At 72.7% G+C, this 57,671-nt stretch carries 43 protein-coding genes and 1 riboswitch (1 of these 44 cut by a window edge); of the genes, 16 read left to right on the top strand and 27 right to left on the bottom strand.

Annotated elements, in window-relative coordinates:
• Nucleotides 1-1,081, bottom strand: partial view of a bifunctional phosphoribosylaminoimidazolecarboxamide formyltransferase/IMP cyclohydrolase gene (purH, locus tag ACZ418_RS05825; RefSeq protein WP_468357469.1) — the 5' portion only. 500 nt of this gene lie to the left of the window's left edge; 1,081 of the gene's 1,581 nt are visible here — the first part of the coding sequence; its start codon is at nt 1,079-1,081; its stop codon lies beyond the left edge, outside the window.
• Nucleotides 1,078-1,767 carry a phosphoribosylglycinamide formyltransferase gene (gene purN, locus ACZ418_RS05820; protein WP_468358871.1) on the bottom strand — a complete coding sequence of 230 codons (690 nt, stop codon included), beginning with the start codon at nt 1,765-1,767 and terminating at the stop codon, nt 1,078-1,080. Before purN ends, purH begins: the two co-directional genes overlap by 4 nt.
• 243 nt (nt 1,768-2,010) lie before the next feature.
• On the opposite strand from purN, the gene ACZ418_RS05815 reads away from it, so the two are divergent.
• The gene (locus ACZ418_RS05815; protein ID WP_468357466.1) at nt 2,011-2,790 is read left to right on the top strand and encodes a hypothetical protein; all 780 of its coding nucleotides are present in this window, start codon (nt 2,011-2,013) and stop codon (nt 2,788-2,790) included.
• A gap of 47 nt (nt 2,791-2,837) precedes the next feature.
• Here the strand turns inward: ACZ418_RS05815 and ACZ418_RS05810 are convergent, their stop codons facing one another.
• A complete protein-coding gene (locus ACZ418_RS05810; RefSeq protein WP_468357463.1) occupies nt 2,838-4,691 on the bottom strand; it encodes a cell division protein PerM in 1,854 nt (617 codons plus the stop codon).
• 96 nt (nt 4,692-4,787) lie between these two features.
• Here ACZ418_RS05810 and ACZ418_RS05805 point away from each other — a divergent pair, with 96 nt between their 5' ends.
• On the top strand, nt 4,788-5,609 hold the full coding sequence (locus ACZ418_RS05805; protein WP_468357460.1) for an RNA polymerase sigma factor: 822 nt from the start codon (nt 4,788-4,790) through the stop codon (nt 5,607-5,609).
• Between the two features lie 89 nt (nt 5,610-5,698).
• Here the strand turns inward: ACZ418_RS05805 and sucD are convergent, their stop codons facing one another.
• The 7 genes from sucD to ACZ418_RS05770 form a co-directional block, all read right to left on the bottom strand.
• Nucleotides 5,699-6,583 carry a succinate--CoA ligase subunit alpha gene (gene sucD, locus ACZ418_RS05800; RefSeq protein WP_468357457.1) on the bottom strand — a complete coding sequence of 295 codons (885 nt, stop codon included), beginning with the start codon at nt 6,581-6,583 and terminating at the stop codon, nt 5,699-5,701.
• Between the two features lie 28 nt (nt 6,584-6,611).
• Nucleotides 6,612-7,793 (bottom strand): ADP-forming succinate--CoA ligase subunit beta, encoded by a 1,182-nt coding sequence (gene sucC / locus ACZ418_RS05795; RefSeq protein WP_468357454.1) that lies wholly within the window; start codon nt 7,791-7,793, stop codon nt 6,612-6,614.
• A gap of 503 nt (nt 7,794-8,296) precedes the next feature.
• Nucleotides 8,297-10,048 carry a hypothetical protein gene (locus ACZ418_RS05790; RefSeq protein ID WP_468357451.1) on the bottom strand — a complete coding sequence of 584 codons (1,752 nt, stop codon included), beginning with the start codon at nt 10,046-10,048 and terminating at the stop codon, nt 8,297-8,299.
• A 187-nt stretch (nt 10,049-10,235) separates the two neighbouring features.
• The gene (locus ACZ418_RS05785) at nt 10,236-11,078 is read right to left on the bottom strand and encodes a hypothetical protein (RefSeq protein ID WP_468357448.1); all 843 of its coding nucleotides are present in this window, start codon (nt 11,076-11,078) and stop codon (nt 10,236-10,238) included.
• A 163-nt stretch (nt 11,079-11,241) separates the two neighbouring features.
• Entirely contained in the window at nt 11,242-12,420 is a 1,179-nt protein-coding gene (locus tag ACZ418_RS05780) for a VWA domain-containing protein (protein ID WP_468357446.1), read from the bottom strand.
• Nucleotides 12,417-15,269, bottom strand: coding sequence for a DUF5682 family protein (locus tag ACZ418_RS05775; protein ID WP_468357444.1), 2,853 nt, complete (start codon nt 15,267-15,269; stop codon nt 12,417-12,419). Before ACZ418_RS05775 ends, ACZ418_RS05780 begins: the two co-directional genes overlap by 4 nt.
• Entirely contained in the window at nt 15,266-16,429 is a 1,164-nt protein-coding gene (locus ACZ418_RS05770; protein ID WP_468357442.1) for an ATP-binding protein, read from the bottom strand. The genes ACZ418_RS05775 and ACZ418_RS05770 overlap by 4 nt, the downstream gene beginning before the upstream one ends.
• A 141-nt stretch (nt 16,430-16,570) precedes the next feature.
• Between ACZ418_RS05770 and ACZ418_RS05765 the strand changes: the two genes are divergently transcribed.
• Nucleotides 16,571-17,926 (top strand): SWIM zinc finger family protein, encoded by a 1,356-nt coding sequence (locus tag ACZ418_RS05765; protein WP_468357440.1) that lies wholly within the window; start codon nt 16,571-16,573, stop codon nt 17,924-17,926.
• A gap of 61 nt (nt 17,927-17,987) precedes the next feature.
• Nucleotides 17,988-19,739 carry a DUF5691 domain-containing protein gene (locus tag ACZ418_RS05760; protein WP_468357438.1) on the top strand — a complete coding sequence of 584 codons (1,752 nt, stop codon included), beginning with the start codon at nt 17,988-17,990 and terminating at the stop codon, nt 19,737-19,739.
• Here the strand turns inward: ACZ418_RS05760 and ACZ418_RS05755 are convergent.
• Nucleotides 19,715-20,137 (bottom strand): cobalamin B12-binding domain-containing protein, encoded by a 423-nt coding sequence (locus ACZ418_RS05755; RefSeq protein WP_468357436.1) that lies wholly within the window; start codon nt 20,135-20,137, stop codon nt 19,715-19,717. The genes ACZ418_RS05760 and ACZ418_RS05755 overlap by 25 nt on opposite strands.
• A 225-nt stretch (nt 20,138-20,362) precedes the next feature.
• Here ACZ418_RS05755 and ACZ418_RS05750 point away from each other — a divergent pair, with 225 nt between their 5' ends.
• On the top strand, nt 20,363-21,214 hold the full coding sequence (locus tag ACZ418_RS05750; RefSeq protein WP_468357434.1) for an esterase/lipase family protein: 852 nt from the start codon (nt 20,363-20,365) through the stop codon (nt 21,212-21,214).
• A gap of 222 nt (nt 21,215-21,436) precedes the next feature.
• On the top strand, nt 21,437-22,945 hold the full coding sequence (locus ACZ418_RS05745) for a M23 family metallopeptidase (protein ID WP_468357431.1): 1,509 nt from the start codon (nt 21,437-21,439) through the stop codon (nt 22,943-22,945).
• A gap of 42 nt (nt 22,946-22,987) precedes the next feature.
• Here the strand turns inward: ACZ418_RS05745 and pcrA are convergent, their stop codons facing one another.
• Nucleotides 22,988-25,507, bottom strand: a complete 2,520-nt coding sequence (gene pcrA / locus ACZ418_RS05740) for a DNA helicase PcrA (RefSeq protein ID WP_468357428.1) — start codon at nt 25,505-25,507, stop codon at nt 22,988-22,990.
• Nucleotides 25,508-25,812: 305 nt separating this feature from the next.
• Nucleotides 25,813-25,918: riboswitch (cyclic di-AMP (ydaO/yuaA leader) on the top strand.
• Nucleotides 25,919-25,947: 29 nt separating this feature from the next.
• On the opposite strand from pcrA, the gene ACZ418_RS05735 reads away from it, so the two are divergent.
• Both ACZ418_RS05735 and ACZ418_RS05730 read left to right on the top strand, forming a co-directional pair.
• Nucleotides 25,948-27,138: a C40 family peptidase gene (locus tag ACZ418_RS05735; RefSeq protein WP_468357425.1), complete on the top strand. Its 1,191-nt coding sequence runs from the start codon at nt 25,948-25,950 to the stop codon at nt 27,136-27,138.
• Nucleotides 27,139-27,684: 546 nt separating this feature from the next.
• Nucleotides 27,685-28,653, top strand: a complete 969-nt coding sequence (locus tag ACZ418_RS05730; RefSeq protein WP_468357422.1) for a tellurite resistance/C4-dicarboxylate transporter family protein — start codon at nt 27,685-27,687, stop codon at nt 28,651-28,653.
• 3 nt (nt 28,654-28,656) lie between these two features.
• On the opposite strand, the gene ACZ418_RS05725 is transcribed toward ACZ418_RS05730, so the two are convergent.
• Nucleotides 28,657-29,010 (bottom strand): hypothetical protein, encoded by a 354-nt coding sequence (locus tag ACZ418_RS05725; RefSeq protein WP_468357419.1) that lies wholly within the window; start codon nt 29,008-29,010, stop codon nt 28,657-28,659.
• Between the two features lie 429 nt (nt 29,011-29,439).
• Between ACZ418_RS05725 and ACZ418_RS05720 the strand changes: the two genes are divergently transcribed.
• The gene (locus ACZ418_RS05720) at nt 29,440-30,495 is read left to right on the top strand and encodes a C40 family peptidase (RefSeq protein WP_468358868.1); all 1,056 of its coding nucleotides are present in this window, start codon (nt 29,440-29,442) and stop codon (nt 30,493-30,495) included.
• An 18-nt stretch (nt 30,496-30,513) separates the two neighbouring features.
• Here the strand turns inward: ACZ418_RS05720 and ACZ418_RS05715 are convergent, their stop codons facing one another.
• Together ACZ418_RS05715 and ACZ418_RS05710 are read right to left on the bottom strand one after the other, a co-directional pair.
• Nucleotides 30,514-31,257 (bottom strand): LuxR C-terminal-related transcriptional regulator, encoded by a 744-nt coding sequence (locus ACZ418_RS05715; protein WP_468357416.1) that lies wholly within the window; start codon nt 31,255-31,257, stop codon nt 30,514-30,516.
• Entirely contained in the window at nt 31,254-32,546 is a 1,293-nt protein-coding gene (locus ACZ418_RS05710) for an ATP-binding protein (RefSeq protein WP_468357413.1), read from the bottom strand. The genes ACZ418_RS05715 and ACZ418_RS05710 overlap by 4 nt, the downstream gene beginning before the upstream one ends.
• Nucleotides 32,547-32,757: 211 nt before the next feature.
• On the opposite strand from ACZ418_RS05710, the gene ACZ418_RS05705 reads away from it, so the two are divergent.
• Entirely contained in the window at nt 32,758-34,221 is a 1,464-nt protein-coding gene (locus ACZ418_RS05705) for a PspC domain-containing protein (RefSeq protein WP_468357410.1), read from the top strand.
• Nucleotides 34,208-34,417 (top strand): hypothetical protein, encoded by a 210-nt coding sequence (locus ACZ418_RS05700; RefSeq protein ID WP_468357407.1) that lies wholly within the window; start codon nt 34,208-34,210, stop codon nt 34,415-34,417. Before ACZ418_RS05705 ends, ACZ418_RS05700 begins: the two co-directional genes overlap by 14 nt.
• A gap of 149 nt (nt 34,418-34,566) precedes the next feature.
• Here ACZ418_RS05700 and ACZ418_RS05695 read toward each other — a convergent pair whose 3' ends face one another.
• From ACZ418_RS05695 to ACZ418_RS05685, 3 genes are all read right to left on the bottom strand, one after another.
• The gene (locus tag ACZ418_RS05695) at nt 34,567-35,094 is read right to left on the bottom strand and encodes a DoxX family membrane protein (RefSeq protein WP_468357404.1); all 528 of its coding nucleotides are present in this window, start codon (nt 35,092-35,094) and stop codon (nt 34,567-34,569) included.
• A gap of 147 nt (nt 35,095-35,241) precedes the next feature.
• A complete protein-coding gene (locus ACZ418_RS05690; RefSeq protein WP_468357401.1) occupies nt 35,242-35,727 on the bottom strand; it encodes a hypothetical protein in 486 nt (161 codons plus the stop codon).
• 22 nt (nt 35,728-35,749) lie between these two features.
• Nucleotides 35,750-37,027, bottom strand: coding sequence for a hypothetical protein (locus ACZ418_RS05685; protein ID WP_468357398.1), 1,278 nt, complete (start codon nt 37,025-37,027; stop codon nt 35,750-35,752).
• 190 nt (nt 37,028-37,217) lie between these two features.
• Here ACZ418_RS05685 and ACZ418_RS05680 point away from each other — a divergent pair, with 190 nt between their 5' ends.
• Nucleotides 37,218-38,105, top strand: coding sequence for a DUF4429 domain-containing protein (locus ACZ418_RS05680; RefSeq protein WP_468357395.1), 888 nt, complete (start codon nt 37,218-37,220; stop codon nt 38,103-38,105).
• 15 nt (nt 38,106-38,120) lie between these two features.
• Here the strand turns inward: ACZ418_RS05680 and ACZ418_RS05675 are convergent, their stop codons facing one another.
• Nucleotides 38,121-38,915: a class II aldolase/adducin family protein gene (locus tag ACZ418_RS05675; RefSeq protein WP_468357392.1), complete on the bottom strand. Its 795-nt coding sequence runs from the start codon at nt 38,913-38,915 to the stop codon at nt 38,121-38,123.
• Between the two features lie 149 nt (nt 38,916-39,064).
• Here ACZ418_RS05675 and ACZ418_RS05670 point away from each other — a divergent pair, with 149 nt between their 5' ends.
• Nucleotides 39,065-39,529, top strand: a complete 465-nt coding sequence (locus ACZ418_RS05670; protein ID WP_468358864.1) for a pyridoxamine 5'-phosphate oxidase family protein — start codon at nt 39,065-39,067, stop codon at nt 39,527-39,529.
• Nucleotides 39,530-39,532: 3 nt separating this feature from the next.
• On the opposite strand, the gene guaA is transcribed toward ACZ418_RS05670, so the two are convergent.
• Nucleotides 39,533-41,113, bottom strand: a complete 1,581-nt coding sequence (guaA, locus tag ACZ418_RS05665; protein ID WP_468357389.1) for a glutamine-hydrolyzing GMP synthase — start codon at nt 41,111-41,113, stop codon at nt 39,533-39,535.
• Nucleotides 41,114-41,397: 284 nt separating this feature from the next.
• Here guaA and ACZ418_RS05660 point away from each other — a divergent pair, with 284 nt between their 5' ends.
• On the top strand, nt 41,398-41,676 hold the full coding sequence (locus tag ACZ418_RS05660; RefSeq protein ID WP_468357386.1) for a chorismate mutase: 279 nt from the start codon (nt 41,398-41,400) through the stop codon (nt 41,674-41,676).
• 656 nt (nt 41,677-42,332) lie between these two features.
• Nucleotides 42,333-43,373: an LAETG motif-containing sortase-dependent surface protein gene (locus tag ACZ418_RS05655; protein ID WP_468357383.1), complete on the top strand. Its 1,041-nt coding sequence runs from the start codon at nt 42,333-42,335 to the stop codon at nt 43,371-43,373.
• Nucleotides 43,374-43,439: 66 nt separating this feature from the next.
• On the opposite strand, the gene ACZ418_RS05650 is transcribed toward ACZ418_RS05655, so the two are convergent.
• From ACZ418_RS05650 to ACZ418_RS05620, 7 genes are all read right to left on the bottom strand, one after another.
• A complete protein-coding gene (locus ACZ418_RS05650; protein WP_468357380.1) occupies nt 43,440-45,245 on the bottom strand; it encodes a GMC family oxidoreductase N-terminal domain-containing protein in 1,806 nt (601 codons plus the stop codon).
• A 41-nt stretch (nt 45,246-45,286) separates the two neighbouring features.
• The gene (locus tag ACZ418_RS05645; RefSeq protein ID WP_468357377.1) at nt 45,287-46,900 is read right to left on the bottom strand and encodes a succinic semialdehyde dehydrogenase; all 1,614 of its coding nucleotides are present in this window, start codon (nt 46,898-46,900) and stop codon (nt 45,287-45,289) included.
• 136 nt (nt 46,901-47,036) lie between these two features.
• On the bottom strand, nt 47,037-47,903 hold the full coding sequence (locus ACZ418_RS05640) for a serine/threonine-protein kinase (protein ID WP_468357374.1): 867 nt from the start codon (nt 47,901-47,903) through the stop codon (nt 47,037-47,039).
• A 60-nt stretch (nt 47,904-47,963) separates the two neighbouring features.
• On the bottom strand, nt 47,964-49,583 hold the full coding sequence (locus tag ACZ418_RS05635) for a serine/threonine-protein kinase (RefSeq protein WP_468357371.1): 1,620 nt from the start codon (nt 49,581-49,583) through the stop codon (nt 47,964-47,966).
• An 80-nt stretch (nt 49,584-49,663) separates the two neighbouring features.
• A complete protein-coding gene (locus ACZ418_RS05630; RefSeq protein ID WP_468357369.1) occupies nt 49,664-51,469 on the bottom strand; it encodes a serine/threonine-protein kinase in 1,806 nt (601 codons plus the stop codon).
• Between the two features lie 116 nt (nt 51,470-51,585).
• A complete protein-coding gene (locus tag ACZ418_RS05625; RefSeq protein WP_468357366.1) occupies nt 51,586-53,346 on the bottom strand; it encodes a serine/threonine-protein kinase in 1,761 nt (586 codons plus the stop codon).
• A 149-nt stretch (nt 53,347-53,495) separates the two neighbouring features.
• On the bottom strand, nt 53,496-56,543 hold the full coding sequence (locus ACZ418_RS05620) for a protein kinase (RefSeq protein WP_468357363.1): 3,048 nt from the start codon (nt 56,541-56,543) through the stop codon (nt 53,496-53,498).
• Nucleotides 56,544-57,090: 547 nt separating this feature from the next.
• Here ACZ418_RS05620 and ACZ418_RS05615 point away from each other — a divergent pair.
• Nucleotides 57,091-57,513, top strand: coding sequence for a hypothetical protein (locus ACZ418_RS05615; protein WP_468357360.1), 423 nt, complete (start codon nt 57,091-57,093; stop codon nt 57,511-57,513).
• The last annotated feature ends 158 nt before the right edge of the window (nt 57,514-57,671 follow it).

The raw sequence follows: 57,671 nt of genomic DNA, 5'->3' as shown, positions 1-57,671 counted from the left end.
GGATGTTCTTCTTCTTGGCGAGGGCCTCCAGGGCCCCCTCCTCGTAGTCCGGCGCGACGATGACCTCGGTGAAGATCTCCGCGACCTGCTCGGCCATCTCCCGGCTCACCGGCCGGTTGACGGCGATGACACCGCCGTACGCGGAGACCGGGTCGCAGGCGTGCGCCTTGCGGTGCGCCTCGGCGACATCCGAACCCACCGCGATACCGCAGGGGTTGGCGTGCTTGATGATCGCGACGCACGGCTCGTCGTGGTCGTACGCGGCACGGCGGGCGGCGTCCGTGTCCGTGTAGTTGTTGTACGACATCTCCTTGCCGTGCAGTTGCTCGGCGTCCGCGAGCCCGCCGCTGCCGTCGACGTACAGGGCGGCCGGCTGGTGCGGGTTCTCGCCGTAGCGCAGGGTGTTCTTGCGCTCGTAGGTGGCGCCGAGGAAGTCGGGGAACTGCGACTCGTCGACCGGTGCGTAGGAGGAGGCGAACCAGGAGGCGACGGCCACGTCGTAGGCGGCCGTGTGCTGGAAGGCCTCGGCGGCCAGGCGCCTCCGGGCGGCGAGGTCGAAGCCGCCGTCCTTGACGGCCGCGAGCACGTCGGCGTACCGCTCGGGGCTGGTGACCACGGCGACCGACGGGTGGTTCTTGGCGGCGGCCCGGACCATGGACGGGCCGCCGATGTCGATCTGCTCCACGCACTCGTCGTCCGAGGCGCCGGAGGCGACCGTCTCGCGGAAGGGGTACAGGTTGACGACGACGAGGTCGAACGGCTCCACGCCCAGCTCGGCGAGCTGCTCGCGGTGGCTCTCCAGCCGCAGGTCGGCGAGGATGCCCGCGTGCACCCTCGGGTGCAGGGTCTTCACCCGGCCGTCCAGGCACTCGGGGAAGCCGGTCAGCTCCTCGACCTTGGTGACGGGGACACCGGCGGCGGCGATCCGCCCGGCCGTGGACCCGGTGGAGACCAGCTCGACACCGGCCTCGTGCAGCCCGCGCGCGAGCTCTTCGAGCCCGGTCTTGTCGTAGACGCTGACGAGCGCGCGGCGAATGGCCCGCTTGCTGCTCTCGGCCGTGACTGTGCTCTCGGCGGTCACTGGATTACTACCTTTCGTCCCTCAATGCGATAGCCGTTGCGGGCGAGCCGCCCCACGACCTCGACGAGCAGCCTTCGCTCGACTTCCTTGATGCGCTCGTGCAGCGCGCTCTCGTCGTCCTCGTCCCGGACCTCGACCACGCCCTGAGCGATGATCGGGCCGGTGTCGACGCCGTCGTCGACGAAGTGGACGGTGCAGCCGGTGACCTTGGCGCCGTACGCGAGCGCGTCACGGACGCCGTGGGCCCCCGGAAAGCTGGGCAGCAGGGCGGGATGCGTGTTCACGAACCGCCCGCCGAACCGCGCGAGGAACTCTTTCCCCACGATCTTCATGAACCCGGCGGAGACCACGAGATCGGGCTCGTACGCGGCCACGGCCTCGGCGAGGGCGGCATCCCACTCCTCGCGGCTCGCGTGGTCCTTGACCTTGCACACGAAGGTCGGCAGCCCGGCCCGCTCGGCGCGGGCGAGCCCCTCGATGCCGTCTCGGTCGGCCCCTACGGCGACGATCCGGGCGCCGTACCGCTCGGCTCCGGTGCGCTCGATCTCGTCCAGGAGCGCCTGCAGATTGGTGCCGGATCCGGAGGCCAGCACGACGAGGCGCTTGACCGCTGGGCCAGCGGGGGTGGCGGCCACGATGGGGCCCTTTCTCGGGGTGTCTTTGGTTCCGGCCGGCGCTTTGTACATTCGCACGAATGCGTTACGCCCCTCGATACAGGGAAGTCTACGAAGCGGCCGACCGTCAGCAACGATACCGGCACACGGGAAGACCCCCACGGGACGGGGGCGTGGCCGGAAGGTAGCGTTCGTGGGGAATCGAGAAGGGGGCTGTCTCCAGCAGCCCCGGGAACGCGGTCCTCATGCGGTGCGTTCACGGGGTGGAAGCTCACGTCGGACTGCCTTGTTCACCTAGGGGAAGACGCTCTTTTGATGCCCGATCGCAGCCTGCGACTCCTGACGTTCCCTCTGCGCACGGCCCAGGGAGGCGAGCGTCGTGCCGTACTGCTGCGGGAGCGGCCGGCCTCGCCGCCGGAGGCGCCCCAGGGCGGGCGCGACGGTGACGGACGGGGCAGCGGGCCGCAGGACGACAATCCCTTCGCGCCGCCGCCCGAGGGCGCCCCCGACCGGCCCTGGCAGCCCCGTCATCCCGAAGGCTCTCAGGGCTCCGGCCACGGGGGCGGCTCGCCGTGGGGCAACCAGTGGAGCGACCGCCAGCCCGGCCGCTCCCCCGGCGGCTTCGGCGAGCGGCCCGGCGGCGGCCCCCAGGGCCCCGGCGGACCCGGCGGCACCCCCGGCGGCATGCGCTGGGACCCGACCGACCCCGCCCAGCGCCGCGCGCGCTACGCCCTGCTCTCCGGCATGTGGGCCGTCTTCTTCGCCCTGTTCAGCTGGCCGTACGTGGCCCTGCTGCTGGGCGCGCTGGCCCTGTACTGGGGCATCAGCGCCCTGCGCGCCAAGCCACGCACGCCGGACCCGGACACCCCGACGCCTCCGCCGGGGGCGGGCCGGCCCCAGGTGACCGCGGCCGTCGGCGGCCTGGTCACGGCATCCCTGGCCCTGGTCCTCGTGGCCTCGACCTTCACGGTCCAGTTCGTCTACCGCGACTACTACACCTGCGTGAACGACGCCCTCACCCACGAGGCCAAACAGTCCTGCGACCGGCTGCTGCCGCAGGAGCTGCGGGGCGTTCTGGGGACCGGGAACAGCTGAGCATCCCGCTCGGGGCACGCGCGTCAGTGCGGTTCGGGGCATGCGCGTCAGTCCGGTGAGGTGCCGGGTGACGGGTGGTCGGTGAGGCCGGGGCCGCGGTCCGCGGGGGGTGTCGGCTCCGTAGGGGGTGGTGACTCCACAGAGGGCATCGACTCCACAGAGGGCATCGACTCCGCAGAGGGCATCGACTCCACAGGGGGCGTCGACTCCGCAGAGGGCATCGACTCCACAGAGGGCATCGACTCCACAGGGGGCGTCGCCTCCACAGAGGGCATCGACTCCGCAGAGGGCGTTGACTCCGCAGGGGGCGTCGAAGGGACTGTGGGGCTTGCCCAGGGGGCGGGCAGGTCGCGGGGGGCGGCTGCCTCTCGCAGGGCCGTCCAGCGTGAGGCGCGTGCCAGGTCGTCGTGCCAGTCCGGGGGGAACGGGTCGTCGGTCGGGAGGAAGTCGTACAACTCCTCCTCGTCCTCGTCCTCGGCAGTGGTCTTCCCCTGTGCCTTCGCCGGGTCCAGCGTCTTCCCCTGTTCCTTCCGGTCCCCGGAGTCCCCCGTCCCCTGCGGCGGGATCTCCCCGTCCCACGCGCGCCGGCCCCGCAGCCGCCACGCCCGTACGGTCAGTGCCACCGGCATGCCGAACAGCGCCGTCCACGCCCCCGCCGCTCCCCCGGTCTGCCACCACACCGGTCCGAAGCGGGCCAGCGCGGACACGCCCAGCGGGCCGCCGGCCAGGCCGGCGAGCAGGGCGAGGGCCGCCGCGCAGAGCGTTGCCGTCAGCAGCAGGACCCCTGCGGTACGCGCCGCCGACCAGCGGGCCGGTGCCGGTGCGCCCGGCTCCGGGCGTCCTGCGGCCACGCGCGCCACGAACCACCCCGCCGTCACCCCGGCCGCCACCGGCACCAGTCCCGCCGCCCAGTTCGGCGGCGCCCCGGCACCGGCGTCCGGCACCGCCGCCAGCAGGGGGAACGGCGGCAGCAGCGGGGCCGGGTCGGAGGCGAAGGGCTGCACCACATGCCCGACGCCGAGGAGGAAGCCGGGGCCGAGGGCGTAGGACGCGGCCCACACCGCCGCGTTGGGGACCAGCGCGACGCCGAGCAGCAGCACCGCGAACCGTCCCGTCCATCCCTCCGTCAGCTGGACGAAGGACGCCCGCGCCGCCCCGCCGTGCCACACGAGTGACACCGCGACCAGTAGCGCCCCGCCGCCGAAGAACACCGCCGTGGCGGCACCGGTGGCCCGGACCGCCGTACCCAGCCGGGCACGTTCGTCACCCCCGAACACCAGCCGCCGCACCGGCCCCGGCAGCACCGCCAGCGCCCTCAGCACCGGCTCGCGGGGACGGCCGTACGCCGACCACACCCCAGCCGCCGCCGAGGCCGCCGCCACCAGCGGCAGACACACCGTCACCCAGGCCCAGCCGGGCCGCAGTTCGCTGTCCGAGCAGTACAGCGCGAGCGCGCAACCGACGCCGAGGTAGCCGAGGACGACCCCCGTCCACACCGTGTGCGCCGGTACCGGCGGCGGGCCGTCGCCGTCGGCGGGCGCGTCCACCGCGTCCCTGGCCGCCCGGTACACCAGCCAGACCGGCAGCACGAGCAGCAACAGCGGGGTCACCCCCACCGGCAGGGGCGCGCCGGAGAGCGTGTCGGTGCGGACCAGTTCGACGCCGTGGGCCAGCAGCCACAGCGCGGCGGCGACATGCAGCGCACCGCCCGGACCGCTGTCGGGATACGGCGAGCTGACCCACAGCACCATCACCAACGCGGCGAACGAGCCGAATCCGAGTCCGGCCGCGACGGCGCCGCCGAGCAGGCTCGCGGCCAGTCCGGGCTCGCGGTCCCGCATCCGGGTCAGCATGGGCGACAGGGACGGTCGGCGAGCGGTCATCAGGATCACGCCCGCCATGCTCCCAACGACACGCGCCTTCCCGTCGTAACAGGCGAACCTCCGTAGTGTCGCCCAATATACTTTTATGTTCTTTTTCGTACGGAAGGGTGCACGGTGACGACGCAGCACAGCGCCAGTGCGCTGACGCCCGCTCAGGCCTTCGACGCGCTCTACGCGTACTGCGCGCCCGCCCTCGTACGCCAGACCTTTCTGCTCACCGGGCGCCGGGAGCCGGCCCGCGAGGCCGTGGCGCGGGCCTTCCAACTGGCCTGGCAGCGCTGGCCCGAGGTGACCCGGGACCGGGATCCGGCCGGCTGGGTGCGGGCGACGGCGCACGAGTGCGCGCTCTCGTCCTGGCACCGCTTCCGGCCCCGGTACCGGCACCCGGAGCCGCCGCCCGCCGACCCGGCCGACCGGGCGCTGCTGCACGCCCTGCTGCAACTGCCGCCGACGTACCGGCGCACGCTCGTCCTGTACGACGGTGTGGGCCTCGGCCTGCCGGAGACGGCGGCGGAGACGGAGGCGAGCACACCGGCCGCCGCGAGCCGGCTGGCCCACGCCCGCGAGGCGCTGACCGCGCAGTTGCCGGAACTGGCCGACCCCGCCGAGCTGCATCGCCGGCTGCGGGCGCTGGCCTCGGCCGAGCCCTTGCGCGCGGCCGATCCGGAGCCGGTGCGGCGGGAGGGCGAACGGCGGAACGTGTTCTGGACGCGGGCGGCGATCGGGTTCACGGCGACGATCATCGGCGCGACGACGCTCACGGTGTGGTCGGCCCCGACGCACTACGCGGAGCCGATCGCTCCGGCGCAGGCGGTGGAGGGGGTTCCGCCGGTGAGGGTGTTGGGACCGCTGTCGCGGGAACGGCAGGCGTTGCGGGCGAAGTTGCGGAGCGCTGCCGCCAGGGGGCCCGAGAGACTGGTCCCGCTGGCCGGATGAGCAGCTGCGCCCACCAGCGTGGTGAGCGGATACGCCGGTAGGCCCGTCCCGGCGAACGGAACGGGCCTACCGACAGTCGGCTGAGAAGCTCAGCCGCCCAGGATCTCGCGGGCGAGCTTGGCCGTCTCGGTCGGGGTCTTGCCGACCTTGACGCCGGCGGCCTCCAGGGCCTCCTTCTTGGCCTGCGCGGTGCCGGAGGAGCCGGAGACGATGGCGCCGGCGTGACCCATGGTCTTGCCCTCGGGCGCGGTGAAGCCCGCGACGTAGCCGACGACCGGCTTGGTCACGTTCTCCTTGATGAACGCGGCCGCGCGCTCCTCGGCGTCGCCACCGATCTCACCGATCATCACGATGAGCTCGGTCTCCGGGTCGTCCTGGAACGCGGCCAGGGCGTCGATGTGGGTGGAGCCGATGATCGGGTCGCCACCGATGCCGACGGCGGTGGAGAAGCCGATGTCACGCAGCTCGTACATCATCTGGTACGTCAGCGTGCCGGACTTCGACACCAGGCCGATGCGGCCCGGCTTGGTGATGTCGCCCGGGATGATGCCGACGTTCGACTGGCCCGGGGTGATGATGCCGGGGCAGTTCGGGCCGATGATGCGGGTCTTGTTGCCCTTCTTGCCGGCGTACGCCCAGAAGGACGCCGTGTCGTGCACGGCGATGCCCTCGGTGATGACGACGGCCAGCGGGATCTCGGCGTCGATGGCCTCGACGACCGCGTCCTTGGTGAACTTCTCCGGCACGAAGATGACGGTGACGTTGGCGCCGGTCTTGTCGATGGCGTCCTTGACGGAGCCGAAGACGGGTACCTCGGTGCCGTCGAAGTCCACGGTCTGACCCGCCTTGCGCGGGTTCACGCCGCCCACGACGTTGGTGCCGTCACCGAGCATGAGCTTCGTGTGCTTCATGCCGGTGGAGCCGGTCATGCCCTGGACGATGACCTTGCTGTCCTTGTTGAGCCAGATAGCCATGGTGTGTTGGTGTCCTCGTCCTGAGTGCTTACTTGGCGGCGTGGGCCAGCTCGGCGGCCTTGTCGGCCGCGCCGTCCATGGTGTCGACGCGCTGCACCAGCGGGTGGTTGGCGTCGGTGAGGATCTGCCGGCCCAGCTCGGCGTTGTTGCCGTCGAGGCGGACGACGAGCGGCTTCTCGACCTTCTCGCCGCGGTCCTCCAGGAGCTTCAGGGCCTGCACGATGCCGTTGGCGACCTCGTCGCAGGCGGTGATGCCACCGAAGACGTTCACGAAGACGGACTTGACGTCCGGGTCGCCCAGGATGATCTCCAGGCCGTTCGCCATGACCTGGGCGGAGGCGCCACCGCCGATGTCCAGGAAGTTGGCGGGCTTGACGTTGCCGTGCTTCTCACCGGCGTACGCGACGACGTCCAGGGTGCTCATGACGAGACCCGCGCCGTTGCCGATGATGCCGACCTCGCCGTCGAGCTTGACGTAGTTGAGGTTCTTCTCCTTGGCGGCGGCCTCGAGCGGGTTGGCCGCGGCCTTGTCGTGGAGCTCCTCGAACTCGGGGTGGCGGAACTCGGCGTTGTCGTCGAGCGACACCTTGCCGTCGAGGGCGATGACCTCGCCGGAGGCGACCTTGGCCAGCGGGTTGACCTCGACCAGGAGGGCGTCCTCCTTGATGAAGGTGTCCCACAGGCGGATGAGGACGTTCACGACCTTGTCCGCGACCTCGGCCGGGAACTTGGCGGCCGCGACGATCTCACGGGCCTTGGCCTCGTCCACACCGTCGATCGGGTCGATCGGCGTCTTGGCGACGGCCTCCGGACGGGTGGCCGCCACCTCCTCGATCTCCACGCCGCCCTCGACGGAGGCGATGGAGAGGAAGGTGCGGTTGGCACGGTCGAGGAGGAAGGAGACGTAGTACTCCTCGAGGATCTCCGGAGCGGTCTCGGCGATCATGACCTTGTGGACCGTGTGGCCCTTGATGTCCATGCCGAGGATGTCCGTCGCACGGGCGACGGCCTCGTCCGCGGAGGCGGCCAGCTTGACGCCACCGGCCTTGCCGCGACCACCGACCTTCACCTGCGCCTTGACGACGGACTTGCCGCCCAGACGCTCGGTGATCTCGCGCGCCGCCTCAGGCGTGTCGATGACTTCACCGGCCAGCACCGGTACATCGTGCTTGGCGAAGAGGTCCCTCGCCTGGTACTCGAACAGGTCCACGCGCTTCCGTCCCTATCAGTGATCTCGCGGTTCGTTGGATGCGTGGGCGTGCCGCGAAGGGCAACGTGACGTCCGCTTGTCACAAGGGAGGCGCACACGGTGTCCGAGCGCGCGGCATGTCCGTCTCGCAGGTTATCGCCGCTTGCGGGGGCTCCCTAAATCGAGGGTCACACCCGAGCGGTGATACCTGTCACATGATGCCGGGTTTGCTGGCACAGCGTGCCGATTGATGGGGCCGGATGAGCGCGGATCGGTGGCTTCGGCGGATCGGGGCCGATCGGCGGTGGATCAGTGGCTTCGGGGCATGTGCGAGGCCTCACCGGGCTGGGGTTGACCCGGTGAGGCCTCTGAGGCGGCCCCGGTGGTGCCGGGGCCGGGGCGGTTGATCCCCACCCCAATGGGGACCACCCGCCCGGGCCGCGGGGCCCCGGCCGGACGTGCCGACGGCATTCGGCCGTTCGGGTCCGGACACCCCGCGGAGCGGTTCGGGGCACTCGGCGCTGCTACCGAATGCCCTGTCCGGCGCCGTGCACGTCGTACCCGTCCGGAAGGTCCCGGACGTCCTGGAGGTACGTCGGGACGGCGGCACGGGCGACCCCTTCGACCCCGCCGGCGGCATGCCCGGCGAGCGAGCCACCGGCGTCCCGGACCGTGCCGTGGACGTCGTGGGCGAACCCTCCGGCCTGCCGGCCGACCGGCCCGACCGCACCGACGGCCCCGCCCGCGAAGGGCGGCACCTGGGCGGTGGCGCCCTCGGCGAAGGTTCCGGTCCGGGTGGTCACACCGTGCGCGAGCGGGGGTACGGCGCCGACGGCACCGCTCGCGAAGGGCTGGACGTCACCGGCCACGCCGTGGCCGAGGGCGCCCGCGTCCGCGACGGCCTGCCCGGCGACCGGCACGATCCCGTGCACGGCACCGGCGGCCACCGGCGGCAGCACCGCGTCCGTGGCGTCCTGCCCGACGTGCCCGGCCGACCCGCCGACGTATGCCCTCGCCCCCGCGGCCACCGGCTGCACGTCGCCCACGGCTCCCGCGGCGACCCCGTGGACCCCGGACACGGCGCCCCCGGCGGTGCCATACGCGCCGGACGCGGCGTCTCCGGCCGCCGCGTAGGCACCGGTCACGGCTTCCCCCGCCGTCCCATGGGCACCGGACGCGGCGTCCCGGGCCGTGGCGGCGGTGTGCGCGACGGTTCCGTACGCACCCGACACGGCAGCCCTGGCGGTGCCGTACGCACCCGACACGGCGCTCTCGGCGACGCCCGCCGCCCCGGAGACCGCGCTCCCGGCGACTCCGTGCACGGCGGAGGCGGTGTGCTGGACGGACCCGTACCCGCCCGCCGCCGCGTGCCCGGCCGTGCCCGGTACGCCCGTCACGGCCTGGCCGGCGACCGGCACCGCGCCGTTCACCGCCGCCGAGACCACCGGCGGAACGGCGGCGGCCGTCGTCTCGTCCACCACCGGCGTGACCGCACCGGGCACGGCCCGCACCGTGCCGACGACCCGCTGCTCGGCACCCGTGGCCGTGCCGGTGACATGCGCGGGCGCACCCGCGACGGTCCGCTGAACCGTCGTCCGTACGACTCCCTCGACACCCTGCGTCTTCGCCCGGGCCGCCGCCTGCGTGGCCTGGAGCTTGGTCTGGGCGGCGGCCAGGGCCTCCTCGACCTCGGGAGCGAAGGAGGAGAGCGGGCCGAAGAGGTAGTCGATCTCGTCCTGGGGAGTGCCGTGGGGAACCGCCGGGGACGCGGCCGAGGCGGCGTGCGCGGCCGTTCGGACGACATGGGCGCCGTGGGCGACGTGGCCGTCGACGTGCGTGCCGTCGGCCTGGACATGCGCCTTCGCCTCACGGGCCGTCTGAGCGCCCCTGACGGCCTCGGCGCCCCGGATCTGCGCGGCGGCCGGGACCACCTCGGCATCGACGTGGCGGCGGGCCTGGTCGGCCGTGCCGGTGGCGGTGGACGCCGTCGAGGTGAGCGAGGTGGAGGAGGCGGCCGGAGCGGCCGGCGTGGCCGCGCCGGCCGTGCCGGTCAGGCCGGAGACGGTGTCTGCGACGGTGTTCTGAACGCCGGAGACGGTGTCGTGGACGCCGGTGAGGACGCCGTCGACCGTCCCGGCGACGCTGTCGGTGCCCGCGTCCGGCACGGTGACGGAGGTGGTGGACAGCTCATCGGCGCTGGCGGCGGCCGAGCCGAGCGCCCACGCACCGGTGACACCGGCGGCTATCACGATCGAACGGCGGATGTTCTTGTTCATTGCGTGCGTCAAGTCCTTCGGAAACGGCTGGAATCGGCTGGAGGTGCCGTCCGGAGACCGCTGCACGCCGGTCGCGGTGAACGCTTCGACGGCTGACAGCGCTGATCGCTGAAAGGGTCCGGACGGACGGGGCAGACCTGTTACGCCCCCGCTCGGCAGGTCCGTGGCGGGAGGTCGGCCCTGTTGCCTAGCCGGGGAAGACGGGGATGTCCCGGTGCCGGTCCCGGGTGCGGGGCGCGTCGACGCGCGCGGTGGCGCCGGGTGCGAACCGCAGGGGCGCCCGGTCGTCGAGGGTGACGGCGTGCGCGTCGCCGTGGCGGGACGCGCTGCCGTCGGCGGCCTGCTTGCCGAGCACGCCGTCGGAGTCCCCGGTGGGCACGGGCCGGCCGGGGACGCCCAGGGCGGCAGCCCCGTGGCGCGCGAAGGTCTGCGCCGCAGGCTGCGACACGGGAGCGGCCGCCTCCGGGCCGTACACGGCGGCCGGCGCCGCTGCGCCGCCGGCGGTACGGCCCTGGGCACGGGCGTGCCGCTGCTTGTGCCGCTCCACGGAAGCTGGCGCCGCCGTACCGCTGTGCCGCTGCGGGCCGGGCGCCGTGGACCTCGGCTGCAGCGTCAGCCGGACGGGTCCGTCCGAGACCTGAGTGAGGTCGGGCAGGGGCAGGGAGGGCGCCGCGGTCCGGGGCTTGTCGGCCACGGCTTGGGCGACCGTGGTCTCGGCGGTCTGGACAGACTCGACGGTCCGCGAAACGGTGGTGCGCACGTCGCGTACGGGAGCGACGGCCTGTTCGTCGGCGGTGTGCACCTGGACGGCAACCCGCTCGGCGGCCGTCCGAACCACCCGCACCGCCGGTACCGGGTCATCGTGCCCGGCGATCCCCACGGACCGCACCGGCGTCGCCTGCGCCGGCACCGGGGTCCCGTCGGCCGCGTGCGCCTGTTCGCCGCAGAGGAAACCCAGCGCGAACAGCCCGCCCACCATCAGCACCAGTTGGAGCACACGCCGCCCGGCCGCCGTACGCAGTAGGCGCACGGTGCCACCAAGAAGGGCTGCTGGGAAGGTCAAGGAGCTGAACATCCTCGGCTCGGTACGACATGGGCTCCGCCGATACTTGCACGGCCCGCCCGAGACCGCGCAAGCCCAGTGTTACCGATGGGTAGTCATGTCCCCTTTCCCGCCCCTTTCGTGCCCGCCGTCACACGGTGTCCGGTATCGGCAGCGGCCGCTTCTCCAGTGCGGCGGCCATGACTTCGGGGAACAGGTCGGGGGTGCAGGCGAAGGCCGGTGCGCCGAGCGCGGCGAGCGCGGCCGCGTGCTCCCGGTCGTACGCCGGCGCGCCCTCGTCCGACAGTGCGAGCAGCGCCACGAACTGCACCCCGGACGCCTTCATGGCCGCCACCCGCTTGAGCATCTCGTCGCGGATGCCGCCCTCGTAGAGGTCGCTGATCAGCACGACCACGGTCTCGGCGGGCCGGGTGATCTGTGACTGGCAGTAGGCCAGCGCCCGGTTGATGTCCGTGCCGCCGCCGAGCTGCGTGCCGAAGAGGACGTCGACCGGGTCGTCCAGCTGGTCGGTGAGGTCGACCACCGCCGTGTCGAAGACGACCAGCCGGGTGCCGATCGACCGCATGGAGGCCAGGACCGCGCCGAACACGGACGCGTAGACCACGGACGCTGCCATCGACCCGGACTGGTCGATACAGAGGACGACCTCCTTCTTCACGGACCGGGCGGCCCGCCCGTATCCGACGAGCCGTTCCGGCACGACCGTGCGGTACTCGGGCAGGTAGTGCTTGAGGTTGGCCGCGATGGTGCGGTTCCAGTCGATGTCGTGGTGGCGCGGGCGGCTGATCCGCGCGCTGCGGTCGAGCGCGCCGGTGAGCGTGGCCCGCGTACGGTTCGCGAGCCGTTTCTCCAGGTCCTCGACGACCTTGCGCACGACCGCGCGTGCCGTCTCCTTCGTCGTCTCCGGCATCGCCTTGTTCAGCGAGAGCAGCGTGCCGACCAGGTGCACGTCCGCCTCCACCGCTTCCAGCATCTCCGGCTCCAGCAGCAGGGAGGCGAGGCCGAGCCGGTCGATGGCGTCGCGCTGCATGACCTGTACGACGGAGGAGGGGAAGTAGGTGCGGATGTCCCCGAGCCACCGCGCCACGGACGGCGCCGAGGCCCCGAGCCCCGCCGAACGCTCCCGCCCCGCCTGCGGCTTGTCCCCCTTGCCGTAGAGCGCGGCCAGCGTCCCGTCCATCGCCGCGTCCCGCCCGGACAGCGCGCACCCGGTGCCGTCGGCCTGCTCCCCACCGAGCACCAGCCGCCATCGCCGCAACCGCTCCCGCACCGGGTCCTCGCCCTCCAGCGACATCGATCCAGTCGTCATACACCCACCCCCGCAAGGCTGTTGCCCTCGGTCGTGTCACACCTGCTCGCGCCGCACGGGGTCGCGAGGCACCCGTTCGTGTCCGGCTCGGCGGCCGCCGGCTCGGTCGGCGCCGGCTCGGGCCTCTCCTGTGCAGCCGTCCCGCGTTCGGCCGGCCGCCAGGGGTCGGGGGCGGCCGGTCCAGGCTCGGCGGGTTCTCGCCGGGCCGGGGCGCGCTCGCTCGGTTCTCGCCGGGCCGCGTCACGTTCGGTCGGGTCGGCCAGGCCGAGCAGCAGGCGCAGCACCGGCAGTACGGCGTCGGCGCGCCGGAGGTCCGGTTCGGCGGCGAAGCCGGGTGTCATGGGCCCGTGGGCCACCCGGCCGACTGCGCCTCCGGGGCCGCGCCGGACCAGTTCGCCGAGCGTTCTGCGCACCCCGGGCTCATAGGCCGCGAACGTGCGGCGCAGCAGCGGCAGTACGTCCGTGAACGCCTCCGCCGGGACACCGGTCAGCCAGCTGTCCACGAGGCCGAGCAGCCGCTCGTCGTGCACCAGCAGCAGCCCACCTCCGCCGCCGACGAAGCCCTCGATCCAGGCGGCGGCGTCGGCGGGCGGAGTCCCCGGCGACAGCGCGAGCCCCATCTGCCGCGCCGCCTCATCGGCCCCCAACTCACCGTCGTCCAACAGCAACCGCACCGCCCGCCCCCGCAACACACCCGGCACGCTGTCCCGCAACGACAAGGTCCGCAGCACCGCTCGCCAACGGGCGCGCAGATCACCGTGCCCGGCACGGGGGACGGCACCGCCACCCGCACCGACACCAGCAGGCTCGCCGGCACCGGTACCGGAACCCGCACCCGGGCCGCCGGCACCGGCACCACCAGGCGCATCCACACCGGCACGCTCGCCGGCACCCGCACCAGCACCCGGCCCGACCGGGTCACCGGCACCCGCACGCTCACCCGCACCCGAACCCGCGCCCCCACCGCCGCCGGCCCCCGCCGCGGCCACCGTCTCCGCCAGCAACCCCACCGCCGTGTGCACGGCGTCCACATGCCCGCGCATCTCCTCCGCCGCGTCCGTGTCGAGCGCGGCGCACGCCGGGGGCAGGCCGACGAAGATGCGTTCGGCGAGGCCCGCGGCGACGTCGGCCAGCGCGCCGGTGTCGGTGCCGCGCACGTCTCCGTAGCGCAGGGAGCGGACGAGGGCGGGCAGGGCCTGGGCGAGATGCCCCACGTCGGTGTCGAGCGCGGCCCGGTCGGCGAGGAACCGCATGACCAAGGGCAGGGCGTCCGGCAGCCCGGCCAGCAGACACTGCTCGGCGAGCGCGGTGACATCGGCGAGGGTGCGCGCGGCCGTCGCGTCCGCCTCGGCCCTGGCCTGCGCCGCGCCCAGTACGGTCGTCCCCCACACGCCCGCCTCGGCGACCCGCACCGACAACTCCGGCTCCCAGCGCAGCCGCCACGTCTCCCGGAACGTGCCCATGCTCCCCCGGGACCGCGTGGGCTCGCCCCAGCCGACGCCGAGCAGCCGGAGCCGGTGCAGCAGCCTGCTGCGGCCGGCGTCGGTGTCACCCCGCAGGTCCAGCTCCAGTTCGCGCTCCAGCGCCTCGGGTTTGAGCCGCAGCGAGCGCTGTTGCCGGGCCAGGTCGCGCTGGAGCGGCACCGCCGGCGCCGCCTCCGGGACCTCGCCCAGGACGTCCCCGACCACCAGCCGGTCGTGCACCAGGTCCAGCGGCATGTCCGAGCCGTCGCCCATCACCGCGCGCACCGCGTCGGTGGTCTCGCTCAACCCCGGCAGCGGGCGGCCGCGCAGTGCCGCCAGGGTCTCGGCGAGCCGGACGGCCTCGATGACATGGGCGGAGGACACGATCCGGTCCTCCTCGCGCAGCAGCCGCGCCACCTTGGTCAGCCACCGCTCGACCGGCCGGTCGGGGGCGTGGAACAGATGGCCGTACCAGCCCGGCGAGTCGATGCCCGCGCCGTACCCGCTGGACCGGGCGAGCCTGCGGTGGGTCCAGGGCACCCAGGTCAGGTCCGCCTTGACCTTGGGCAGCCCCTTCAGCAGGGACCGGTCGGCGGCGACGGTGGTCTTCTCGCGCAGCGCGGGCACATGCCAGGCCCCGCAGACCACGGCCACCCCGTCGCCGAACTCCTTGCGCGCGGCGCGCAGCCGGAGCCGCATGTGTGCCTCGCGGACCGGGTCCCGGGAGTGCCCGCCGACGCCGTACCGCTCGCGGAGTGCGCCCATCGCCTCCTCCAGCGCGGCGAACGGGGCGAAGGGGTCCCGCTCCCCCGGGCCCCGGTGCTCGACCACGTCCTCCCACCAGCGCTCGGGGTCGTCGTATCCGGCGGCCTCGGCAAGCACCGCGAGCGGGTCGATCCGGGCCTGCTCACAGGCGTCCTGAGCCTCGTCGCCGTCCCGGGAGCCACGGTCGCCCTGCTGCCCACCGGCCTGCTGAGGCTCGTCGGCGCCCTGCCCGCCTCCCCCGGGGCTCTCAGGAGACGCCTCGCCCTCCCATGCGAGCGTGTGCGCGGCCGACAGGTCGATGAAGTGGGCCGGGACGCCGTGTTCCAGGGCCCAGCGGATCGCCACCCATTCGGGGCTGAACTCGGCGAACGGCCAGAACGCCGAGCGGCCTGGCTCGTCCACGGCATGGGCGAGCAGGGCCACCGGGGGCCGCAGGTCCGGGTCGGCGGCCAGCGGGATCAGCGCGTCGGCCTCGGGCGGGCCCTCGATCAGGACGGCGGCGGGCCGGGCGGCGTCCAGGGCGCCGCGCACCGCGCGGGCGGAGCCGGGGCCGTGGTGCCGCACGCCCAGCAGGAGTGGTCCCGAGGCATGGGCCTTGGGCCAGCGGGTGTCGTCGGTCATGCGCTCACCTCCCGGCAGGCGCGGTAGAAGTCCGTCCAGCCCTCGCGCTCGCGGACGACCGTCTCCAGGTACTCCTGCCAGACGACCCGGTCGGCCGCCGGGTCGCGCACGACGGCGCCGAGGATGCCCGCGGCGACGTCGCCCGGGCGCAGCACGCCGTCGCCGAAGTGCGCGGACAGGGCGAGGCCGCCCGTGACGACGGAGATCGCCTCGGCCGTGGACAGCGTGCCGCTGGGCGACTTCAGCTTGGTGCGGCCGTCGGCGGTGATGCCGTCGCGCAGCTCGCGGAAAACGGTCACGACGCGGCGGATCTCCTCGATGCCGTCGGGCGCGGCCGGCAGGTCGAGGGAGCGGCCGATCTGCTCGACCCGGCGGGTGACGATGTCGACCTCGGCCTCGGCGCTCTCCGGCAGCGGCAGCACCACGGTGTTGAAGCGGCGACGCAGTGCGCTGGAGAGGTCGTTGACCCCTCTGTCCCGGTCGTTGGCGGTGGCGATGAGGTTGAACCCGCGGACCGCCTGGACCTCCTGGCCCAGCTCGGGGACGGGCAGGGTCTTCTCGGACAGGATCGTGATCAGCGTGTCCTGCACGTCGGCCGGGATTCGGGTCAGCTCCTCCACGCGCGCGGTCATGCCCTCGGCCATGGCGCGCATGACGGGGCTGGGCACCAGCGCGTCGCGGCTCGGTCCGTGCGCGAGCAGCTGTGCGTAGTTCCAGCCGTACCGGATCGCCTCCTCCGGGGTGCCGGCGGTGCCCTGCACCAGCAGGGTGGAGTCCCCGCTGACGGCGGCCGCCAGATGCTCGGACACCCAGGTCTTGGCGGTGCCGGGGACGCCGAGCAGGAGCAGGGCGCGGTCGGTGGCGAGGGTGGTGACGGCGACCTCGATGATCCGGCGCGGGCCCACGTACTTGGGTGTGATCACCGTGCCGTCCGGCAGGGTGCCGCCGAGCAGATACGTCGCCACCGCCCACGGCGACAGCTTCCAGCGGGCCGGGCGCGGGCGGTCGTCCTGCGCGGCGAGTGCGGCGAGTTCGGCGGCGAAGGCGTGCTCGGCGTGCGGGCGCAGCGCCTGTGCGCTCTCGGGCGCGCCCTCGCCATCGGTCGGTTCGGCGGTCGTCGGTCGCACGGACGCAGACGCAGACGTGGCAGACGCAGACATGGCTGACATGGCTGAGGCCCCCTCCAGCTCGGCCGGTTCGGATCTGGCATCCACCGTGCACCACGCCACTGACAATCGCTCTGACCTGCCCAAACGTCCGCGCCGGACGGATTGTCAGTGGCGGGACCTACCGTCGGAGACATGACTGAGCAGGGGGTGCGCTGGACCGCGGAGCAGGTGCTGTCACTGGCGCCTGACGCCGCGTCACGCAAAGCGGGAGGCAAGCTCGGCACGGCCGGTCCGTGGTCCGAGGCGGGGAGCAAAGAGGGGACGGTGTGGGGGCTGTGCAAGGGCAGCGGCAGCAGGCCGTACCAGACGGTGGTCGATCTCGCCGACGCGGCCGGACCGGCGTACAAGTGCAGTTGTCCGAGCCGTAAGTTCCCGTGCAAGCACGCGCTCGGACTGCTGCTGCTGTGGGCGGGCGGCGACGGCTCGGTGCCGGCGTCCGCGGCGCCGCCGGACTGGGCCGAGCAGTGGCTCGCGGGCAGACGCAGGCGCACGAAGAGCAAGCAGGGCCGGAGCGAGGGGAGTTCCGGGAGCGGGTCCGCCGATCCGGAGGCGGCCCGGCGGCGGGCCGAGCGCCGGGCCGAGCGGGTCACGGCGGGTGCGACGGAGCTGGAGCAGCGCCTCGCGGACCTGCTGCGCGGCGGCCTGGCCGCGGCCGAGCAGGCGGGATACGGCCTGTGGGACGAGACGGCGGCCCGCATGGTCGACGCCCAGGCGCCCGGACTGGCCGCGCGGGTACGGGAGTTGGGCGCGATCCCGGCATCGGGCGCGGGCTGGCCGGCCCGCTTGCTGGAGGAGTGCGCGCTGCTGCACCTGCTGGACCAGGGCTGGCTGCGCCGCGACCGGCTGCCGGACGCCCTCGCGGCCACGGTCCGCTCCCGGCTGGGCCTGCCCGCCACGGCGGACGGTGCGCCGCTCCGCGACCACTGGCTGGTCCTCGCCCAGTACGACACGGTGGACCCGAAACTGACGACCCGCCGGATCTGGCTGCACGGCGCCGCCTCGGGCCGCACCCGGCTGCTGCTGTCCTACGGCGCGGCCGGCCGGGCTCCCGAGCTGTCCCTGCCGGTCGGGCTGGCCCTGGACGCGGAGCTGTCCGCCTATCCGGGGGCAGGCCAGTCCCGGTCCGCCCTGGGCGAACGGTTCGCCCCGCCCGCACCGGCCGCGTTCCGCCCACCGGGCACGAGCACGGCCGAGGCGGCGGCCCGGTACGGCGAGGCGCTGCGCGACGACCCCTGGCTGGAGTCCCTCCCGGTGACGCTGGAGCGGGTGATACCGGTCCCGGACGGCGACCGGTGGCAGCTGGCCGACGCCGACACGGACTCCGCCCTGCCGCTGACCCGGGCCGCCCGCTCCCGCCCCGGCCTGTGGCGGCTGATCGCCCTGTCCGGCGGTGCCCCGGTCAAGGTCTTCGGCGAATGCGGCCACCGCGGCTTCACCCCGCTCACGGCCTGGCCGGAGGGCACGGGCGAACCGGTTCCGCTGTGCTGACCGGCCTGCCGGAACGCAGAACGCACCGGCACCCTCGAACACTCGCAGGGAAAGGAACGCGATGAACGGGACGACGACCCCGACCGACGTGGACAACCCGGCCCCGGCAAGCTCCTGGGAAGACCTGGTCACCACCGCTCTTCTCGGCACCGACCGGCGCCCCGCGGCGTACGCCGGGTCCGGCCGGGAGGCACCCCTGGCGCTGCTCGACGAGGCCGCCGTGGCGACCGTACGGCGGCGGGCCGGGCTGCGGCCCGCGCGGGCGGCGCGTCGGCCGGACCCGGCACCCGAGGATCCCCGTCCGGCCCTGCCGGCCGCGGCGGCCCGCAGACTCGCCATGCTGCTGGCCGACCGTTCCGGCGGCGGAAGCGGTGGCCGCCGGGGCAGCTCCCCGGACCTCATGGAGCTGCTCCCGCAGTGGCTCGCGGCGGCCAACGCGCACGGATACGCGCCACCCCCGCAGACGCTTCCCGCCCTGCTGGACGCGGCCCGCGGCCGTACGGACCTGCGCCCGGCGGCGCTGGCGTTCGCGGGCCCGCGGGCGCTGTGGCTGGCCCGGCTGAACGCGGACTGGCGCTTCGCGCTGCGCGCGGCCCCCGGCGGCGGCGCCACGCTGCCCGACCCAGGCGACACCGAGTCGGTGCGCAGGCTGTGGCAGGAGGGGCTGTTCGCCGAGCGGGTCGCCCTGCTGGGCGCGCTGCGCGCCGGTACGCCCGCGCTCGCGCGCGAGCTGCTCACGTCGACCTGGCCGACGGAGCGGGCGGAGGACCGGCTGATGTTCCTCGACTCGCTGCGCACGGGCCTGTCGGCCGCGGACGAGCCGTTCCTGGAGCAGGCGTTGGGTGACCGCAGCCGCAATGTGCGGGCGACGGCGGCCGAACTGCTGTCGGCGCTGCCCGCTTCGGCGCTCGCCGCACGCATGGCCGTACGGGCCGCGGCGTGTGTGGCCCTCGACCGCACGGGAAACTCGCCGGCGATCGTGGTGGAGGCGCCGCTCGAGTGCGACTCCGGCATGGAGCGCGACGGTGTGGTGGCCACGCCTCCCGCAGGCAGAGGCGAGCGCTCATGGTGGCTGGGGCAGCTGGTGGAGGCAGCCCCGCTCCGCACCTGGCCGGGACGGCTCGGTGGACGGAGGGCGGAGGAGATCGTGGCACTGCCGGTCACGGACGGCTGGCAGGGCGAACTGCACGCGGCCTGGTGCCGGGCGGCGGTGCGGCAGCGGGACGCCGAGTGGTCGAGGGCGCTGCTCGGCTCGCCGTCGGCGCCGGAGGCCGGCGGGCCGGGCGCGGTGTCGTTGGCGGAACGCGCGAAGCTGCTGGCCACCCTGGACCCGGCGGAACGGGCAGCGTGGGTGGCCGGGTTCATCGCCACGCATGGGCTGTCGGAGGCGTTCCAGCTGCTCGGGGTGTGTGCGGTGCCCTGGGCCGGGCCGCTGGGCCGGGCGGTCGTGGACGCGCTCAACATCGCACGGGACGCGGGCAGTTACCCGTGGAGCTTCAGCGGGGTGATGGGGCTCGCCGAGCGCTGCCTGGACCCCGCGGAGGCCACCCGGCTCGAGGCGCTGCTGGCGATACCCGACGAACGGGAGGACGCCGCGCCGGGAGCCGGGGGCTACTGGGCGGAGGCGTTCCAGCGGCTGGTGACCACGTTGCGGCTGCGGGCGGAGATGGCCGCGGAACTCGCCCCGGACCGGCCCCCGCTCACCGACCGCACCGAGCCGTCGGCCCGACCGCCGGAGGCAGCCGCTCAGCCACTGGAGCCAGCCGCCCAACCGCCGGAGGCGGCCGCTCAGCCTCCGGACGCGGCCGGCTGACGGACGTTCTCCCGCACCCACGCCACGATCGACGCGGTCGTCGCGCCCGGCGTGAAGATCTCCGCGACGCCCTTCTCCTTCAGCGGCGGGATGTCCTCGTCCGGGATGATGCCGCCGCCGAAGACGAGGATGTCCTCGGCCTCGCGCTCCTTGAGCAGGTCGATCACCGCGGCGAACAGCGTGTTGTGCGCGCCGGAGAGGATGGACAGGCCGATCGCGTCGGCATCCTCCTGGATGGCGGTGTCCACGATCTGTTCCGGCGTCTGGTGGAGCCCGGTGTAGATGACCTCCATACCGGCGTCGCGCAGGGCACGCGCGATGACCTTGGCCCCGCGATCGTGGCCGTCGAGCCCCGGCTTGGCGACGACCACGCGGATCGGACCGGCTGCCACACCCATCACTGCCTCCATCAAACGACCACGGAAGCGATCGCTTCCGTCCGTAACGACAAGTACCGCACTTTTGGCGCGGTCCGCCACCCGTCACGAAGTGAACGAACGTTATCTCCAGCATCCCGCAACCGGCAGTTTTACGGTGCGCGGCGAGGGGGAAATCACATGGTGGGACATGAGGGCACACGGGGGATCGAGCCGTCCTCCGGTGTGCCGACAGGAGGTCGGCCCATGAAGGTCACCGGGGTACTGCCACTCTTTCTCCCGTTCTGCCGGCGCCTGTGGCCCGGCAGACTCGCCGGAATCTCCGTGGCGCTGCTGAGGGCGACCGCCCTCGAGGCCGCGATCCTGGCCTGCCATCTCCTGCTGTATCCGACCGGCCTCACCCAGGAGCGCCGCGCCCCTGCCCTGCCCGCCGACGACGGCACCGCCCGGCTGCCTGTCCGGCCCGGCCCGCCGGTGGTACTGCTGCACGGTTTCATCGACAACCGCTCGGTGTTCCTGCTGCTGCGCCGCAACCTCGCCCAGCACGGCGGGCAGTGCGTCGTATCACTCAACTACTCCCCGCTGACCTGCGACATCCGCGCCGCCGCCGAGCTGCTCGGCCGGCACGTCGAGGAGCTCTGCGAGCGCACCGGCAGCGACCGGGTCGACATCGTGGGGCACAGCCTCGGCGGGCTGATCGCCCGTTATTACGTGCAGTGCCTGGGCGGTGACCTGCGGGTCCGCGTCCTCGTCACGCTGGGTACACCGCATTCGGGGACCAGCGCGGCGCCTTTGGCCAACGCCCATCCCATCGTGCGCCAGATGCGGCCCGGTTCGGGGGTGATAGAGGAGCTGGCCCGGCCCGCGCCCGGTTGCCGTACCCGGTTCGTCAGCTTCTGGAGCGACCTGGACTCCGTGATGGTGCCGCTGGAGACGGCCTGCCTGGAGCACCCCGACCTCGACGCGCAGAACATCCGGGTGACCGGCATCGGACATCTCGCCCTTCCCGTGCACCCCGCCGTCGCGGCCGGGATACGCGAGGCTCTCGACTCCCCGCACCCCGGGGACCGGGTCGCCGACGGTCTCACGGTGGCGTGACTTGTCCGGCGTCAGAGTGACGCAAAGGTGACGAACAGTCACCGTATATCGAACACCAATCGAACTCTCGGCCAAACTCGTGTCCTGCGCCCCCCGAAACGCCGCCGAATGCCCGTTTCCGGCGGGCGCGAAACCAGCCGAAGATTGTCGCGCCCAGGTACCGGCGGGTACAGTCACCGCACTGCTCTGGCAGCCCCTGTTGTCGAGGCGAAAGAGAAGTTGGTGAACGACCGTCACCCGTCGGGGACCATGACCACCCCGGCCCCGGCTTCCGACGCCTCCGCCGCGCACTACGCGCCGTACGGGACGCATGGAGCCCCCTACGGCGACTTCACCACGTACGGCGGCTACGAGGCCACCGGTTTTCCGGACGGCACCGGCACCTTCGCCACGGACCCGCTCTTCGGCAGCCTGCCCGGCGAGCAGAGCACCGGCGCGTACGACAGCACGCAGTGGCAGACCGGCCAGACCCCGAACTACGACCCGTACGCGGCCCAGCACCACGCCGCCTACGACTCCGGCGCCTATGACTCCACCGCCTGGACGATCCCCGCCCAGGCGACGGGCAACGACATCAGCGGCCAGTGGGACGCGAGCGCCTGGCTGCAGCCCGACCAGTCCGGCATCGCCGAACCGACCCAGCAGTGGGCGTGGGGCACCCAGACCTTCGAGTCGGGCACGTTCGACGCCACGCAGTGGAATTCCGGCGGCCAGGCCGTGCCGGCGGAGGCCGAGCAGGCTGCCGAACCGTTCGGCCAGCAGGCCACCGCCGCCTTCGACCAGGTCGGCGACCCGCAGGCGACCGCGGCCTTCGCGCAGATGCCCTACGGGCAGACCCCGTACGAGGAAGAGGTCCCGTACGAGGACACCGCGTTCGGCGAGCAGCAGGCCGGGGACGACGAGTCGGGCATCGGGGATGAATCGCCCGCCGCCGAGCTGCTGGACGACCAGGAGGACATCGAGCCGACGCCCCGCGCCGGCTCGCGCAGCGCCGCGCGCTCCCGCCGGCGTACGACCGCAAAGCGCTCCGCGCTGCTGACCATTGCCGTGCCCTCGGCCTGTGTGATGGGCGTCGCCGGGATCGCCGCCGCCTCGGTCGGCTCGCTGACCGACGACGGCCAGGACACCACGGCCTCCGCCTCGGACACGCACGCGGTCAAGGCCTCGGTCGCCAACAGCAAGCTGGACACCCAGCTCAACACCCTGTCCGCCGGCGCCCACGACTTCGCCGACCGGGCGAGCCGGACGCAGGAGCGGATCGACCTCAAGAACCAGCAGGAGCTGGAGCAGAAGAAGGCCGCCGCCGCGGCCGCGCTCAAGGAGCGGCTGCGCCCCAAGTTCGTGCTGCCGGTCACGCAGAAAGGGCTCAGCGCCTACTTCGGCCAGGCCGGGGTGAACTGGATGTCCGTGCACACGGGCATCGACTTCCCGGTGTCGTACGGCACCACGGTGATGGCCGCGACCGACGGCGTCGTCTCCACCAAGTGGAACAGCGCCTACGGCAACATGATGATCGTGACGGCGAAGGACGGCACGCAGACCTGGTACTGCCATCTGTCCAGCTACCGCGTCGCCGCCGGGACGTCCGTCAAGGCCGGCCAGCCGATCGCCTACTCCGGCAACTCCGGCAACTCCACCGGTCCGCACCTGCACTTCGAGGTACGGCCCGCGGGCGGGGCGGCCATAGACCCGCTGCCGTGGCTGCGGAGCCACGGGCTCGACCCGACGTAGAGCCCGGGGGCCTTCGCCCCCAGAACCCCTACGGCCTCTCCCCTACAGCTTCTCCACCGGCGCGTACCGCAGCAGCAGCCGCTTCGGCTTGGTGTCGCCGAAGTCGATCGTCGCCTCCGCGTTCCCGCCCGTGCCCTTCACGGCGACGACCGTGCCGAGCCCGAACTGGTCATGGGTGACCCGGTCCCCTACGGCGAGGGCGACCACCGGCTTCTCCGTGGTGCGCCGCGCGGCGAACCCGGACGCGCCCGACGCCGAGGAACGCGAGCGGGTCGAGGACAGCGAGGCCGCGATCCCGGAGGCCGGGCCGGAGGACACCGGCGCCGCCGCCCCAGTCCGCTTCCAGTCCACATGGGTGGCCGGAATCTCTTCCAGGAAGCGGGAGGGCGGGTTGTACGACGGCTGGCCCCAGGCGCTGCGCATCGCCGACCGCGTGAGATAGAGCCGCTCCCGCGCGCGCGTGATGCCCACGTACGCCAGGCGCCGTTCCTCCTCCAGCTCCTTGGTCTGGCCGAGGGCGCGCATGTGCGGGAAGACACCGTCCTCCATGCCGGTCAGGAAGACGACCGGGAACTCCAGGCCCTTGGCGGTGTGCAGGGTCATCAGGGTGATGACGCCGGAGCCTTCCTCGTCCTCGTCGGGGATCTGGTCGGAGTCGGCGACGAGGGCCACCTGCTCCAGGAAGTCGGCCAGGGTGCCCTGTTCCCCCTCCCCGCGCTCCTGCTCGAACTCCAGGGCCACCGCCGCGAGTTCCTGGAGGTTCTCGATGCGGGTCTCGTCCTGCGGGTCGGTGGAGGCCTGCAACTCGGCCAGATAGCCGGTGCGTTCGAGCACCGCCTCCAGGACGGTCGCGGGGCCCGCACCGGACTCGACGATGGTGCGCAGGTCCTCCATCAGCGTGTTGAACCGCTTGACGGCGTTGGTGGAGCGCGCGGCCATGCCGTACGCCTCGTCCACGCGCTTGAGCGCCTGCGGGAAGCTGATCTTCTCGCGCTGGGAGAGGGCGTCGATCATCGCCTCCGCGCGCTCGCCGATGCCCCGCTTGGGCACGTTGAGGATGCGGCGCAGCGGCACCGAGTCCTCGGGGTTGGCGAGCACACGCAGATAGGCCAGGACGTCCCGGACCTCCTTGCGCTCGTAGAAGCGGACCCCGCCGACGACCTTGTAGGGCAGGCCGACGCGGATGAAGACCTCTTCGAAGACACGGGACTGGGCGTTGGTGCGGTAGAAGACGGCGACATCGCCCGCCCTGGCCTCGCGCGCGTCGACCAGGCGGTCTATCTCGTCGGCGACGAACTGGGCCTCGTCGTGCTCGGTGTCGGCGACATAGCCGGTGATCCGCGCGCCCTGGCCGGCGTTGGTCCACAGGTTCTTCGGGCGGCGGGACTCGTTGCGCTCGATGACCGCGTTGGCGGCGGACAGGATGGTCTGTGTGGAGCGGTAGTTCTGCTCCAGCAGGATCGTCGTCGCGTTCGGGTAGTCCTCCTCGAACTGGAGGATGTTGCGGATCGTCGCGCCGCGGAAGGCGTAGATCGACTGGTCCGCGTCACCCACGACGCACAGTTCGGCGGGCGGGAGGTCGTGCTCGCTCGGCGGGGTGTCCTCGTCGTGCTCGCCGGTGCCCACGAGTTCGCGCACGAGCGCGTACTGGGCGTGGTTGGTGTCCTGGTACTCGTCGACGAGGACATGCCGGAAGCGGCGGCGGTAGTGCTCGGCGACGTCCGGGAAGGCGCGCAGCAGGTTGACCGTCGTCATGATCAGGTCGTCGAAGTCGAGCGCGTTGGCCTCGCGCAGGCGCGACTGGTAGAGCGCGTATGCCTGGGCGAGGGTCTTCTCGAAGCCGTCGGTGGCCTGGGTTGCGAAGTCCTCCTCGTCGATCAGCTCGTTCTTCAGGTTGCTGATCTTCGCGCTGAACGACTTCGGCGGGAAGCGCTTGGGGTCGAGGTCCAGGTCGCGGCAGACCAGGGCCATCAGGCGCTTGCTGTCGGCGGCGTCGTAGATGGAGAAACTGGAGGTGAAGCCGAGCTTCTTGCTCTCCCGGCGCAGGATGCGCACGCACGCGCTGTGGAAGGTCATCACCCACATCGCGTTCGCGCGCGGGCCGACGAGCTGCTCGACGCGCTCCTTCATCTCCCCCGCGGCCTTGTTGGTGAAGGTGATCGCGAGGATCTGGCCCGGGTGCACATGCCGCTCGGCGAGCAGGTGGGCGATGCGGTGGGTGAGCACGCGGGTCTTGCCGGAGCCGGCGCCGGCGACGATGAGCAGCGGGGAGCCGGCGTGCACAACTGCGGCGCGCTGGTTGTCGTTCAGCCCCTCCAGCAGCGCCGCCGCGTCGAGGACGGGACGCGGGGCGCCGTCGCGGTAGTACCCTCCCCCACTCTCGGCTCCGCTCGAGCGGGGGGACCCCCATCGGTCCGGCGGCACGTCGAACTTCCCGCCGAACAGATCGTCCGGAAGCGGCTCCGGAGCGTGATCGTCCTCGGGCGGCGGCGGGGGCTCCTCCTCGCGCCCGCGAGGGGCCTGGAGGTCCGCCAGGAAGCTGTCGTCAAAGAGGCTGCTCATCGCTCTACGAGTCTAGGGCGCCCCACCGACAACCGGTCGCCGTCCCAGGAACCCGACCGGTCCGGAACGGAGTTGATCTTCACCGTCGAATGGCCCGCACCCTGCTCACACAGGGGAACCGTCCGATGACAGACGAGCGAAACCCACCTCAGGTCACGAAAATGTATCGGACATATCACGCACCAACCTTCACAGGAGTCACACCAGTTGGCTAGCGTGCGTTCGGGCCGTACGACCCCTACCGGCGAGCCTCGCCGGGCCGCGCGGCCCCCGCCGAGTCTGGCGCGTCCCGCGGGGCGCCCGGAGCCGGGGACCCACCGACCTTTGGGGTGAATCGGCCGGCTCCCACCCGGGACGCCGCCGTAGGGCAACCCTTCCGAACCACCGCCCGAACCCGACAGCTAACCCGGTAGGCGGCCCACTGGAAGGAGTCGCCTCCCTTGGCGTCGCACCGCAAGCCGCGCCCCGGCGGGACCATCGGAACCGGCCTTCGCGCTCCCGCCCTCGCCACCGCCGCCCTCACCTCCATGGCTGTGCTCTCGCAGACCGCGGAGGCCGCCCCGAGTACCGATCACGCCAAGCCGAGCCTGGAGGAGGTCGAGAAGAAGGTCGACGATCTCTACCGCCAGGCGGAGTCGGCGACCCAGAAGTACAACGCGGCCAAGGAGCGGACCGGCAAACAGCGCGGCCGCGTCGACGCCCTGCGCGACGACGTCGCCCGGCGCACCGCACGCCTCAACAAGGCCCGCGAGGAGCTGGGCTCCTTCGCCGCGGCCCAGTACCGCACCGGCGCCGCCGCCCCCGACACGGCCACCTTCCTGCTGGCGAACGACCCGCAGGACTACTTCGACCAGACCCAGCTGATGAACCGGCTGACCTCGCGGGAGAAGACCGCGGTCGACGACTACATCGGCGAGCAGGCCGCGACCATGAAGAAGCGGCGCGAGGCCGCGGAGAGCCTGCAGACGCTGACCGACTCACAGCACGACCTGCAGACCGCCAAGGCCACCGTGCAGAAGAAGCTGGCCACGGCGCGCGAGCTGCTGTCGCAGCTGACGGCCCAGGAGAAGGCGCGGCTGGCCGCCATCGAGCGGGCGAAGGAGCAGGAGGCGGCGCGCAAGGCGGCCGAGCTGGCGAAGCAGCAGGCAGCTCAGCAACAGGCCGCCTCGTCGTCGTCCACCTCCGCGGGGTCCGCCTCCGGATCCGGTTCTACGGGCTCCGGCTCGACGGGCTCCGGCTCGACCGGGTCCACCACCACGTCCAGCTCGTACGACACCAAGGCCGAGAAGGCGATCGCCTTCGCCCGCGCGCAGATCGGCAAGCCGTATGTGTGGGGCGCCACCGGTCCGGACTCCTACGACTGCTCGGGCCTCACCCAGGCCGCCTGGAAGGCCGCCGGCGTCACGCTTCCTCGCACCACGTACGACCAGGTCAACGCGGGCACCACGGTCTCGCTCGCCGACGCGCGGCCGGGCGACCTGATCTTCTTCTACGACGACATCAGCCACGTCGGCATCTACATAGGCAACGGCATGATGATCCACGCCCCGAAGCCGGGCGCGTACGTCCGCGAGGAGTCGATCTACTACGGCGGCGAGTCGATCATCCACAGCGTGGTCCGCCCGGGCTGACCGCCCATCCCGGGCACGGCCGCGCCCCGGCCGACTCGCGCTCCACGCGCGCGTGCCATCGCATTGCAGGGCCACGCGCGCGTGCCGCGCGAACGGCACGTCCACGCGGGCGCGTGCCTACGCCCTGGGCTCCACGCGCGCGTGCCGGTGTCTTGGGGGTGCGCGTCGGCGGATGGCCTGTCCATGGGCGCATACCGGCGTCCTCCGCGTCCACGCGCGCGTGGGGCCGTTTGGCTGGTGCGACAGGGCATGAAGGTCGCGCCGTCCGCGTCCACGCGCGCGTGGGGCCGTTCCTCCGTCGATACGCGCCGCGCGCCGACCGTTCCTTTGACCACGCACGCCGGCCGCTCCTCCATCCACGCGGCCAACGCCCTCCAGCCCCCGTCCACGCGGCCACAGCCTTCCGGCATCCACGCGCCCCGGCTTCCCTGCCTCCGCAAGCGCGGTGCCGACCTTTCACGGTCCCGCGCGCGTACCGGCGTTTTTGCTGTCCACGCGCGCGTGCCCTTCCGGGCGAGCACCCCGCGGCTCCCTAGCATCGGGCGCATGCCCGGCATCTCAGGTCGTCTGCGTGCGTTGTGGGCGGGACGGTCCCCCGCGGCCGGGGCCGCCGTGATGGCGACCGGCATCCTGTCGGTGGGGCTGCACATGACCGGCGACGAGACACTCTCCCGGTTGGTGCTGGCGCTGGCGTGCGTCGCCTGGGCCGCGCTGGCCGCCGAGTTCGTGCTGCGGCTGGTCGGCGAGCGGCAGCGCTGGGCGACCGAGGCGGAGAGTCCGGGCGCGCTCACCTCCGTCGCCGCGACCACGGTGCTCGGCACCCGGATCTCGGCGCTGGGCGGGCAGACCCTGGCCGAGGCGCTGCTGGCGCTCGCGGCGGTGCTCTGGCCGGTACTGCTGTTCCTGATCGTACGGCGCTGGCGGCCGCGCATGCCGGGGGCGGTGTTCCTGTGTTGCGTGGCGACGGAGGGGCTCGCCGTACTGGCCGCCACGCTGGCCACGGCCGAGCGCACGGCGTGGCTCGCGCACACCGCGCTGGTGCTGTTCTGGCTGGGTCTGGTGCTCTACGGCCTGGCGCTGGCCCACTTCGACGTACGGCAGGTGCTGGAGGGGGCGGGCGACCACTGGATCGCGGGCGGGGCGCTCGGGATCTCGACGCTGGCCGGGGGGAACCTGCTCATCGCCGGGGACTCGGGCATGTACCTGTGGAACGCGGACGACCGCGACGTGCTGCGCACCGTGACGGTCGTGCTGCTCGTGCTGGATCTGGTCTGCTACGCCGTCCTGCTGGCCGCCGAGGCGGTGCGCCCCAGGCCCGGCTACCACGTACTGCGCTGGGCGACGGTGTTCCCGATGGGAATGACGGCGGTGGCGACGCTGTCCGTCGCGACCGTCTTCGGCGTACCGTGGCTCACCTGGCCGGGACGGGTGCTGCTGTGGGCGACGGTGGCCGTGTGGCTCGCGGTCGCCGCCGGTGCGGTGCTCGCGGCCCGCGTCGGCGGCAGGGACGGATGACCGTCAGGTCCACAGGACGGCGATGAAGATGTTCGCCATGGTCAGCAGGCCGACCAGCCCGAACACACTCTTGTCGATCTTCTCCTCGTCGCGCTTCACGTAGACCAGCCCGAGAATCACGATCAGCAGCGCCAGCTTGACGCCGATCTTGATGGTGTTGACGTGGTGGTCGTCGGCCTGGTTGAGGCCGACCAGGACCACGCCGGTGACCAGCATGGTCAGCGCGCCGTGCAGCATCGCGGGCACGAACCGGGCCGTGCCCTGGCCCATCGCCTTCATCTGGGTGAGGAAACCGCCGAGCAGCGCGGCGATGCCGATGATGTGCAGGCCGACGAAGAGATGGATGAGTACGTCCATGGGCCCGGAGCCTAACGAGGGGCCCCGCGGCCTCCTGCCACCGGCCCCACTCACAGGGGCCGGCGAGCACACGGACGATCTTGCATATATGCGCCCCATAGCACCCCACGCCTCCCGTCCGTCCCGTTTTCCGCACTTCGGTCACCACGCTCTGTGAAGGCGACTCCTCCAAGGCGGCCATACGCTCACTTACGGTCACATCGCGGTCCATCGAGGGCAGTTCCGCACACCGCGTTACCCACTCGTCACAGTCGGGCCTAGCGTCCTCCCCCAGGTGACCGGCTCCCCACCGCCGCCCGGGCCAGGGGCGGCCGTCGGCCACCACCGCCGAGAAGGGTCCGGCGGTGGCCCGCTTCCCCTGTGCGGGCCGCCGTCGGACACACGGACCTCTCGGTCGTACGAGTCGTACGGAAGGACGTGACGGTCCAGGTGGCAGCGCACCGCAAGGCCCGGCAACGCTCAATGGGCGGTCATACGGCCCGGACGGCCGCCACGCTCGCCCTGGCGGGCGCGGCCACCGCGACGGGGTTCGACGGGACCGGACACGCCGAGCCGCAGCTGACGCCGGCGCAGGTGAAGGCCAAGGTGGACCAGCTGTACCAGGACGCCGAGGCCGCGACCGAGAAATACGACGGCGCGAAGGAGAAGGCGGACACGGAGCAGCGGCGGCTGAACGCGCTGCGCGACGAGACCGCCCGCAAACAGCAGAAGCTCAACACCGCCCGGGACGCGCTGGGTTCGTTCGCGGCGGCGCAGTACCGCGAGGGCGGCTTCGCACCGACCTGGCAGCTGGCCCTGTCCCGCGACCCCGACCGGTACCTGGACGACGCCGCGTTTGTGGAGCGGGCCGGTGCCCGGCAGGCCGCCGCCGTGTCCCGGGTGCGCGCGCAACTGCGGGAGATCGAGCAGCTGCGGGGCGCGGCCCGCATCGAGCTGCAGTCGCTGCGGTCCCGGCAGGCGGAGCTGCAGCGGCAGAAGCGGACCGTCACCGGCAAGCTGGACGAGGCCCGGCGGCTGCTGGCGCGGCTCTCCCCGCAGCAGCGGTCCGAGGTCAGCGGCACGCCGGGACGTGCCTCCCGCTCGGCCTCGGACGCCCGGGACGCCCTGGAGCAGGCCGGTTCGGCCGCGGCCCCGAACGCGCGCGCCGAGGCGGCCGTCTCCTACGCCTACGCCAAGCTCGGCAGCCCGTATGTGTGGGGCGCGGCCGGTCCGAACGCCTTCGACTGCTCGGGCCTGGTCCAGGCCGCCTACCGCTCCGCCGGCATCTCCCTGCCCCGCACCACCTATGCCCAGATCAACGCGGGCCGGCGCGTCTCCCGCTCCGAACTCCAGCCCGGGGACCTGGTGTTCTTCTACTCCGGGATCAGCCACGTCGGCATCTACGTGGGCAACGGGCAGATCATCCACGCCCCGAACCCCTCGGCACCGGTCCGGCTGGCCCCGGTCGACCTGATGCCGTTCGCCGGGGCGACCCGGGTGGCGTAGGGGCAGGGCCCGCAGGGGTCAGACCAGGCGGCGGGCCGTCGCCCAGCGGGTCAGTTCATGCCGGTTGGACAGCTGGAGCTTGCGCAGGACCGCCGAGACATGCGACTCGACCGTCTTCACCGAGATGAACAGCTGCTTGGCGATCTCCTTGTAGGCGTAGCCACGGGCGATCAGGCGCAGCACCTCGCGCTCGCGCTGGGTGAGGCGGTCCAGGTCCTCGTCCACGGGCGGGGCGTCGGTGGAGGCGAAGGCGTCCAGGACGAACCCGGCCAGGCGCGGGGAGAAGACGGCGTCGCCCTCCTGGACGCGGAAGATGGAGTCGACCAGGTCGGTGCCGGTGATGGTCTTGGTGACATAGCCGCGGGCGCCGCCGCGGATCACACCGATCACGTCCTCCGCCGCGTCCGACACGGACAGCGCGAGGAAGCGCACGGGCCGCTCGGCGTCCGCCGTCAAAGCCGCGCACCGGCGCAGCACTTCCACGCCGCCGCCGCCCGGCAGGTGGACGTCGAGAAGGACCACCTCCGGCCGGGTCGCTGTGATGACGGTGACCGCCTGGTCGACGTCCGCGGCCTCGCCGACCACCTCGACACCGGTCTCGGCGGTCTGCCCGATCTCTGCCTGGACGCCGGTGCGGAACATCCGGTGGTCGTCCACGAGCACCACCCGTACGTGCCGTCCGCCCGCGCCGCCGCCGGCAGCCCCGGGCCCGGCCCCCTCGGGGGCACCCGCCGTGCCGTTCGTCTCGGTCGCGTCGCTCATGACGTCCTCTCCGCCCTCTCCATCTCCAGCTCGACCTCCGTGCCGCCGCCCGGCACCGACCGCAGTCGGGCCGTGCCGCCGTTGCGCTCCATGCGGCCGATGATCGATTCTCTGACGCCCATGCGGTCGGCGGGTATCGAGTCGAGGTCGAAGCCGGGACCGCGGTCACGCACGGACACGAAGACCGTCCTGCCCTCGACCTCGGCGTAGACCTGCACGGCACCGCCCTCGCCACCGTACTTGGCTGCGTTCACCATCGCCTCGCGCGCGGCCTGCATCTGCGCGCCGGTTCTCTCGTCCAGCGGGCAGTCGCCGACGATGACGACCTCGATGGGCACAGCGTGCTTGTCCTCCACCTCGGCGGCGTTGCGCCGCACGGCCTCGGCGACCGTGTCCGGCTCGTCGGCCTCGTCCTTGCCGGTGCCCTCCGGCTTGTACAGCCAGGTGCGCAGGTCGCGCTCCTGGGCGCGGGCGAGGCGGCGCACCTCGCCGGCGTTGTCGGCGTTGCGCTGGATCAGGGTGAGGGTGTGCAGCACGGAGTCATGGACGTGGGCCGCGACCTCCGCACGCTCCTGGGCGCGGATGCGCATCAGGCGTTCCTCGGACAGGTCCTGGGTCATGCGGACGAGATACGGACCGGCGAGGAGCGTGATGCCGACGAGGACGGCGAGGGCCGCCTGCAGGACCGCGCCGAGATGGGCGGCCGACCCCTGCAGCCAGAAGATCGCGGACACACCGGCCGTGACGAGCAGGACACCGCCGGCCGCGCGCAGCAGAGTGAGGGTGCGGCGCCGGCGGCCGACCTCGACCCAGCGGGCCCGGCGGGCGTTGTCCGCCTGGCGCCAGACGAGGGCGACACCGGCCGCGACGAGGACGGCGGGCACCAGATACACCTTGGCGCCGCTGCCCAGATTGACGCTGCTGACGAACACCACGGACACGATGACCATGAGGAGCAGCGCGACGATCTGGCCGCGGTCCGGCTTGCGGGCCACGAGTCTGCGGCGGCCGTCCGGGGCCGTCTCCGTGGCGACGAGCGAGGGCGGTCTCTGGTCGCCGACACCGCCGACGCCCAGCGGGACGAAGAACCAGAACGCCGCGTAGAGCAGCGCTCCGAAGCCGTGGGCCATGAACAGGCCGACGAAGGCGAGCCGCACCCAGACGACGGGCAGCCCGAGGTGCCCGGCGAGGCCCCGCGCCACTCCGCCGAGCCAGCGTCCGTCGCTGCTGCGGTAGAGCTTGCGCGGCGGCCGCGGGTCGTCGACTGGCAGGCTTGCGGCTTCCGGCATGCCAATGATGGTCACATGCACGGCGGGCCCAGGCATCAGGGTCGGCCCCCGAGACGCCCCTGATCTTCCTCGGGGGCGGGTCGGGGAGCACCTCGCGGGGCTGGTCGCGGGTGGCTCGAACGGTTCCCCGCCTCGTCTCAGGGCCGATTTCAGGGTTCGGCCAGGGTCGTCCCGGCTGCCGCGGCGGCGGCCGGGCCGTCACCATGGACGCATGACGGATCACGAGCACGCCGCGACGGGTCCGGGACCCGGCACCGGCCCGCGCCCGGCACCGGGCACCGGACCGACGGATGCCGCGCCCGCCGCGACGGAGAAGACGGGAGCGGCCGGCGCCGGCGCCGATACGCACGCCGACGCACAGCAGCAGGATGAGGAGCAGCCTGCCGCCGGAGCCCCCGAGCAGCTCCGGCGCGACCGCGGGCACAAAATGATCGCGGGCGTGTGCGCGGGCCTCGGCCGGCACACCGACATGGACCCGGTGATCTTCCGTATCACCCTGGCCGTGCTGTCCGCGACCGGCGGCATCGGCCTCATCTTCTACGGCTTCGCCTGGCTGCTGCTGCCGTACGAGGACGAGGAGGAGAACGAGGTCCGCAAGCTGCTGACGGGCCGGGTCGACGGCCAGGCGCTCGCCGGCGTGCTGTTCGCCCTGGTCGGCTGCGGGATCTTCCTGACCATGCTGAGAAACGGCGGGGTGCTGGCCTTCGCCGTGGTGCTCTCCCTGTTGCTGGCGGGCGCCGGGTACTGGTCGCGGCGTCGCGGCGCCCCCGACCCCGATCCGCTCGCCGCCCAGGCCGCCGCCGACGCGCCGCCGGAGGCCCAGGCGCCGCCGGTCGTCACCGTCTACCCGTCGTGGTGGCGGGACCCGATCGTCAAGGACGGCACCCATGTCGGCGGCACCGGCTATCTCTGGGGACCCGGCGACGCCCGCGACCGGGACCTCACCTCGGTGGTCGACGTCGGTATCGCCACCCCCTGGACACACCACGGCCACCCCGGCGGCTCCGTACGGCCGCAGCCCAGTGCGCCCCCGAGACCCCGCGGGCCACGCTGGATCGGCGGCTGGGTGTTCCTGTTCGCGCTGGTGGCGGGCGGCCTGGGCACCGGGCTGACCTGGGACACGCATCCGCTGGGCACCAGTCTGCAGACCGGTCTGGCGTGTGCGCTGGCGGTCTTCGGCCTGGGCATCACGGTCAGCGCGTTCCTGGGCCGCACGGGAGCCGGGACGGTCTTCCTGGCGATCGTCACAGCGGCGCTGCTCGCCGGGGCGGCGGCCATGCCCAAGGACATCACCACCTACTGGAGAGACACCTCCTGGGCGCCCGCCGCGGCAGCGCAGGTACGGCCTGAGTACGACCTCGGCACCGGGCGCGGCACGCTGGACCTGACCCGGGTGCATCCGGGCAAGGGGCAGACGGTCGCGACGGACGCGCATGTGGGTGCGGGACAGCTGAAGGTGATCGTGCCGGCGGACACGACCGTGCGGATGAACATCGAGGTGGGCGTCGGCGACATCCGGTTGCCGGGGGAGAACAGGAAGGACGTGGACGTGCAGCCGCGCAGGCTCAAGAACGTGACGCTGGCGCCGGCCAAGGGCGCCAAGGACTCCGGCACTCTGGACCTTTCGCTGAAGGTCGGGGCGGGCCAGGTGGAGGTCGATCGTGCTGCGTCATGAGTTCCAGCCCGGGAAGCTGGTCGCCGGGCTCTTCCTCACCGCGACCGGCGTGGTCTTCGCGGGAGACGCGGGCGGACTGTGGGAGACGCCGTGGTTCGCGGTCGTACCGCTGATCGTGGGCGGCCTGTTCCTCGCCGGTGCCACGGCAGCCGTGGCCCGGGGCATACGCAGACGGGGCGGCGCCGGGAGCGGCTGACGGTCGCGGTCCGGCGGGCTGGTGGGGGTCCGTCCGTCGGTGGGGGTCCGGCCGTCGGCTGAGCGGCCTTTGGCGAAATCCGGTGCGGGGAACCGCGCGGCCGGCCCCTACCGGTCCGCGGGTTCCTCACCGTGCTGTCAGCGGAGTGCTCAGCGGTAGCCGCCCAGTCGCTGTCGGCGGCGGGCTCGCCAGGCCGAGTCGACGGACAGGTAGGGGGCACCGGCGAGGATCAGGGGGATCCAGGCCATGAAGTAGGCGAGGTCGTTGCCGTAGTAGTAGGGGGTCGTCGACCAGCTCACCGTCATCCACAGGCTGAACGAGATCAGCGCGCCGCCGAGCGCGGCCAGCCGGGCGAGCAGACCGAGCAGGGTGCCGATGCCGACGGCCAGTTCACCGAGGGCGATGGCGTAGCCGAAGCCGACCGGGGACTTCAGGGCCAGGTCGACCAGGGCCGGGATGGCGGCGGAAGGGCGGGCCGAGCGCATGGTGTCACCGATGGATCCGGCTCCGCCGGACTTCAGGAAGGAGCTGTTGGTGAGCTTGTCCAGGCTGGCGTAGATGAAGGTGACGCCGAGGAAGATGCGCAACGGCAGCAGGGCGTAGTGGGCGGCGGTGTCCCGCCAGCCGAGGCCGTTGAGCTGGTTCATGTGCGTGTCCGTCCGAATGCCGTGAGTCATCGTCGCAAACCGCCCTCTCGCCCGCCGTCCCGCCCCTCACTTGACCATACGTATGACAAGAGGACGCAGTTCAATCCCAACTCGGATGTTTTTCCGGATTTCGGCCCCTCGTGGCGGGGAGGCCGGCACGGGCCCGCCGGACCTCGTTCAGATGCGGGCCAGGATCTGCCGCACGGGATGGCCGAGGACCCGGGCGACCGTGGCGAGTTCCTCGGGGGTGAGCAGGGAGCGCTGCGGGTTCCAGGCGGCGATCTCGAAGCGGGCGAACCCGCACGGCCAGTCGTAGTCCAGTCGGTCCAGGGAGGTGGCGGTGGTGCAGCAGGGGGTGGTGAGGTCGAGGGTGGGCAGTCCGTCGCCCTGTTCGTCGTACGCGTCGAGCAGGTCCCGGTACCACTCGGGGTCGATGGGGCCGGCGCAGTGCGGGCAGCGGATGCTCACCAGGTTCGAGCCGCAGTCGACGGCGTTGATCGCCTCGTACCAGTCGACGTCCAGTTCGACATCGTCGGGGTCGGCGTCGTCGTCGGGGGAGCCGGAGACCAGTTCCAGGACCAGGGCCGCGGCACGCTTCCCGGCGTCCGGTGCCGGCTGCCAGTGCGGGTCGGTCGGTATCACCGACAGGATGTTCTCGCTCATGGGTCCGCCGCTCCCCCGCCGCTCACTCGGTGATCTGGACGATACAGCGGTTGGTCGCCACCCCGGCGGCGGTGACCACCTGCACCTCCACCGCCCCGGGCTCGACATCGGCCGGTACGGGCACGGTCAGGACGCTGTCGGTGGGGTTGCTGAAGCCGCCGGTGACGGGGACCAGCGGCACGTGCACGTCGACGCTGCCGATGCGGACCACCATCCGGGAGAGCCGGTCGGCACTCTGGGCGCCGGGCGGCACGAAACCGGCGCCACGGATCTCGATGTCGTCGCCGGTGCGGATCGGCCCGTCCAGGTCACCGGGTTCACGGGCGCGGACCACGGAGAGGACGACCGGGCGGCCGCCCTCGGCGTACTTGCCGGCCAGGTAGGTCACGGCCGAGATCAGCACCACCACGCCCAGGCCCCAGGGCAGGTCGGGCAGCTGGTCGGGGCGGCGGGCCAGCCGTACGGCGGCGAACAGCAGGGCCACGGCGCTGATGGCGAGGTACTGGATGTCGGTGAAGGCGCCCCGGCCGGAGTCGTCGGTGAGCAGATCGGCGGCTCGCGGCCGGTGCGCCGGCACCTTCTGCAGCCGTTGCGCGAGGATGCGCAGGCCGACCACCCGGCGGACCAGGACGGCGATGCCGCACACCACGGCGAGGACGGTCACCACGCCCGCGCCACGCGCGAGGTCGAGGCCCGAGATCAGCGCGTCGCGTTCGGCGTGGTCGGAGGCGGCGGCCAGGCGGGCGGCCAGCAGCAGGACGGCGTAGCCGACGAACAGCACCCAGCAGGCGGCGACCGTGCGGGAGGTGGACATCCGGTTGTCCTCGCCGATCACCGGGGCCAGCGTGCCGCCGCGCGCCCGGTGCAGCCAGGAGGCGGCGCTGAGCACACCGGCGACGACGAGGGCGGCGGCCAGGGCCGCGGTGCGGGCGCCGGTCCAGCCCGCGCCGACCGCGGTGAGCGCCGCGCCGAGCAGCAGTGCGAGCACCGCGCCCCACACGACGCACACCGTCCGCAGCCACAGCCGGGCGAGCCGGGCCTCGCCCTCGGCGCGGCCGCGTGCGGCGACGGCGTCGGCCCGCTGGGTCAGTTCCTCGGAGACCCACTGGCGGGAGGCCGAGGCCGAGTGCGCCACGGCCGCCGGCAGGCCCTGTCCGGCCGCGAACTCGTCACGCCGGCGAAGGAAGGCGGCGACGGCCCGCCGGTGTCCCTCCCGGGCGCCGTGCGGGCAGTCCCCGCAGGTGCAGCCGCCCTCGTGGCCCACGGCACCCGTGCCCTGTCTCGCCTCCTGCACCGCCACGACCGGCGCCCGCCTTCCCCACGACCTTCCGGCACGTCCGGCGGGCCCTCGATGGAAGGCCTCACCCCCGCGCAACTGCCCTGTGTCGACAGCGAATTGTGCCCTACGCCGGGCCGTGCCGGGTCCTCGGGCCGGGGCGCGGCGGGTGAAGTGCGAGCCGCCGTGTTGACCCGGCTGCGAGAATTTCCGTATGGCCGAGATCATCCAGCGGGACGGGACCTGGGCCTTCGACGGCAGCACGATCCGGATCACCCCGGGACTGCACCGTTGCGTGCCGCTGTTCCGGCAGACGTACGGGGAGGTCTCCGTGCCGCTGGAGGCGGTCTCGGACGTGGTCTGGGAGCCCGAGCGCAAGCGTGGCCGGCTGCGGATGCGGCTGCGCGAGGGCGCCGATCCGCTGTTGCAGGCGACGGGCGGGCGGCTGCCGGATGCGGCCGACCCCTACCGGCTGACGGTGGACGCGGACCGCGGCGGGGTCGCGGAGTACGTCGCGGAGGAGATCCGGCACGCCCTGCTCCTGGACCGGATCCCCAAGGAGCCCACGACCGCCTATCTGCTGCCGGGCCCGCCGGTGCCGGTGTCCGTGCGGTCCTCCGACGGCACGGTCTCCTTCGACGGCACGCAGGTGCGCATCGACTGGGCCGACACCTCCGACCGGGTCAAACGCGCGACCGGCCCGCGGATCATCGCCCTCGGCGACCTGGTGCAGGTGGAGTGGCTGCCCAACTCGGGCTACGAGGACGGCTTCCTGCGGTTCGTGACCCCCGAGACGGTGTTCTCCAAGCTGCCGCCCGAGCGGGACCCCTACACCCTGGACCTGTGGGGCAGCGTGCGGCGCGATCTGCTGACCGCGCTGGTCGCGACGGCCGTCACCGCCCGGCTGCCGCATCCCTCCACCCGCACGGGTGCCGGGTACGACGGCCGGGACCGGCAGCCGGCGGCCGTACCCGGGCGGGCCGACCACCATGACGTACTGCTGCGCCGGCTGCGGGAGTTGGGTGAGCTGCACCGGGACGGGGTGCTCACGGACGAGGAGTTCGCGATGACCAAGGCGGCGGTGCTCAGGGGGTTCGGCTGAGCGTGCCCGGCGGGTTCAGCTCAGCAGGTCGGGCTCGCTGCGGCTGATGTCCTGCCACAGGGGCTGGTAGTTGATCCAGGCCACCAGGTCGCCGCCGAGCTGTTCGCGGGTGGCGACGGCCAGCTTGTGGTCGATGAGGACCGGGCGGCCGGCCGCCTTCGCCGTCAGCTGCACCTGGCAGGACCGTTCCATGGACAAAAACCACCAGGCGGCGGCGTCCACCGAGTCACCGACGGTGAGCAGTCCGTGGTTACGCAGCACGAGCGCCTTGCGGGAGCCGAGGGCCCCGGCGATCCGGCGGCCTTCCTCGATGTCGACGGTGACGCCGCTGTAGGCGTCGTAGAGGGCCACGTCCTCGTAGAAGGCGCAGCTCTCCTGGGTGATGGGGTCGATCAGCTCGCCGAGCGCGGCGAGGGCGCGGCCGTGCACGGAGTGGCAGTGGGCGACGGCGACGACGTCCGGGCGGGCGGCGTGGACCTGGGCGTGCACGGTGAACGCGGCCTGGTTGACGTGGTAGCGGCCCTCGACGACCTGCCCGTCCTGGTTGGCGAGGACGAGATCGCTGACCGTGACGTGCTTGAACGGCATCCCGAAGGGGTTGACCCAGAAGCAGTCGGTGAACTCCGGGTCGCGGGCGGTGATGTGCCCGGAGACCCCGTCCTCCAGTCCGGCCCGCCCGAAGATCCGCAGGGCACCGGTGAGCCGCTCCTTGCGGTGCCGGCGCTCGTCCTCGACCGAGTCGAACATCGGCGGCATGGCGAACTGCAGCTGGTCGGTGGGCAGCGGCAGCGGCGGGGTGGGCCCGTGCATAGGTCCTCCAGCGCTGGGATTGCGGTATGCGCCGGAAGTTACCGGCGGTCAGCGCAAAAGGGCAGAGCTGTTTTGTAAAGATGACGTACGCGGCGGAAACACGACAGAGGATGTCCGGTTTGCCGGTGAGACTGGCGTGCATGTCCCGTATGAGCTGGGCGGCCTTCACCGCCGCCGAACCCGAGCTGGCGACGACCGTCGAACAGCGTTTCCGTGCCTTCCGTCACCATGTCCTCGCCACCCTCCGCAAGGACGGCGCGCCGCGCACCTGTGGCCTGGAGGCCGACTTCCGCGCCGGTGAGCTGTGGCTCGGCATGATGGCGGGCTCGCTGAAAGCCCTCGACCTGCGCCGCGATCCGCGCTTCGCGCTCCAGGCGAACCCGGGCGAGGGCACGGAGATGGGCGGCGGGGACGTACGGATCGCGGGACGGGCGTACGAGGTCGGGGACGGGCGGAAGTCCTCGTACGCGAAAGAGGTGGACCCGCCGCAGCCGTTCCACCTCTTCCGCACCGAGCTGACGGAGGTCGTAAGGACCTACGTCGAGGACGGGAAGTACCTCGTCGTCCAGGTCTGGAAGCCCGGTACGCCCTTGCGCACGTTCAAGCGCGCCTAGGGCCTACTCCCACTCGATGGTGCCCGGCGGCTTGGAGGTGACGTCGAGGACGACCCGGTTGACGTCCCGGACCTCGTTGGTGATCCGGGTCGAGATGCGGGCCAGGACGTCGTACGGCAGCCGGGACCAGTCGGCGGTCATGGCGTCCTCGGAGGACACCGGGCGCAGCACGATCGGGTGGCCGTAGGTGCGGCCGTCGCCCTGGACGCCCACGCTGCGGACGTCGGCGAGCAGGACTACCGGGCACTGCCAGATGTCCCGGTCGAGGCCGGCCGCGGTCAGTTCCTCGCGGGCGATCGCGTCGGCGTCGCGCAGCAGGTCCAGGCGCTCCTTGGTGACCTCGCCGACGATGCGGATGCCGAGACCGGGGCCCGGGAACGGCTGGCGCTGGACGATCTCCTCCGGCAGGCCCAGCTCCTGGCCGACCATGCGGACCTCGTCCTTGAACAGCTTGCGCAGCGGCTCGATCAGCTGGAACTCGAGGTCCTCGGGCAGGCCGCCGACGTTGTGGTGCGACTTGATGTTGGCGGTGCCGGTGCCGCCGCCGGACTCGACCACGTCCGGGTACAGGGTGCCCTGGACCAGGAACTCCACGGCCGGGCCCTCGTCGGCGATGATGTCGGCCTGCGCCTGCTCGAAGACGCGGATGAACTCACGGCCGATGATCTTGCGCTTCTCCTCGGGGTCCGAGACGCCCTTGAGCGCGGTCAGGAAGCGCTCCTCGGCGTCCACGACGACCAGCTTGACGCCGGTCGCGGCCACGAAGTCCTTCTCGACCTGCTCGGTCTCGCCCTTGCGCATCAGGCCGTGGTCGACGTACACGCAGGTCAGCTGGTCGCCGATGGCCCGCGCGACGAGGGCGGCGGCGACGGCGGAGTCCACGCCGCCGGACAGACCGCAGATGGCGCGCTTGTCGCCGACCTGCTCGCGGATCGCCGCGACCTGCTCCTCGATCACATTGCCGGTGGTCCAGTTCGGCTGCAGACCCGCGCCGCGGTAGAGGAAGTGCTCCAGCACCTGCTGGCCGTGCGTGGAGTGCATGACCTCGGGGTGGTACTGGACGCCGTAGAGCTTCTTCTCGTCGTTCTCGAACGCGGCGACCGGGACGACGTCCGTGGACGCGGTCACGGTGAAGCCCTCGGGGGCGGCGGAGCAGGCGTCGCCGTGCGACATCCACACGTGCTGCTCGTCCGGGGTGCCCTCGAAGAGGGTGGAGGACGTCCTGGAGACATGCAGGTCGGTACGGCCGTACTCGCGGGCGCCGGAGTTGTCGACGGTGCCGCCGAGGGCCTGGGCCATCAGCTGGAAGCCGTAGCACATGCCGAAGACGGGGACGCCGGCCTCGAAGATCTCGCGGTCCAGGCGGGGGGCGCCTTCCTCGTACACCGAGGAGGGGCCGCCGGAGAGGATGATCGCCGCGGGGTTCTTGGCGAGCATCTCCTTCACCGGCATGGTGCTCGGCACGATCTCGCTGTAGACCCGGGCCTCGCGGACGCGACGGGCGATGAGCTGGGCGTACTGCGCGCCGAAGTCGACGACCAGGACGGTGTCCGGGGTGGCGGCGGTGGAAGTCGCTGATGACACGGGGTGCCTTCTGGTGGTCGGGCGGGGGCTGTGCTAACGAGTCTAACGGGGTGGACGTGGAGGCTTCCCCTGGACGCAGCCATGGCATACTGACCCCATGCTCAAGCACTCGACCTTCGTCTTTACCTATGGCACCCGGCCCGCCGGCTGCCATGGTCGTGCTGCTTGAGCGAACCGCCAAGCGACTTCCCAGGCGCCCCGGGCCGACAAGGCCCGGGGCGCCTGTCGTTTCCGGGTCCTGCCGTTCCGGGGCGTCCCAGCCACCTTCACCAGGAGCCCCCGACATGACCGTCACCACCCCGGAAGAGACCACCTCGACCCCGGAACAGACCATCGCCGACGCCCGTGAGCGCATCGACGTGCTCGACGACCGGATCATCGGTCTCATCCAGGAGCGGATGGCCGTCTCCGCCGTCGTCCAGCAGACCCGCATCGCCTCCGGCGGACGCCGGGTGCACCTCTCCCGCGAGATGGAGATCCTCGGCCGCTACCGCGAGGCCCTCGGCAAGCCGGGCACCGGCCTCGCCATGACCCTGCTGGAGCTGTGCCGGGGCCGCGTCTGAGCGACGCCGCAGGGTGCCGTACGTGAGTGCGAACGCCGTCTCACCCGTACGGCGCGTGACCGGCTCGCGCGGCGCTTCGTTGAGCGAGGTGTCCGTGCCAGCCAGGGGCGGGCCCGACAGAACCACGCGTGGCTCGCTGGAGCGATGAGGCGTACGGGTCGTGCCGTAAGCCGTGGGACCTCGTTCCAGGGAGGTGACCGGACGGCAGGGGACAGCAGCCCGGTCACCCAAGAGAACGGCCGGCTCCGGGGACGCCCGGGGCCGGCCGGCGGAAAACTGCACATGCGCACCAGTGCCGGGTCATCTGCCACGTCCCCGCGCCGACCACGGCATTGCTGCACACCGTCCGCCTCTCGGAGGCAGGACCAAAGAACCAGCGGCGCAACCCCCCGGCGCCGCCCCGGGCACCGGCGCAGCCCTGACGTCGGTGCTGACCGGAAGAAGGGCCCCGCGGTCTCTCCGTCCCGCGGGGCCCTTCGCCTACCCCGGCCGAATGTGACTCGCATCACACAGCCTTCGCCAGGCCGGCACACAACCCTCCTCACGGGTCACGGGTCTCACCTGTGCAACCAACGGCCATGCCCGTGCCCCACACACGGAGGCCTCCGAACACGTGCTGCCGCGCGGCGGCACGCGAGCCCCACAAGAGGTCCTCAATGAAGCTTCGCCGCGCCATGATGACCGCGGCCGCGACGGCTGCCCTCGCGCCGCTCGCCCTGGTCTGTGCCCCTGCCGCGTTCGCCGACGAGTCCCCGAGCGCCTCGGTCAGCTCGACCTCGGCCGAGACGACCCCCGCGGCAGACGCGAGCACCGGCCCGGCCGCCGACGAGAGCTCGCCCGCCGACCAGACGTCGGACGGCCCGTCCGCCTCCGACTCGGCGAGCGCGAGCACGTCGGCGTCGGCGTCCGCCTCCGCGTCCGAGTCGGCCTCCGCGTCCGCCTCCGCTTCCGCGTCCGCCTCGCCCAGCGAGAGCGCCGAGCCCAGCGACGAGCCGACCACGCCGTCCGGGGTCTGCGAGGAGGACGACGCCCACTACAAGTCCAAGATCCACACCTCGCTCAGCGGTCTGCCGGGCGAGATCGCCGTGGGCAGCGGCTGGCACCCCTTCACGCTCAGCGTCAAGAACCCGACGTCGGCCGACCTCAAGGACGTCATCTTCTACGCGGGCGTCGGCCCGAGCGACCCGAACGCCCAGTACGCGTTCAAGACCAGCCAGGTCCAGCTCCAGGTGAAGTACGACGGAGCCTGGTACGACGTCGAGGACGGCGCCGGCCACTCCAACGGCTACCTCGACCTCGCCGACATCAAGGCCGGCCAGACGGTGAACTACCAGCTCCGGCTGAACGTCAAGGCCAACGCCCCGGTCGGTGAGGGCCTGACCATCGGCGGCGGGATGTACTTCGACGACGAGGAGAACTGCATCGGCTCGGACCAGGCCAGCTACCTGATCAAGATCGTCAAGGCCGGCACCGACACGGGCGGGACGAAGCCCCAGGAGGGCGGCCAGGTCCCGGTTCCCACCCAGAAGCCGAGCAAGAGCAACACCCAGGACGTCACCGGCTCGCTCGCCGAGACCGGTTCCAGCTCCATGCTGCCGACCATCGGTCTGGTCGGCGGTGTCGCCGTCGTCGCCGGCGCCGGAGCGGTGTTCGCCGTCCGCCGCCGCAAGGGCGCCGGTTCGGACGCAGCCGCGTAAGCGCGGTCGCACCACCGAAGGGGCCTGCGCCAGGAGGGGGGTGCAGGCCCCTTCGGCATACCCCCGCTACTGCTTCGGCGGCATGGCCGGCATCCCCAGGAAGGGCAGGCGCAGCGCGCCGAACGCCTCCGCGGGAACCGCCGGGGCCTGCGGCTCCACCGGCTTCAGCCGCTCGTACGCCGCACCCTGCGCCGGACGCGGGTCCTCCGCACCCTTGTTCGGCCAGAAGGACATCGCGCGCTCGGCCTGCGCGGTGATCGTCAGCGACGGGTTCACGCCCAGGTTCGCCGAGACCGCGGCGCCGTCCACGACGGAGATGCCCGGGTGGCCGTAGAGGCGGTGGTAGGGGTCGATCACGCCGGTCTCGGCGGAGTCGCCGATGGGGCAGCCGCCGAGGAAGTGCGCGGTGAGCGGGGTGCCCATCAGCTCGCCGACGTTGCTGCCGGCGAAGCCGTTGATCTCGGCGGCGAGCGCGGAGGCGGCCTCCGTGGCGGCCTTGATCTGCTTGGGGTTGGGGGCGCCGTGGCCCTGGCGGGCGGTCAGCAGGCCCTTGCCGACGCCGTCCGGTTTCAGGTACGTCGTCAGGGAGTTGTCCAGCGACTGCATGACCAGGCCGATGATGGTCCGTTCCGACCAGCGCCGGTTGGACAGGGAGCGCAGGACCAGGAGCGGGTGCCGAGCCGCGTTCGCCAGCCAGGCCAGCGCGCGGGAGGAGCCCTCGGCGTAGGGCACCTGGAGGATCGACAGGCCGCCCATCGAGTTGGAGCCCTTGCCGTAGCGGACCGGCTCGATGTGGGTGTTCTCGTCGGGGTGGATGGAGGACGTGATGGCGACACCCCGCGTGAAGTCGGCCCTCGGCTCTCCGGTCGCCTTGCGGTAGCGGCGGTTGTCGGTCTGCGCGCCCACCAGCGCCTCGGAGTTGGTGCGGGTCAGGTCGCCGAGCCGGGCGGAGAGATACGGCAGCTGGCCGCCGGCCTTCATCCGGTGCAGCAGGGTCTGCGTGCCGTAGGTGCCGGCCGCGAGGACGACCCGGCGCGCGGTGAAGAGCCGGCCCTCGCCCTTCTTCTTGCGGTCCGTCGGCAGGGTCGCCACCGCGTAGCCGCCGCGCGAGTCGTCCGTCACGGACACGACGGTCGTCATGGGGTGGACCACCGCGCCCGCCTTCTCGGCGAGATGGAGGTAGTTCTCGTTCAGGGTGTTCTTCGCGCCGTGCCGGCAGCCGGTCATGCACTCGCCGCACTCGGTGCAGGCGTTGCGGGACGGACCGGCGCCGCCGAAGTACGGGTCGTTCACCTGCTCGCCCGGCCGTACCTTCGCCTTGCCGTCCGCGTCCTTGCCGTCGCCGAAGAACACGCCGACCGGCGCGAGGTGGAAGGTGTCGCCGACGCCCATCCGCTGCGCCGCCGCCTTCAGATGCACGTCGGAGGGGGTCATCGTCGGGTTGAGCCGTACGCCGAGCATGCGCTGGGCCTGGTCGTAGTACGGCTTCAACTCCTCCTGCCAGTCGGTGATGTCCCGCCACTGGGGGTCCTCGAAGAAGGCCTTCGGCGGTACGTAGAGGGTGTTGGCGTAGTTGAGCGAGCCGCCGCCGACGCCCGCGCCGGCCAGCACCATGACGTTGCCCAGCAGATGGATGCGCTGGATGCCGAACATGCCGAGTTTCGGGGCCCAGAGGTAGTTCTTGAGGTCCCAGGAGTTCTTCGGCAGGGAGTCCCGGGTGAAGCGGCGGCCGGCTTCGAGCACACCGACCCGGTACCCCTTCTCGGTCAGGCGGAGGGCGGACACCGAACCGCCGAACCCCGATCCGACCACGATGACGTCGTAGTCGTACCCGTCCTCGTCCCGGGTCTGGACAGACTTCTCCTGCGACACGTGCTCTCCTCGTCGAGAACGGGTGTTGACGAACGATGCTTCTAGCGGAACCGGAATGCCTTCATGAGCCGCAGACTCGTGCTCATGAACCGGGCGTACCCCTCGTCCGTCATGCCCAGCGACGGCGCCATCGGCAGCAACCGCTGCTGGGCCACCGTCTGGGCCTCGGTGTACTTGAGGATGCCCTCGGAGCCGTGGCGCCGGCCGAGGCCGGAGTCCTTCATGCCGCCCATCGGGGACTGGACGCTGCCGTAGGCGGGTGCGTAGCCCTCGTTGACGTTGACCGTGCCGGTGCGCAGGCGGGCGGCGACCTCGCGGCCACGTCCCGCGCTCTTCGTCCAGACGGAGGAGTTCAGGCCGTACGGCGTGGCGTTGGCGTGCTCGATCGCCTCCTCGTCGCTCTTGAACCGGTAGATGGAGACGACCGGGCCGAAGGTCTCCTCCTCGCACACGGCCATGGAGTCCTCGACGCCGTCGAGGATGGTCGGCTCGAAGAAGTACGGGCCGATGTCCGGACGGGCGACCCCGCCCGCGATCACCTTCGCGCCCTTCGCCACGGCCTCCTCGACATGCCGCTGCACGGTCTTCAGCTGGCGCTCGCCGACCAGCGAGCCCATGTCGGCGCCGTAGGCGAGGGAGTTGCCGAGCCGCATGGCCTTCGTGCGGGCGGCGAAGCGCTCCAGGAAGGCGTCGGCGACCGACTCGTGGACGTACAGGCGCTCGATGGAGATGCAGAGCTGCCCGGCGGAGGAGAAGCAGGCGCGGACGGCGCCGGCGGCGGCCTTCTCGATGTCGGCGTCGTCCAGCACCAGCATGGCGTTCTTGCCGCCCAGTTCGAGGGAGACGCCGACGAGGCGGGCGGCGGCGCCCTGGGCCACCTCGCGGCCGGTGCGGGTGGAGCCGGTGAAGGAGACGTAGTCGGCGTGCCGGACGACCTCCGGGCCGACGACCGGGCCCTCGCCGAGCACGACCTGGAAGACGCCCTCGGGCAGCCCGGCCTCGATCAGCAGGTCGCGCGCCCACAGGGCGGTGAGGCAGGTCTCGGTGTCCGGCTTCATCACGACCGCGTTGCCGGCGACGAAGGCGGGCAGCGCGTCTCCGACGGACAGCTCCAGGGGGTAGTTCCAGGGGGCGATCTGGCCCACGACGCCGCGCGGGTGGCGCAGTTCGGTGACCCTGGTGAGCGTGGGGACGGCGCCGGTGTGCCGCTTGGGCCGCAGATAGGCGGGGGCCTTGCGGCCGTAGTGGCGGGCCGCGACCGCGACGGCCTGCACCTCCTCGTGCGCGTGCAGCCGGGCCTTGCCGGTCTCCAGCTGGATCAGGTCGAGCACCTCGGCCTGCCGCTCCAGCACCAGGTCGTGGAAGCGCAGGAGGACGGCGGCCCGCTGCCGTACCGGGGTCTTCTCCCACACCGACTGTGCGGCGCGGGCGGCCTCGAAGGCCTTCAGGACGTCCGCGGGGGTGGACTCGGGCAGGTCGGCCAGCTTCTCGCCGGTGAACGGGGTGTGGTTGGCGGTACGGCCGGAGCCTGCGACGCCCTTGGTGAGCTGCGCCACCAGTTCCGGGGTGACCACGTCGGCGGCGGTGCGCGCGCCCTCGGGGGCGGGCGCGAGGGGGTTGGTGCCGGTGCTGTCCGGGGCCTGCGTGTCCGTCATGACGCGCAGGGTATGCCGGAGCACAGGCTTTGTGTACCCGTCGGTAACGGGGATTCACCGAGTGCTCACACACTGCCAGTGATCACTGGCAGAGAATGTGCTGATCAGCGCGTTGACACGGTGGCGCGCAGAAGGATCATTCGAGTCCCGCTTTTTTCGCGAGGAGCAGGCCCAGCGCGGTGCGCGGGGTGCGGCGTGGGGGGTCAGGGGGCCGGGGCGAGGGGGACTCGGGTACGGCTTCGGGCACCGAGTCCGGCACCGGTGCGAGCCCGAGGTACTCCCGCAGGGCCGCCGTGACCTCCTCCGCGCCGGGGCGCGCCTCGGGCTCGTCGGCGTGCAGCCGGTCCAGCAGGGGAGCCAGCGGCCCGGGGTCCGTGTCCGCGAGGGCGGCGCGGAGCAGGGCACCGAGGGACCACAGGTCGGAGGCCGGGCCGGCGCCGGGGCCCGCGGCGCGCTCGGGGGCGATGAAACCGGCCGGCGCGTCCCCCGGATGCCCGTCACCGGTCCCGAAGTCGGTGACGACCACCCGCCCGGTGCCGGACTCCAGCAGGACGTTGGCCGGTTTGACGTCCCGGTGCACGATGCCGACGGCGTGGGCGGCGCGCAGGGCGCCGAGGACGGCGAGCCCGATCCGGGCGACCTCGGCGGGCGGCAGGGGGCCGCGCCGCAGCGCCTCCTGCAACGACTCGCCCGCCACCAACTCCATGACGATCCAGGGGACGTGGCCCTCGGTCACGACGTCGTACACCGTGACGGCGGAGGGATGGCGCACCCGGGCCGCGGCGCGGGCCTCCCGGTAGAGCCGGTGCGCGATACGGCGGCTGTCCTCGTCGTCGGCCGGATCGCCGGGCAGCAAAGGCTCCTTGACGGCGACCGTCCGGCCCGCGGTCTCATCCTCGGCCCGCCAGACGGTCCCGGTGGGCCCGGCCCCGAGGCGTCCGGCCAGCCGGTAGCGGCCGCCGATCAGCCGTGCGTCGGGCGGGCGTTCGCCGTCTCCACTCATGTCACATGAGTACCGCGAGCACCAGGCCGTTGTCGAAGCCGGGCCCCGAAAACCGGTCCGTCACAGCTTCTTGATGTCCAGGTTCGCGATCGCCGCCTTGGCCACGTCCCGGCCGCGGGCGGTGAAGTCGCCCTTGTTCGGGTAGCCGACGGTGAGCTTGTACAGGTCGCCGCCGCTCGTGCGGTAGTAGAAGATCTGGAGTTCGCGCGGGCTGGGGTTGCCGCCGTCGTTGGTCTGGTAGACGACGGTGTTCTTCGCGGCCTCCTTGCCGTGGTACGTCGCGGTGTCGTCCGGGTGTGTCCGCGCGCCGCCGGGCATGTCGAGGGAGTAGTCGCCGTCGCCGCGGAACTTCTCGTCGTCGGCGTACATCTGGGACCGGGCGGTGTTCTTGATCTCGCCCAGTGAGGCCTGCGACTTCTTGGCCAGCTCCAACGTGATCCAGACGCCGCCGCTCCAGTCCTCGTACATCACCCAGTTCTGGTCGGAGTCGGTCTTGCCCGGCCTGACCTCCTTGTAGCTCGCCGGGGCGGCGAGCGTGGCGCCCAGCTTCGGGGCCGGGTGCTTCGTCCAGCCGCCGGGCAGCGGGCCCGCGAAGGGATCGGCCAGGACCAGGTAGGCCGCCACCGCCGCCACGATCAGCGCCGCGCCCGCGGCCGGCCACGCCTTGCGGCCGAGGCGACTGACCGGGGCAGTGGCGGCCACCACCTGGACGGGCTGGGTGGGGGCCTGCGGAGCCGGGGGCTTGACCGCCTCCTGGAGCAGCGCCCGTACCCGGTCCGCCTGCGGCCGGTGCGCGGGGTCCTTGTGCAGCAGCCCGTTGATGACCTCGGCCAGCGGGCCGGAGGCGGACGCGGGCGCCGCCGGGGTGGAGTTGAGGACCGACTGGAGGGTGGCCGGGGTGTTGCTGCGGCGGAACGGCGAGACACCCTCGGTGGCCGTGTAGAGCAGCACGCCCAGGGACCACAGGTCGCTCGCCGGGCCGGGCCGCTGCCCCAGCACCCGCTCCGGCGCGATGTACTCGGGCGAGCCGACGAAACCGCCGGTGTCCGTGAGCCGTGTGTCCCCCTCGATCTGCGCGATCCCGAAGTCGGTCAGCACCACCCGGTCGTAGCGGCCGAGCAGGACGTTGTCGGGCTTGACGTCCCGGTGCAGGACGCCCGCCGCGTGCGCCGCCTCCAGCGCGCCGAGCACCTGCAGGCCGATCCGGGCGGCCTCGCGGGCGTCCAGCGTGCCCTCGCGCAGGACATCGCCGAGGGTGCGGCCGCGCACCAGCTCCATCACGATCCAGGGCCGGCCCTCGACGACCGCGACATCGTGGACGTTCACCACCGCCGGGTGGTCGAGACGGGCCGCCGCGCGGGCCTCGCGGCGCATGCGCTCGAAGGCGTTGGCACGTTCCCGTTCGGGAAGGTGGTCCGGTACGCGGGGCTCCTTGACGGCGACCTCCCGGTCCACCGTCTCGTCCTGGGCCCGCCACACGGTCCCCATCCCGCCATGGCCCAGCTTGCCGAGCAGCCGGTACCGGCCGGCGATGAGCCGCCCGGCGCCGGGATCCTGCTGCTGAGCCGGGATGGGGTGCGGCTGTGCGTTCGGCTGCGGTTGCGCATGCGGTTGCGGCGGTTGCAGAACAAAACTCGTCGTGTCGTCGGTCCCGTGGCCGACTCCCCCGTCACTGCTCATGCCTCATCCATATCGCGCCATCGGCCGCCACAGCCACACAGAAGGCGAACCGGTCACAGACCCGTGACCGAGCGGCCCGTTCAGGACCCCGCCCGGAAGGTGTCGACCGCCACGTCGAAGTACTCCCTCGCCTCCCGCACCTTGCCGACCGGCGCCGACACCCACACGTCGTACATCCGCCCGGCCTCCTCCCAGCACAGGTCGTAGGTGTGGCGCGGCCCCTCCGCCGCGCTGAAGCCGTTCCAGGTGAACTCCCAGAGCGCCCCCGGATGTCCGTCGTGCGTGGTCGGGGTGACCCGGCCGTCGTGGTAACCGGGGTTGGTGGACGGACCCTTGGCGGCCGAGCGGTCCATCACCGCCTGTGGACCGCCCGGTTGGGGATCGGCGATCTTGACGCCGAGGCGGAAGGTGTCACCGGGTGAGAGGTAGAAGACGCGCTCGCCCTGCGGACTGCGGGTGAAGTCCTCCGGTACGGCGAGGGAGAAGCCGGCCGCATCCCGGACCGTGCGGTAGCCGGAGGGCGCGGTGCGCGGGCCGGCCGAGCCCCGGGTGGTGGGCGCCGGGCCGGAGGTGGTGGGTGTCGGGGGTGCGGTCCGCGACGAGGTCGGGCCCGTGGCGGTCCCGGTCGCCGGGGAGCTCGCCGTACCGCCGGGGCTGCCGCCGCCCCCGCCCTCGTCCCGGTGCAGCAGCAGTGCCGCCGCCGACACACCGGCTCCGGCCAGCGCGGCGACCAGCAGGGCCGCGATCAGCACCCCGCGTGGGGACGACTGCCGGGCCTGGGGCTCCGCCGCCGGCTCGGCCGTGGCGGGCGGCTGCGGCCCGCCGTGCGGAAGGTCCCGCTGGGTCGGCGGGTGCGGCGCGGCCGCCTCCGGCACACGGCTGCCCGCCGCATCCGACTTCGCCGTACGCTCTCCCGCCGGACGTCCCCCTGCGGTACCGGACTTCGCCGTACGTCCCCCCGCGGTACCGGACCGCGGGGTCCAGCCCCCGCCGATCCGGTGCGCGCGGCCGGTGGCGGTGGGGCCGGACGAGGTGTCCGGTGCCTCCGGGGTCCGGCCCGTCTCCAGGTACGTCCGCAGCATCTGCTCGGCCTCGGCCGCGCCGAGCCGCCGGTCCGGGTCGCGCTCCAGCAGCCCCCGTACGACCGGCAGCAGCGGCTCGGCCTCAGCGGGGGGCCGGATCTCGGCGGCGACGACGGCGTGCAGGATGCCGCCGAGCGAGTCGCGCCGGAACGGCGACTCGCCGCTGAGCACCGTGCACAGCAGCGCGCCCAACGACCACAGGTCGGACTCCGGGCCGGTGCGCAGCCCCGACATCCGTTCCGGCGCGGTGTATTCGGGCGAGCCGACGAAGGAGCCGGTCTCGGTGAGCGTGGTGGCGCCCTCGACCTGCGCGATACCGAAGTCGGTCAGCACGATCCGGCCGGTGCCGGACTCGATCAGCACGTTCGCGGGCTTGATGTCCCGGTGCAGCACCCCGGCTTCGTGCGCGGTGCGCACCGCGCCGAGCAGCGCGATGCCGATCCGCGCGGCCTCGGCGGCGTCGACCGGGCCCTGCCGGGAAATGCGGTCGGCGAGCGAGCCGCCGTCGATCAACTCCATGACGAGGTAGGGGCGTTCGTCCTGTTCCACCACGTCGTGCACGACGATGATGTGCGGATGCCGCAGCTGGGCGACCGCCCGTGCCTCACGGAACGTACGGTCCCGGCGGCGCCGCGCGTCGCCCTCGGAGAGGGAGTCGTCCGGGAGGAGTTCCTTGACCGCGACACGCCGGCCCAGCACCTCGTCGTGGGCCCGCCACACGACGCCCATGCCGCCGCGCCCGATGCGTGCCTCCAGACGGTAACGGCCCGCGATCACCCGGAAGTCGGCGCCCTCGGTCCCCATGCGCCCCATCATGCCTCACCGGACCCGTGCCCTCCGGGGCGCCGATCGGCCAAGCAGGGCCGATCGACCAGCCATTTTCGGCCGTATCGGCGGTCGTACGGCCGTATCGGCCGCCGTCAGCCGGCGGCCGGCTCCTGCCAGTTCTGCAGCACCCACTTGAACTGCTTGCTGGTCTTCGCCCAGTCCTGTTCCGGCGTGGACATGTAGATGGCGTACTCGGTGCCGGAACGCGAGTAGTACGTCTCCTCGATCGCGTGGCGCGGACCTTCGATGTGCGGCAAGTCCTTCTTCAGCGCATACCAGGTGTACTCCCACAGCGAGCCGCTGCGGTCGCGGTAGATGTTCTGCTTCAGGGCGACACGCTTGTATCTGACGAGTCGCTGCAACTGCTGTTCCAGATCCACCTGGTGCTGGTAGGCGTCGGCGAAGTCGGGCGAGCTGTTGATGGCGATACGGACGAAGTGATAGCCGCCGTCGGGGCTGTAGTCGATCTGTTTGAGGCCGCCCTTGAGCTCGTAGACCGACCGCTTCCAGCCTCTGGGCAGGGAGAGGCTGAAACCGAGCGGGTCACGATAGACCTGCCAGCTGGCGGGCACGGTTCCGTCACCGCGCGGCGCGGCGCTGCGGCTCGCCGAGGGCGAGGGCGTGGCCGGGCCGGCACCGCCGCTCGACCCGGTGTTCTGCGCCGAGCCACTGCCCCACTCCTGGAAGGCCACCGCGGTGCCACCGCCGAGCACGGCAGCGACGGCGACGACCAGGGCGAGGGTGCGCAGCCGGCGGCGGGGCCGGGGACGTGCGGGTGCCGGGCCCGGGGGCGTGGGTGCCACGGCCGTCGGCCCGGTCATGGAACGGCCCGGTCCCGAAGGCACTCCGGGGCCGTACCCCGGGGTGGTTCCCGTGGGGCCGTGGCCGGGGTTGGGTCCGGTCGGGTCGTAGCCGGGAGTGGGTCCGGTGGTGCCGTGACCGGACGCGGTCGGTCCGGAGGCGTAACCCGAGGTGTTCGGCCCACCCATGTGCACGCCCCAGCCCTGGGTCGGGATGAACGCCTGGGCCGTGTGCGGGCGGCGGCCCTCCGCCGCCTCGGCGAGCATCTGCTCCGCCTCCTCCGCGCTCGGCCGGCGTTCCGGTTCCTTGCGCAGCATGGCGGCTATGACGGGACCGAGCGCACCGGCGTGGCGCGGCTCGTCGGCCTCCTCCTCCACGACCGCCTGCATGGTGCTCAGCGGTGAGGTGCGGCGGAACGGCGAACGGCCCTCGACCGCCGTGTACAGCGTGGCTCCCAGCGCCCACAGGTCCGAGGACGGGCCGGGGTCGTGGCCGCGCACCCGCTCCGGCGCGAGATAGTCGACCGAGCCGACGACCTCGCCGGTGCGGGTGATGGTGGAATCGCCCTCGATCTGGGCGATGCCGAAGTCGGTGAGCAGCACCCGGCCGTCCCGGCCGAGGAGGACGTTGCCGGGCTTGACGTCCCGGTGCAGCACCCCGGCGGAGTGCGCGGCGCGCAGCGCCCGCAGCACCCACAGCCCGATACGGGCGGCCTCCGCGGGCTCCACCCGCCCCTGCTCCTTGACCGCGTCGGCCAGCGAGTTGCCCTCGACCAGCTCCATGACGATCCAGGGACGGCCGTCGTGTTCGAGGACGTCGTGCACGGTGACGACGGCGGAGTGGTTGATGCGCGCGGCGGCGCGGGCCTCGGCCCGGGTCCGGGCGAGCAGCACGGCCCGGTCGCTGTCGGAGACGTAGAGCGCCGCGGTCAACTCCTTGACGGCGACCGTCCGGTGCAACACCTCGTCGTGGGCGCGCCACACCCGGCCCATGCCGCCGCTGCCGATGGAATCGGCGAGCCGGTAGCGGCCCGCTATGAGCAGGCCCTGCATCTGATTCACGTTGCCCCGCAATGCTCTTGACAGGGTCAGACTAAGGACCGGTCAACCAACTGGGAACCAGCGGGGTACCAAGGTGACAGCACTGTGACGCTTGTGGCCACCCGAACCGTCCAGGACGGGCCAACCGGTATACGGGGCGCTCAACGCGTGTAGCGGTACGTCGCCGTGGCCTGCTCGTACAGCCGGGTCACCGCGTCCCGCTGGGCCTCCGGACCGCGCACCTGGATGAGGTGGTAGCGGCCGTTCAGCAGGATCGCCATGTTCCGCACGAACAGGTCGCGGCCCTGGCCGTCGGTCCAGGTGAACTGCCCCTCGGCCATGGTCCGCCCGCCCACCTCGATGGTTCGCAGACCGGTGGCCGTGGCCCAGCTGGAGTCGCGGTACGGCTGGAGCTCGCTCTCCTTGTCCCGTTGGTAGGTCATCGGGTCGCTGCCGTACGTCGACGCGCTGTCCCTGCCCGGTACGACGATCAGCTCGAAGTTCCCGTGCGCGTACACCACCTGGCCGCTGCCGTTCTTCGGGGTGCGGTCCCAGCCCTTGGCGACGGCGATCTGGAACCCCTCCGGATCCTTGCGCAGGGTGAAGCCGTCGGCGACCGCCGGGTCGCCGCCGGTCTGCGGCTCGGTGGCGGGTGCGGACGCGGAGGGGCTGCCGCCCTGCTCGGAGGGGGACTGCCGGATGGCCGAGGGCGCGGCACCGACGTCCCCCGCGCTGCGGGTCCGATCGCTGCCCGCGGCCCCGCTCGCCCCCTGCTTGGGCATGAACAGCATCGCGTACACGATCGCGCCGGCCAGCAGGAGCAGGATCAGCAGAAGCAGGGTCCGGCCGAGACTGCGCGGCGAACGCGTCTCCTCCCGGGCCCGTTCGCGCTTGTGCCGGCCGTGCGGATGGGTGTCGGGCAGCATGGCGCGCCGCCGCCGCATCCGCACCAGCTCGCCGCGCCGCCGGACGATCGGCAGCCGGCTCGGGTCGGCGGGCGGCACGGTGACGACATGGGTGCCGGCGTCCGGCTCGGGCGCGGAGCGCACCAGCGAGCGCAGCCAGCCGTTCAGCTCCTCGAAGTCCAGGCGCTCCGTGGGGTCCTGACGCAGCAGCGACTCCACGACCGGCCGGAGCGGGCCGCACTCCTCGGCGAAGGCGGGCGGCTCGGCGCACACCAGCTGCACCAGCTCGGCCGTCGACTCCTCCGGATACGGCGCGTGCCCCTGCACGGCCCGGAACAACAACGCGCCCAGCGCCCACAGATCGGTCGCCGGCCCGATCGGTGCCGCCAGCTGCCAGTTCTCGTGCACGGGCCCGGCCTGCTCCGGCGCCCACCGCTCGGTCACCGGCCCCACCACGGTCATCCGCACCTGCCGCGCCCGCTCAGCCTCCAGGGCACTCGCGGGCCCACGCCGCCCACCGGCCGCTCCGGGGGCGTTCCAGTGGGGGTGGGCGGGGGTGGTGGTGGCGCCGTGCTGTTGGGCGGGGCCGAGGGCGCGCGACGGCGAGCCCGGGCCGCGGTGGGCCAGGCCGGTGGCGTCCGAGGGCTGAGCGTCCGGGCCTTGGCGGGCCGGACCGGGGGCGTACGGGGGCAGGGCGGAGCCCTGGCGGGTGGGGTCGGTGGGGGTCCGGGACGTGGTGGCAGGGTACGGCGCCGGGGTCTGGCCCGGGACGGACGGGCGGGGGTTCGCCGAGGGCAGGCCGGGCCGTTGCGGGCCGCTGCTCAGGGCCGAGGAGGGAGCGCCGGCAGCGGGGCGCGGTGCGGCGCCGTGCCAGGGGGCGCCCTGTACTCCGTAGGGATCGGCGATCCGTCCGGGCGGGGTCGTGGTGCCCGGTCCGCCGGAGTACGGCGGCTGCGGTGTGCCGTCGGCCCGGGTGGCGCCGGCGTCGCCCTCGGCGGGCGGCCGGGCCCCGGGCAGGGCGGCGCGCCCGTTCTGCCGGGCCTCCTGCACCCGTGCGGCGGCACGCGCACCCGCGCGGTACGCGGCGATGGCCCCGGCGCGGGCGGCACGGACGTCCGCCCCGTTCTCCAGGGGCCGTTGCCCCGCCGGGCCGGGCAAACCGGCCCCGCCGGACACCCCGTTCTCCCCCGGCACCGGCAGCCCTCCGGCCGCCCTTGCCTGGATCGCGGCCCGTCGCGCGGCCTCGGGGTCGACGTCCGCGGAAGGCACTCCGCCCGCTCCGACCGCCCCGCCGGCCACACCGCTCGCCCGGTCTCCGGAACCGGAGGAATCCCCACGGCCCCCGGTGAAGGGAGCCCCACCCGGACCGCGGCCTGCTCCCGGTGCACCGGGCCCCGGAGACCCATCCAGGCCACCGCCCGCCCCAGGAGCAACGCCCAAGCCTCCACTCGGGCCCGGAGAAACGCCCGCGCCGGCACCAGGCCCGGGAGAAGCGCCCAGGCCACCGCCCGGCCCCGGAGCAGCGCCCAAGCCACCGCCCGCCCCAGAAGCAACGCCCAAGCCGTCGGCGGCCCGAACCGCCACCCCTGGACCGGCCCCAGGACCGGCGCCTGGACCCGCCGTCTCCGTCTCCGTCCCCGCTCCCCCGACGGCACCCTCTCCCAGCTCATCCCGGGCCGGCACCGGGTCGTACCCGCACAACGCCTCCTCCGCGGCGCCGACGGCAAGGCCGGTCAGCATCACGCGGCCGTCGTCGCAGACGAGCACCGTGCGCGCGGTGATGTTGCGGTGCACCCAGCCATGGCCGTGCAGCACCCGGAGCGCCATGAGCACGTCGGCCGCGACTTCGGCCGCCCGGTACGGCGACAGCGGCTGCTCGGCGAGCAGCGCGGCCAGCGGGCGCGCGGCCACCAACTCGCTGACGATCCACAGCGAACCGCCCTCGGCGAACACGTCGAAGACCTGGTCGAGGCGCGGGTGGTCGGGGATGCGGGCCGCCGCCTGCGCGGCCTCGACGGCGCGCCGCACGGCCGGGTCGGCGGGCCGCCGGGTGGCGGTCCGGGCGTCCGCGGTCCGCCGGGCCGCGGCCCCGGCCCCGCGCTCACGTGCGGTGAAGCCCTCGGGCAGTCCCTCCGCGTCGAGCACCTCGGCTTCGACGACCTCCGGCAACGGCACCTGCCGGACGAGTACTTCCTGGCCGCTGTAGGTGTCGAAGGCGCGGGTCTCGGTGAGTTCGTACTCGTCGGAGGGCGGCAACGGCAGGCGGTAGCGGTCGGCGAGCACCCGACCCGCATAGTCGTCCACTTTGCCTCCCCCGGCCGCCCGGTCGGTCACATCCGTTCGCCTCACGACCCGTTTCGCACACACTTCCGGCTGCGTACGGTCCGCAACCATTCACGATACGTGCCGGAGGCAACCCGCACCGAGTGGATGACGGATTCTCACGCCCCAAACCGGCGCCCGTCGTCTACGACTTGGGTGCGAAGGAGGCCGTGAGGGTCTTCCACGTGTGCTTGCGCAGCGCGCCGTTGCCCGTCCGGACCGGCGTGCCGGCCGCCTGCCGCGGGTCCATGGCGATGCCTGCTCACGGCGCGGCCTCCCCGTGCAGCCGCACCACCCCCCGCATGACGGCCGACAGTCCACGCACGTCCGTAATAAAGCAGAAATGACACGAACCACCGTCAGGCCTATGGCATGAACAAGCATCCAAGCACTCAACCAAACCGTCCGCGAACAGGACATCACGGAATTACCCGCCCGAAATCATCACACTGCTCTTTTGCAAGATCACCTTCGGGCGCTGTACCGTTTCGCACGCCCAACACAGGGCATTCCTAATCATGGAGACTTCGTGAAGAAGATATTCCGACTCCTGGCGAGCGGCGCCGCTTTGGCCCTCCTTCCTCTCACCTTCGGCGCCAATGAGGCGAGCGCCTGGGGCGGTACCGGTTACGAGTGCACTTCGCTCAGTAACGGTGACCTCTGCGTCCGGATTTACCACTCGTCCGACGGTTGGTCGTACACCCGAAAGATCGAGGTCGACTACAGCAAGTTTTCGGGTGGCACCATTTCCCTCAAGGGCGGCTTCTCCAGTCCGGGCGGGACGATCTGGGCGGGTAGCTACTCCAGCCTTTCCGCCGGCGGCACCTACCGGCACTACTTCGACAACGTTCCGTTCATGGACGGATGCGTCAACGTCACTGGCCTCATCCAGGTCAGCGGCCAGGGACAGTTCGCCACGCCTCCGCAGTCCATTTGCTCGTACTACGGCTGACGCCTGCCGGTTGTGATTTTCTAGCAGTCGGGGTCCGGGGGGGGGGGGGACCCCCCCCCCCCCCCCCCCCCCCCCCCTCCCCCCCCTTCCCCCCCCCCCCCCCCTTTTCCCCCCCCCCCCCCCCCCCCCCCCCCCCGCTACCACCTCCCCCTCCACAA

Source organism: Streptomyces sp. NPDC030820 (assembly GCF_055572075.1).
The sequence above is the reverse complement of the archived record's forward strand: the minus strand, read 5'-3'. Positions and strand labels throughout refer to the sequence as shown.

Coding starts and splice junctions, on each gene's coding strand:
- ACZ418_RS05670 (WP_468358864.1), top strand. CDS start 39,065: ATGAGCTGGGCGGCCTTCACCGCCGCCGAACCCGAGCTGGCGACGACC.
- ACZ418_RS05645 (WP_468357377.1), bottom strand. CDS start 46,900: ATGACGGACACGCAGGCCCCGGACAGCACCGGCACCAACCCCCTCGCG.
- ACZ418_RS05770 (WP_468357442.1), bottom strand. CDS start 16,429: ATGTCTGCGTCTGCCACGTCTGCGTCTGCGTCCGTGCGACCGACGACC.
- ACZ418_RS05660 (WP_468357386.1), top strand. CDS start 41,398: ATGACCGTCACCACCCCGGAAGAGACCACCTCGACCCCGGAACAGACC.
- ACZ418_RS05780 (WP_468357446.1), bottom strand. CDS start 12,420: ATGACGACTGGATCGATGTCGCTGGAGGGCGAGGACCCGGTGCGGGAG.
- ACZ418_RS05815 (WP_468357466.1), top strand. CDS start 2,011: ATGCCCGATCGCAGCCTGCGACTCCTGACGTTCCCTCTGCGCACGGCC.
- ACZ418_RS05625 (WP_468357366.1), bottom strand. CDS start 53,346: ATGCAGGGCCTGCTCATAGCGGGCCGCTACCGGCTCGCCGATTCCATC.
- ACZ418_RS05630 (WP_468357369.1), bottom strand. CDS start 51,469: ATGGGGACCGAGGGCGCCGACTTCCGGGTGATCGCGGGCCGTTACCGT.
- purN (WP_468358871.1), bottom strand. CDS start 1,767: ATGTACAAAGCGCCGGCCGGAACCAAAGACACCCCGAGAAAGGGCCCC.
- ACZ418_RS05705 (WP_468357410.1), top strand. CDS start 32,758: ATGACGGATCACGAGCACGCCGCGACGGGTCCGGGACCCGGCACCGGC.
- ACZ418_RS05675 (WP_468357392.1), bottom strand. CDS start 38,915: ATGCACGGGCCCACCCCGCCGCTGCCGCTGCCCACCGACCAGCTGCAG.
- ACZ418_RS05755 (WP_468357436.1), bottom strand. CDS start 20,137: ATGGGTGTGGCAGCCGGTCCGATCCGCGTGGTCGTCGCCAAGCCGGGG.
- ACZ418_RS05655 (WP_468357383.1), top strand. CDS start 42,333: ATGAAGCTTCGCCGCGCCATGATGACCGCGGCCGCGACGGCTGCCCTC.
- ACZ418_RS05710 (WP_468357413.1), bottom strand. CDS start 32,546: ATGCCGGAAGCCGCAAGCCTGCCAGTCGACGACCCGCGGCCGCCGCGC.
- ACZ418_RS05750 (WP_468357434.1), top strand. CDS start 20,363: ATGAAGGTCACCGGGGTACTGCCACTCTTTCTCCCGTTCTGCCGGCGC.
- ACZ418_RS05760 (WP_468357438.1), top strand. CDS start 17,988: ATGAACGGGACGACGACCCCGACCGACGTGGACAACCCGGCCCCGGCA.
- ACZ418_RS05635 (WP_468357371.1), bottom strand. CDS start 49,583: ATGAGCAGTGACGGGGGAGTCGGCCACGGGACCGACGACACGACGAGT.
- ACZ418_RS05775 (WP_468357444.1), bottom strand. CDS start 15,269: ATGACCGACGACACCCGCTGGCCCAAGGCCCATGCCTCGGGACCACTC.
- ACZ418_RS05640 (WP_468357374.1), bottom strand. CDS start 47,903: ATGAGTGGAGACGGCGAACGCCCGCCCGACGCACGGCTGATCGGCGGC.
- ACZ418_RS05810 (WP_468357463.1), bottom strand. CDS start 4,691: ATGGCGGGCGTGATCCTGATGACCGCTCGCCGACCGTCCCTGTCGCCC.
- ACZ418_RS05690 (WP_468357401.1), bottom strand. CDS start 35,727: ATGAGCGAGAACATCCTGTCGGTGATACCGACCGACCCGCACTGGCAG.
- ACZ418_RS05725 (WP_468357419.1), bottom strand. CDS start 29,010: ATGGACGTACTCATCCATCTCTTCGTCGGCCTGCACATCATCGGCATC.
- ACZ418_RS05730 (WP_468357422.1), top strand. CDS start 27,685: ATGCCCGGCATCTCAGGTCGTCTGCGTGCGTTGTGGGCGGGACGGTCC.
- ACZ418_RS05695 (WP_468357404.1), bottom strand. CDS start 35,094: ATGACTCACGGCATTCGGACGGACACGCACATGAACCAGCTCAACGGC.
- pcrA (WP_468357428.1), bottom strand. CDS start 25,507: ATGAGCAGCCTCTTTGACGACAGCTTCCTGGCGGACCTCCAGGCCCCT.
- ACZ418_RS05765 (WP_468357440.1), top strand. CDS start 16,571: ATGACTGAGCAGGGGGTGCGCTGGACCGCGGAGCAGGTGCTGTCACTG.
- ACZ418_RS05680 (WP_468357395.1), top strand. CDS start 37,218: ATGGCCGAGATCATCCAGCGGGACGGGACCTGGGCCTTCGACGGCAGC.
- sucD (WP_468357457.1), bottom strand. CDS start 6,583: ATGGCTATCTGGCTCAACAAGGACAGCAAGGTCATCGTCCAGGGCATG.
- ACZ418_RS05790 (WP_468357451.1), bottom strand. CDS start 10,048: ATGAACAAGAACATCCGCCGTTCGATCGTGATAGCCGCCGGTGTCACC.
- ACZ418_RS05715 (WP_468357416.1), bottom strand. CDS start 31,257: ATGAGCGACGCGACCGAGACGAACGGCACGGCGGGTGCCCCCGAGGGG.